The organism is Bacteroides sp. AR29 (assembly GCF_900217715.1).
GTDB classification, from domain to species: Bacteria; Bacteroidota; Bacteroidia; order Bacteroidales; family Bacteroidaceae; genus Bacteroides; species Bacteroides uniformis.
The window spans coordinates 250,937-300,103 of sequence record NZ_OBMS01000004.1 but is presented as its reverse complement, the minus strand read 5'-3'; the positions used below and the strand labels follow the sequence as shown (position 1 = coordinate 300,103).

Below are 49,167 nucleotides of genomic sequence, written 5' to 3'. Positions count from 1 at the left end.
CGACCCTCAAAAAAGGGCTTCGATATTGTCATTGGCAATCCACCGTACGGAGCGAAATACGACAACCAAACAAAGAGGTATTATAAGAATACCTATGTGACGGCAAATAGCATCCGAGGATTACAGAAGGGATCTCTTGATACATATACACTATTCATAGAATTGGGATACAATCTGCTTAGGAAGAATGGGAGTTTTGCCTATATCGTTCCAATATCCTTGACATCAAGTGATTCCCTAACAGGCGTACACCGTCTTTTGATGGGAAACTGTGATACCATATACATATCATCGTATGCAGTACGTCCTAAGCCTGTTTTTGAGAACGCTGTAGTAAACACTTCGATACTTCTTTTTAAGAAGACTGAAACGCCATGTCAGTATCTTTTCTCAACCAAGATGCACAGAAGAGGGAATGAGTTTGAATTACAAAGGCTCATTGATAATTTGCAATTTGTTGATGTGAAAGGGCAAACACTTTATGGTCGTATTCCAAAGATAGGTTCTGAAATAGAGAAAACCATCTTAAACAAACTCTTCAACTATACAAAGTTAGGATCTCTTATCAAGACTTCAGGGAGTCCAATCATATATAGGTTTGCAGGAGGGCGATATTTCAAAGTCGTAACAAATTATAGTACCGGTTCATCAGCAGAGAGAACTATCTATTTCGCTAATTCCAAAATCGCAGATGCTGTTGGCTGCATACTCAGTAGCAGTTTGTCATTTTGGTTCTATCAGATCTTTTCTGATAATTTAAATTGGAAGACATACGAGATAGAGAATTTCACAGTTCCACAGCTCTCAGCTGAGGATATTGACTATCTTGACAAGTTGTATTCTCGTTATCTTTCTGACATAGAGGCAAAAGCTAATATCAGAATAACTTCTGGAGAGTCCACCTATAATGTTGATTCATTCAAGGAATACAAAATTGTACGCTCCAAAGCCATCATTGATGAGATAGATGACTACATCTGTCCGCTATACGGATTGACGCAGGAGGAAACCGATTTTATCAAAAATTACGAATTAGAATTTAGGTTGGCTGGAGAATGAATGATAATTGGAGGATAATCCCTCCAATTATCATAATCTTTCCTTTCAGAATTAATGCTTATTCAGCATTTCGATATTGATAGTCATAATTGATTAAAAATTTTATTTCAATCTCAGATAAACCATATTTTTCTCCAATAAATTTATCAATTGCATCAATATGCATTTTAGATTGTCTTGCAAAAAAACATTTCAGTCCCGTTTTAGTTGTCTGGCTCTTTGAATATAAATCATTAAGATAAGTATCATATAAAGTATTTATTTTATCAAGTTCTTCATCTGAAAATGATTCGAATGGGATAGGAAACATTTCTAATTCGGATGATCGTAGGTTATGCCAATCTGAGTGTATCAGCCAAAACCAATAGAAAAGGTTACTTGACAAGGCTGCTCCTACAAGACTTTGATATTTTTCTCTGACTTTCAATTCCCCTTCTGCAGAAGAATGAGTAGGAATCTTAGTTATTATTTTATAGTACCTACCACCTGCCTTCCGGTAATAAATAGGTAAACCTTCTCGTTTATACACATCTTTTATTGTTGTGACACAACGCTCTAATTTGCATAATATTCCTAATTCTATTTCATTGCCTATCTTTGGAATTCTCCCATTGCGAATATGATGAAGGGCATTTACAAACTTTAGGTCATCTAAGAGTAACCACAGAGATTCATCAGAATAGCGTTTGTTGATATGCGTAGTCATAATTCTTGTGGCCTTGTTGCTGGATTTTTTAAAACTAATAATGGATACTTGTTGTTCTGCACTTTCAAATATACGGCGTGGTCTGTCTCCATATGAACTGACATAGATTTCGTCACAGTGATTTATTAGTAGTCTATGAAGTCCTGACATTGCATCGGAAGCAGTAACACTTAGTGGAACAATAAAGATTGCATTTCCTTTAGTGTGTAATATTTGGTAACCTAAATCAATGAAAAGCGAAAAAGTATCTAAAGATCCTTTTTGTATATTAGGTATAGTTTGAGCAGATGTAAATATATGTTTGAAGCATGCTTTGTCTATAGATGAAATTTTAGCACCGTACGGTGGATTGCCAATGACAATATCGAAGCCCTCTTTTGAGGGTCGTGAGAAAACATCATGGAACCAGGTATGCCAGAGGAAGAACTGACTGTTTGCAGACAAGTCCATATCTTCAAAATCAATATGAATACCTTGCTCAACGAGTTCCTGCTTTACAATATCTGCAATGTCCTTTCTCAGCTGCATTTTCTTGTCATGTTCAGGGCAAGCGTAATATTCAGTAAGTTTGTCGCGTAGATTTTTGCGATAAACATCTAACATGCTATCAAAGAAAGTTAGACTTTCACCAGCTCCTATTTTCTTTTCTGTCATCGTTGAAAGGTCAACACCCTTATATTGCTCCAGAAGGGAATTCCCCTGCATAATCTTGAAATCAAGGTTAGGCAGAGCCTCTGGTGACTTTTCGTCAACAATCAGTGAGAGCCAGAAACGAAGTCGGGCTATATCCACTGCTCCACGTTCAATGTCAACACCATAAATGTTGTTTTGGATAATGTGACGTTTAATGTTAGCTGCATTCTCTACAATGTTTGGCTCAATAGCAGAACGGCAGAAGAACAGTTCGCGCAGCAATCCCATTGGAAAAGCACCAGAGCCAATTGCAGGGTCGCATATCTTCACATCGTACAGTTTCTGATCAATGTATTCCTTTAATTCGCCCAGCTGGGATGCATCGTGAGTTGTCACAAACTGACGTATACACTCCTTGTCTTCTTCCCTCATGTCTGTTTGCAGATATGCTATCAAGCTTTCTCGGCACATGTACTGCACAATCTCTTTCGGCGTATAGAATGCACCCTTATCCTTGTTGTCCTCCAGCAGGTTTTCAAAGATGCGTCCAAGCATTTCTGGGTCAACGCCCACTTCTGCATCGTTTGGGTCATTTTCATCGATGGTAAAGTTGTACTGCGAGAGCATTGTCAGCAGGCCATTAAAATAGCTGGCAGGAAAATGACTGGGCTTCTTGTCAAGAATGTCACGTTCAAACAGACCGCCGTTCAAATATGGAATACGACAGTTGCGGAAGCCTTCTACTTTTGTGTCGTAAAGGTCGCCCTGATCTGAACGGTTACGGTCTAAACCTTCTGTAAACAAGTCTTCTAATATGTCATCAAGAAAGTTTTCCTTTTGACGTTCATTTGCATTCTTGAAAATATTCAGCATGAAATCACGATCGCCTTCGCCCCATTCCTTGCTTGCAGGAACGCCAAGCCAGCCTTTCTTTTGGAGGAAGTGCAGGAACACAATGCGTCCAAGAAGTTTCTTCACATAGTCACGAATGGGTTTTTCCTCACGGTCACGAATTTTGTCAGCAGCCATACCCGTATGGTCAAAGCCTGTATCAATGAAGTGTTGACGCATTCCGTTTGTAGGGTCAACCATGTAATTGACAAAAGCTTCGTATTGAGCCTTGTACTTCCCAAAGAACTCTTTAGAAAGAGCTTCAACGTTGAATGCATTTTCGATGTCTTTAATTTCAAGAGAATTCCTTTTGTCGTATAGAGCTATGAAGTTGTCAGTTGCCGTGCGGCATGACTGACCAGGCCCCAGCAGGAACGTATAGCGTTTGCTGTCGGTGGATTCTTCTTTGTTGCCACTCTTTCGGCAATAGGTGAAACGCCAATCCCAACGAGTATCATCCTCGTAATGGAACAGCATGAAGGCACAAGAGAATTGATCCATGACAGCACGGATGAGCCGCTGGATGTTCACACGGTTATGCTCCATCATAACCCGGTCGCTGACTGTCACATCGAAAATCTGTAAAGGTTCAACGCCAACATACATCATTCCAACTTGCTTGATGCTGCGTATTCCCGTCGCTTCTGCCAGTTGTCTTCGTTCGGGCTGACTCTCCAAAAGCTCTGTTTCAAAACCATCCTCAAAGTCATCTTCACCGAAAATGGGAAAAATAACATTGTTGAGGAACGAACTCCAGCCTTGATATCGGCTGCTTAAATATTCTTTTAATGACTCCTTATTCATGGGGGTATTTGTTTACTTGATGGTTCCTAATACAATAGATGCTTCGCCTTGTTTACTTTCCACATGGGCTACGAGTTTGCCGATTTCTCGCTCCAGAATCTCGTCTATATCTTGTTGCTCTATGGCAAAGAGACGTAACCCCCGCTCTTCTAATTCTTGACCAATAGCCAATACTTTTTTGATAATATCAAAACTTCCTCGGTCAATAAACTTACGAGCATTTTTCAGCAAAATCTTGGATTGTAGTGATAAACTAGGTGTGTTGTTAATTTTCACCAACATTTCTTTTGCAGCCGTAGCCTTGTCACCAGCCCTTGACTTGTTGATGCGGACAAAGTATTGGTTATAAGTCTTTATGGCTTCTGCCGAAAGCTGTCGCCAGTTATCTGGTAATGGAACACGTTTGGCATTTTCTTTCACACGCATATCTTCAAGCAGTTCAAGCAAAGAAATTATTTTGGCGTTATACAGACCCTCGGCTTCTGTACGTATTCTAATTGCAAGCCTTGCAGAGTGTGGTGCTTTTACTATGAAATATGCCGTTCCACTTGCAGCCTGTGCTATCTGCCAGTCTTTATCAGCTTGTTCTATTTGCAGATAACGTTCAGGGTGAGTATCCTTGTATTGTTTCAGTTCATATACATACTTCTGCAAAGGTGATTCTTCACCGTCAACAGCTTTGGCAATATCGTAATGTACCACACTTTCCTCTTCCGAGAAAATCTTACTGTCTTCACCAAACAGGACATGGAAGGATTGTAACTTGGTATGTGCCTTGCGAACCAACTGAATCTGCGCATCGCCTTCTGCACTTGGCATGAAGTTATAGACATAGACAAAAGGCTCTTTACTGCCGATACGGTTTACACGACCTATGCGCTGCATCAGGCGAGTGGAGTTCCAAGGAGTATCATAGTTCAGAATAACATTGGCACGGTGGAGGTTCACACCTTCAGCCAAGACCTCTGTTGTAATGATAACATTGTAGTCATCCTTCCAGACACCTTCGTAATTGGCATCGAAATTTTCCTCAATCGTATGTTCCATCTCATCACGATTGGCAGCAGTAATGACAAGTGCCTTATAGCCCTTTGCCTTTACCGCTCTCGCAAGCGATTGTACCGTGTTTATAGCTTCCGAGAAGATAACCAATTTTCCAGAGGTATTCTTTTGTGGATTAAACAATTCTGGCTTGATGTTCTCTTTGAAAGCATCAAATTTCGGGTCTTGTGGGTTTTTCGCCCATCGATCATAGAGATTAGAAATGAGTCGGAAGTCTTCTTTCAGTTGGATATAGTATTCCTCCTTGAAGTCTTTGCGGTTATATTCTGCATTCTGTCCCTTCTCGTTACGCCCTTGTTCCGTCAATTTTGTTATCTTGGCTCTGATGTCTTCTACACAATCATTAAACGAAACACGTTTACCACGTTTCAATGTTTTGGCTTCATAGTCAAGTTCTTTGTTCACGTCAATTTGCGGACAAACGAAAATTGTGTCGTTCTCCCACATCTTAATCATGTTCTCTGTGTAACGTCGCAGGTTCAACAGGGATTGGGTGAAAGCAGTGAACGAACTTTCAAGACGCTTCACAAGAAGAATCTGCATGATGGTTGCAAGCTGCTTGGCAACGTCGTTGACACCACGATTGCCTCGACCTGTATGTTTTCTTTCGTTGGCAGGGTCAGTAAAATATTCAATGGCACGATAGCGGAAATATTTTAGCCACTCGTCAGTCTGCAACTTTTCTGCCTCCGTTGGAGCAATGATTGTCATAGTATCAGAGAACAGTTGAGCCAACTCGTCATCCATGATGTATTCAAGATTGTTAGGTCCAACAATTTTTGGAAATATCAAGCCTTGTGATTCCATATCATCCTTGTAATATTTCTCAACGTCAGTCCTTGTTCGGCGTTCTAGAATATCACTTAACACGCAATCACGCAGTCTCTTTGACACGGCATCCAAGCGTTGGCGGCGCTCATCTGCTGGTATGTCGTTGCTTCTATCTATCAGCAATTCATATTCTCGGTTGACATCTGCAAAGAACCTTTCGATATTACCACTTTCAGCCTTCTTCAATGTACTGTCATTGTGGTTTCTCTCAAAAAGGTAAATCTGATTCTTCAAGTCGTTTGGTCGGTTGTTCTGCGGTGTGGCAGAAAGAAGACCCACGTATGGATATACCCCTGTATTAGAACAAATCTTCTGTATCAGTTCATCAAGAGACTGGTACATCAATGTGGCACTGTTGCGGAACTTATGGCTTTCGTCAATGACAATAAAGCCATAATTCTTTTCTTGGAGTGTTCCACCAAAATCGCCAGAATCGCGGCTGTCGTCATCGTCATCTTCGCAGCTCTCATCTTCGGCAACATTTCCGATGCGTCCAGTTGTAATGAAGTCAATGTATGGCGCAATCTTCTCGTCAGAATTTTTGTCGAACATGGCTATAGTCTTCTTCCAACCCGATTGAATGGCAGGAGGAGTAATGACCAATACTTTACGTTCTCGTCCATCGTCTTCTGGTACGGACAAGAAACGCTTGATGATGAGCGTACCAATAATCGTCTTGCCAAGTCCCACCACATCTGCCAACATAAAGCCACCATGTTCGTGCATAATGCCGATACACCTCTTAACAGCTTCTATTTGATATTCCAGTTTGTGGATGTTCGCTGGCAGATAAGTTTCTATCTGTTGTCCGAGTGATTTGTCTACAATGTCACCAAACTTAATTTGTAGCAATTTGATATATAGTTCGTATGGAGTGAATGATTGTTGTTCACTTTTGCGTTCTTTTTCCACGTCATCTGTTATAGGTGCAGATTTAAGGATTTGTTCTAAGAATTGTTTGTTCCAAGGTTCAGATATTTCCCATTTTTCATTAAACCATATCAAATGAGATTTATTACCAGGTATTTCATCAAGCGATAACACTTGATTTGGAGCTGTTTCAATATAGTTTAATTCAGCGTTACCTTGTAATCCTTTTTGTGTAAAATTTGTACTACCCACGATACCAATACCAATGCCGTTTGACTTTCCGTCAAAGATGTAACACTTAGAATGTAAAAATTGAGTTTCGTCATTTTCATTTTTTCGAAATACACGAATCTGAATCTTTGAATCATTGTTTTCCGTACAATAATCAAGAAGCAGACGTATAGCATCTTTATATTCCTCAGTAACATTAAGTTCGTGGATATCAGTTTTTATGAAGTCCAGCGGATAATTTGCATCTTTATATTTAGGTGACTTTAATTGATTTACGTATATATAAGGGTCTTTTCCTATAAGTAAACGAAGCGTTGTTCCTTCTTTTTCAATGAAAGACCTCAAATTTTCTTGTAGTATAGCTAAACCGGGAATATCCCAATAGCCTGTGGCAATACTAACTGTTTTAATACCATCAATGGCTAAGCATTTTCTCAATGTTGTTGTCATTGAAAGTGCTTCTATGGAATTATCTATAAGTGTATTATTCATTTTAATTCTATTCTATGGTTTGAAAATATGCGCTAATTACATTCTTTCTCTCTCCTCTCTTTTACTTTTTCCAATCCCGGCATCTTTTTAGCCAATGCACTTTCTCCTGCTGGAAAATAGAGAGGAAAAACTTTATATAAGAAACCCACAACTTCACTACGACTTTTATCCATATTGTAAAAAGCAGAGCAGACAAAGTACATTAGTTCTTGCTGACTACATGTTTCTTTAGGTTGTATGCTTATTGAGGGAGCAACTATCAAGTCATGTTCAGCAAATGATAGAGCACTGGCAAGAATAGCTTCCTGTTCTTCTTCGGTAAACATCTTTATTTTCCCAGCTAACCATTCAAGCTCTCTTTGCCGGAGTGCTTGTTGTTTTTCGTTTTGATGCTCCAATAGGATTGCTACATTTTCTTGTTGCTTTTCTGTCAAGGCGTTTTCTAATGCTTGGTTCTTTCGTTTAAGAACGTTGAATTTTAGCAAAGCAGCAATGTACATACAGAAATATCCTACTGCAATATCGAATATTAGGACAAGCAGATAATTGTTACTTGAGTTTTGTATGCCACCAGCCATATATTCACTAATAGGGATAACAGCTAATAGCATGATAATGGCTATTGCATAAAGCACTCGGTATCGCGTTTTATGGTTTACCTGTGGCAAAGAGGCAAACAAAAAGGCGATAATCAAAACGGCTATGATTGCAAAGAGTGGTATGAAAGAGGTCTCCATAGGTTTGTTGTTCTGTTTATGGTTTAACAATAATGCGCCAATAACCAGCCTTGTCTGAACCTTCGTGAACCAAAATTCCCATACCCCTAAGGCTCTTGATATTTTTCTCTATAGCGCGTTTAGTTACACCAATCTTGTTGGCCATATTATCAGCTGTGATTGAAGGATCTGAAATAACGAGGTCGATTATCTTTTGTGCAGTTTTACTGACTTTCTTCTGTGTTTCCGATGTATCTCCGAACTTATCCGCATTTACACCGAACTTTTCGACCGAACTTTCTTCATTTACACCGAACTCTTTTGTGTTTACACCGAACTTTTCGACCGAACTTTCTTCGTTTACAGGGTACTTTTCGAGGGTACTATTTACCCTGTTGGCTACTTCCTCTACAGGTATTCTTCCGCTTTCGTTCCAGTTCAAATTATAGAACGTGGTGTAGAAAGAGGTCGCTTCCGTTTGATATTGCGGTTCTTTGCCTTGCAAGAAATTAGGTAATTTCTCTGTAAGCTCTCGCATTTTGCGTAAACCGGAACCACGTTTCTCCATATAATCCAACTGTGTGAACACATCTGCAATGACAGGATTACGACGCATGGACGGCACTTTGTATATGTCACGGTCTTGAATTTGTGTACCGTCAAGCATAGCACCAGGTGATACCAGTTCTACGCGGTCATCATAAATGTCGATATGTACTTCACCGCCCATTATAGTATAATCTCTATGGATAAGGTGGTTTACCAGTCCTTCAAAGATGGCACGGTCGGAATAGTCGGGGAGGTTAAGGCGATAGTTTGGCATCTTCACCCAGCCGCTCATGGTATAGTTTTTGATGAAATCCATACCATATTTTAAGAGCAGCACAAGGTTAGCCCGATGTTCTACGGAACTGATGGCATCATCCTTATAGAGTCCAGTCCAACGGGTGCAGAAAATACGCGATTGAAATACCGTGCAATTATCCACAAACAGCAATCCTGCATTGGTCAGTTTGCCGTCAGGAGTTACTAGTCCGAATGATTCCAGATACTTGTCGTTCCATTCTTGATGGGTTTGCTCACGGAAAGTATTGGCAAGGATGATGAAAGAATGTTTGCCGGCATCCACTTGGGTAGGAAGAGAATCCCATGTCATGTGCGTGCCTTTTAATACCAACGAAAGTAATTGTTGGGAGTTGCATTCTACACTTTCATTGCCAACTCGTACATATGCGGTACGTGTCCCATCCTGATAATAGTAATAAGGTGTAAGCGTTCCTGCCTTTACTTTCACTTCAAGCAGGGTATGCCCTTCGTGTTCTATCGGAATAAGCTGAACTTCCGGCACAGGGTCAAGTCGTGCCTTCATCATTTCACTGATAAAATCAGCATCGGATTGTGGATTCTCCAAACCTACAATCACTCCATCATCGTTCACTCCATAGAACAGACTGCCACCTTCTGTATTGGCAAAAGCCGACACGGATTTGAGCCATGACTTCACTTTCTTACGTTCCAACATTTCCTTGAAATCGTAAGCTGAGCATTCCGCTATCAATGTATTGTTTTGAATTTGCATCGTTTCCTTATAATTGTTAGGGTATAGTTCCCCAATATCATGTACAAAGGTAAGGATAAAAGTGGAGATTCTGTTAAATTCGTGCCATACTTTTGATTATTATGCGTTTATATCACGATATTTATTGGAAAATTTTATATTTTTGCAGTCAAGAGCTGTGGTTGCTTATGGATGCTTATTTTCGGATTTGCGATATAATTGCAACACGTGTACGCAAGTTGCTCATACAGAGATACTGTTGATTTTGAGGAAGTGAAGTAAGTTGCAATAGGTGATTTTATAGAAAAAAGAGGCGTGTAATCCATTAAGTTGCACGCCTCTTGTGTTTTTGAATTTCAAGTCAGTCTTATATACTTATTTTTCAGTTTGAGGATTAATGACAATGCGCCAATAGCCACCAAAGTTCGCACCTTCACGAGATAAGATACCCATAGACCGCAATTTTGCAATTTGTTTTTCTACGGCACGAGAACTTATACCAATCTTGTAAGCCATAGTTTCGGCTGACATAGAAGAATCGGAAATGACGAAATCGATAATCTTCTGTGCTGTCTTTCCTATGTTTTTAGGGGCATCTGTGCTCTCTCCGAACCTTATCTCCGAACTTTTGTCGTTTACACCGAACATTTTCGCATTTACACCGAACTTTTCGACCGAACTTTCTTCGTTTGCAGGATACTTTTTGAGGGGACTGTTTACCCTTTCGGCCACTTCTTCTACGGGTATTCTTTCGTTCTTTCCCCAATTCAGATTATAGAAATGTAGTGAAGAAAGAAGATGCTTCCGTATTGGCAAAAGCCGACACGGATTTAAGCCATGACTTCACTTTCTTACGTCCCAACATTTCCTTGAAATCATAAGCTGAACATTCCGTTATCAATGTATTGTTGCGTATCTGCATCGTTTTCTTTTTGTTGTTCGGGTATAACTCTCTAATATAGTTTACAAAGGTAAGGATAAAACCGAGGAATTGGTTAACCCCCTCGTTCCCTTTTGATCTTCATGCATTTACATTACGTAGTTTATAACAGTTATTTTATCTTTTCTTTATAACACTATTCACTACCCGTATAGAGGAAATCAGTTTATTGGTGGAAGTAAATACGTCCACATTCCACACATGGGATGAACGCCCTTTATGAACGATGGTTGCCACTGCCCTTACGGTATCTCCTTCGTGTGCAGAAGAAATATGATTTCCGCTGACTTGCATTCCCACGACAATCTCATCAGATTCGCAGATAATCATGGAGCCGAGCCCGGCAACGGTTTCTGCCAAGGCAAGGGTGGCACCGCCATGCAGAATGCCGAAGGGTTGGCGGGTACGGTAGTCGACCGGCATGGTTGCTTCTACGCGCTCATCCGAAGCGTATGTGTATTGAATGCCCAAGTTTCCCATCAATGCGTGTCGTGCCCGTTCGTTCAGTAAATCAAGAGGCACCTCTGCTGCACGCACTTCTGCCAATATTAGTTTTTCTACGGCCAGGGCCACTCCATCTTCTTCATTCGATGTGGTCACATAGTCTGCACAGACCTTTACAGAATCTTGTGAATGTCCCATAGCTACCCCCATGCCGGCCAATTGGAGCATGGTCACATCGTATACGCCATCTCCAACGGCAATGACTTCTTCCCGTGTTACTCCTAAATGCTCTAATAGGGCGCCTAACGTATTCGCTTTATTGACTCCGCAGGGCACCACCTCTAAAAAGTAAGGCTCGGAACGGAAAGCGTCCAGAGTACCTGCCAGGCGTTTTTCCCAATGTTGTTCCAGCCCTATCAGAGCTTTTTCCTTGTCACTCACCAGCATGCACTTGCAAGGCGCGAAGTCTATGGCAGTAGAGAATTCATCTTCCCTGATTATCTTCAAATTGTTTAGCAGGGCTTCATTCTTTATATATTCATTGTCCGGACTATCCGTAATGAGGGTATCATCGTGGTAGGTGAAGATGGCAAAGCCGTTCTTGCGGGCTTTCTTTTCCAGATAAGGCAGCATTTCCGGATTGATGCGTCGTTCAAACAATATTTCTCCGTTCTGTGCTTTTATTATCTGGCAACCGTTATAGGAGAGAACAAACCCTCCATAATTGCCGAGTTCGAGGGTTTTGGCTAGTGGCATCAGTCCATAAGTCGGCCTACCGGATGCCAAAACTATGCGCACTCCCATTTGCTGGACCTTTAACAGAGCAGCTAATGTCCTTTTACTAATTTCTCTTTCATCATTGAGTAGCGTTCCATCTACATCAAGAACCAATAACTTATATTTCATGGCAACTCGATTTTGGGGTTATTATGTTACAAAGTTAAAAAAATGACTGTTAAAACGGTAATATTCGTTTTATTGTTTACTGAAACTTCTTTTATTTATCCTATCTTTGTCCACGTTTTGTTCCGCGTTCTCTATCCGGAGAAGCGGATGAAAAGGGAATCGGGTGAAAGTCCCGAACAGTCCCGCTGCTGTGAGTTCCATGCTCGGTGTATCATACTTGTGCCACTGTTCTTCGGAAAGAACGGGAAGGCGATGTACCGGGAACGAGTCAGAAGACCTGCAAAACAAAGTCGAAAAATTGTCCATTCGAGGAAAGTGGGCAGTGCGCAAATGGTTTAAGATAATCTTCATTTATTCTATGTCAGGAAGGACTAAGGTATTACTGGTCTGTGCTGTTTCATTGGGTGCAAGTATACTCCGGCTCTCTGCCCAGGAGGTGGGGGGAGATACGATTACGGGGAAAGTGCATCAGATAGAGAAAGTGACAGTGACAGCACGCAGGTCGCCCAATAAAGTGACTTCTGCCGTACCCATACAGACAATGTCACGGCAGGATATCAGCCAGCTGGGAATACAGAATATGGCAGATGCTGTACGCCGTTTTGCCGGAGCCAATGTAAAGGACTATGGAGGCATTGGAGGACTGAAAACGGTTTCCATACGCAATATGGGAGCAGCCCATACAGCTGTCAGTTATGACGGGGTGGCGGTGAGCAATTGTCAGGCAGGGCAGATAGATATCGGGCGTTTTTCGCTGGACAATGTTTCCATGCTTTCGCTCGCCATCGGGCAGTCGGAGGACTTGTTACAGTCCGCCCGCTTGTATGCGTCGGCCGGTGTGCTGGGCATAGAGACGGAAAAACCTCATTTTGATGACGGGCGCAATGCCGCTTTTCAGGCACGGGTGCGCGGAGGGTCGTTCGGCATGGTCAGCCCCTCGCTGCGCTGGTGGCAGAAACTGGGCTGCCGTACACGCGTGGCGGTAGATGCCGGTTATATGAGGGCAGACGGTAATTACCCTTTCACGCTGGTCAATGGGAAATACGTGACGGAAGAGAAACGTAACAACTCCGGCATCTATTCCTGGCAGGGCGAAGCTACCTTTTATCATACTTTCAAGGATGACAGCGAACTGGATGTGAAGGGTTACTACTTCTATTCTCGCCGGGGACTTCCAGGGGCGGTTACGCTCTATAATCCCCTTTCCGATGAAACGCTTTGGGATGAGAATACTTTTGTGCAGGCACGTTATAGGAAGCATTTTTCGCCCCGGTGGAGTTTGCAGGCACAGGCAAAGTATAATCATGGCTGGAACAAATATAAGGATGAGGGTAAGGAATATACCGACGGATATTATCGGGAAAATCACCGGCAAGACGAATATTATATTTCCGCGACCGTTCTCTACCGTCCTTTGGAAGCTTTGACCCTTTCGTTGGCGCAGGACGGGGTGATAAACAAGTTGCGCAACAGTTTGCCGGAATGTCCTTTCCCTACAAGATATACTTCCATCAGTGCCTTCAATGCACGCTACCGGCAAGGATGGCTCACGGCCACGGCCTCGCTGGTGCATACCGCCACTTCGGAGCATGCCGAGAAAGGTACGGTCCCCGATGACTTCCATCGCTTTGCCCCCTCTTTATCAGTCAGTATGCAGCCTTGGCAGGACGAGTCGCTGTATTTCCGGTTGATGTATAAGAGTACGTTCCGTCTGCCCACTTTCAACGACCTCTATTACTACCGGCTGGGCAACCGTAATCTGCGACCCGAGAAGGCAGACGAATATAATGTCGGTATCACATGGAGCAAATCCGGATTGTCTGTGTTCGACTATATCTCCGTTACGCTCGACGGTTACTATAATGATGTGACGGATAAGATTGTGGCTTTTCCCACCACCTATGCGTGGAAGATGGCGAACTACGGCAAGGTGCATGCCGCAGGTGTGGATGCTACTTTGGCGGCAACCGTTCCATTGACGGAGAAAATAAGACTGATTATGTCGGGCGGATATACATGGCAAAAGGCCATTGACCTGACCGATTCCGACGCGAAGAACTATAAGGACCAATTGCCTTATACTCCTCTTCATAGCGGAAACGCGTCTGCCATTGTAGAAACGCCGTGGGTGAATGTGGGCTACTCGGCGGTAGGAGTGGGAAAGCGTTACTATTTGTCGCAGAACATTCCGGAGAATGAGATTGAAGGCTATCTGGAGCATACGATGAGCCTCTCTCATGAGTTTGCTTTGGGCGGTTGCCGGCTTCTGTTGCAGGCCGAGATTATAAATCTGACAGATGAACAGTATGACGTGATAAAATATTATCCTATGCCGGGTCGTTCGTGGCGGTTGACGGGTACTTTCAAGTTTTGAATAATCTATTTATGAACAACAAAAACTAATTATAAACAATAACAACTGTGATTATGAAAGTAAGAAGTTTATTATTCGGTATGCTCTGCATGCTTGCTTTGGGTGCCTCTTTGGCATCTTGTAGTGACGACGATGACGATTCTCTGGATGACGGCGGGTCGAAGGTGACACTGCCGCAGACGCGTGTTTATATTCTGAATGAGGGTGGTTGGGGAGCTAATAACGCAAGACTTGCCTTTTATGCACCCAATAAGGATGCGGATTTCATCAGTGATATTTACCAGACTCAAAACAACGCCAAGTTGGGTGACCTTGGTCAGAGTATGATTGAGTATGAAGATGAAATATATATAGCTGTAAGTGGTTCCAATTATCTGACTAAGCTGAATGCTGCGGGTGTGGAGTTGAAACGTGTTTCGTTTGTAGACGACAACGACCTCAGTGCAGGCATTCGTTATATCGATGCTGAGGATGGATATATCTATGCTTCCTTCTACGGAGGAGCTGTAGCTAAAATCAATGCGAAAACGTTGGAGGTAGTGGATAAATTGACCGGACTTGGCGACAATCTGGAAGGTGTGGCAATCTGCGAGGATATGCTTTATGTGGCGAATAGCTGTACTGCTGATTGGAGCACTTATCACAATGACGTAAAGGTGATAGATTTGCGTACTTTCAAGTTGAAAGAGACGTTGACGGTAGGTTTGAACCCCAATGCTTTGGTTGAAGAGGATGATAAGGTTTTTTTGATTTCATGGGGTAATTATGTTGATATTGGCTATTCATTACAGATGATAGACCCTGCTGCCAACAATAAGGTGACGGAATTAGGCAGTGCCACCCGTATGTGTGCTACTGATGATATTCTCTATTTGACTTATTCAAATTACACCAATCCTACCGCTTCTTTTTTTACTTATAATATAAAGACTGGAAAGATGGATGAAGCTTCTTTCTTGAAGGATATACCGGAAAAGTTGAAAACTTCTACGATTTATATGTTGGAAGTAAATGATAATAACGGTGATTTCTATATTGGTACTTCTGAATATACCACGAACGGCACCATTTATCGTTTCAAGAAAGACGGTACCTTTATAGAGCAGTTCGATGCAGGAGGTATGAATCCTAATTCTGCTATCTTCTTCAATTAATATCAATGAAAAGAAATAGTTTACTTATCTGTCTGTTCGCAGTCCTGTTTCTTTCCTCCTGTGGGGGAAGGAGCAAGACTGCCTCTGCTTTGGCCAACGGTGACACCATTCCCTTACGTTATGCAGAGAATCTTACCTTAATGTCCTATCCCGGCTATACCCTTGCCACCTTGCGCAATCCTTGGGATACGTTGCACACGCTACATACCTATATACTGGTCCCGAAAGACCGCGAACTCCCGGCACATCTTCCGGCAGGTACTGTGGTACGTACCCCACTCTCCAAATCAGTCATCTACTCTTCCGTCCACTGCGGACTGATGGATAATCTGGGTGTGTTTGGTAGCATCGGCGGTGTCTGTGACTTGAAGTACATCAAACTACCCGCCGTGCACGAAGCCTGCCGCCGGGGTGCCATCGCCGATTGTGGCGACGGTATGAATCCCGATATGGAGCGCATCATCGACCTGCATCCCGATGCCATCCTTCTGTCTCCGTTCGAGAACAGTGGCGGTTATGGCCGTATCGAGAAACTGGATATTCCCATCATCGAATGTGCCGACTACATGGAAACCTCCGCTTTGGGACGTGCCGAGTGGATGCGTTTCTACGGACTGCTCTTCGGGGTTGCGCCACAAGCCGACAACCTTTTTGCTGAAGTGGACAGTTGTTACCAACGCCTCAAGATGCGTGCGCAACTTTCATCCACCTCGTTCTCCGTTGTCAGTGAGTTGAAAAGCGGCTCGGCATGGTACGTGCCGGGAGGGCGTAGCACCATAGGAAGGCTTTTTCAGGATGTTTGCGGGCGTTACGCTTTTGCCGACGATACCCACAGCGGCTCTGTTCCTCTGGCTTTCGAGACCGTTTTCGACAAGGCGGGCGATGCCGACGTCTGGCTGGTGAAGTACAACCGTGACCGCGACATGAGCTATGCTGATTTGGAGGCGGATTATATCGGCTACACCGGTTTCAAGGCTTTCAAGACCCGGAATGTCTATGGTTGTAATACGGCGAAAGTTCCTTTCTACGAGGAGACTCCGTTCCGTCCCGATTATTTGTTATCCGACCTGATACAGATTCTGCATCCCGAAATAGGAGATTTGGGAGGCTTGCGCTATTTTTGCAGACTGAAGGAGTGATGAACACAGAGATACGGAACTTTTGTGAAAGTAATAGAAAACTCTGTGCCTCCGTGTCTCTGTGTGCTAAATAATGTAACTATGAGTAAAGGCTGGAAATATGGTATCGGGTTGGGAGTAGTAATCTTATTGCTTTTTGCGGGCAATCTGCTGGTAGGGTCGGTTTCGATTCCGCCTGCCGATGTTTTCCGTATCCTGCTCGGTGGAGAGGGGGAGAAGGCAAGCTGGAGCTTCATCCTTTGGGAATCCCGTTTGCCCCAAGCGCTGACGGCGCTGCTTTGCGGTGGCGCATTGGCTGTCTGCGGACTGATGTTGCAGACGGCTTTCAAGAATCCGCTGGCAGGACCATCCATTCTGGGCATCAACGCCGGGGCAAGTCTGGGAGTGGCCTTCGTCATGCTGCTGTTTGGCGGTAGCATCACGGCAGGGGCGTTCAGTCTGTCCGGCTTCTTCTCCGTGCTGCTTGGCGCATTTATCGGAGCCATGCTGATTATGGTACTTATCCTTTTCTTTTCCACGCTGATAAAGAGCAATATCATGCTGCTGATAACGGGTATCATGATAGGCTACATCGCTTCTTCGGCCATTGCCCTGCTGAACTTCTTTGCTACGGCAGAGGGGGTGCAGTCCTATATGATATGGGGGCTGGGCAACTTCGGTGGAGTTTCCCTACAGCAGATGCCGGCCTTTGCGCTGGTCACCATTGTGGGACTGTTCGGCTCATTATTGTTGATAAAGCCCCTGAACGCCTTGTTGCTGGGAGAGCGCTATGCCGAAAATCTAGGTGTCAATATCCGCCGTGTGCGCAACTGGCTTTTGATTATCACCGGGCTCTTGACGGCTGTCACCACCGCTTTCTGTGGTCCGGTCGCCTTTATTGGCCTGGCCGTGCCGCATGTGGCCCGCATGATATTGGGGACAACCAATCACAATTCCCTATTGCCGGTCACCATCCTGAGTGGCGGTGCAGTGGCACTGCTTTGCAATCTGATTTGCGTCTTGCCCGGCGAAGCGGGTATTATTCCCTTGAATGCCGTCACGCCCATTATCGGTGCGCCGGTCATCATCTACGTTATTCTGAGCCAGCGGAAGCCCCAACAATTCAACTAAGCTATTGCCGACAGCTTGACAAGTTTTTGCCTTACTATTGGCAAGACTTTGCCACCGCGTTGGCAAACTTTTGCCATAGGCATGGCAAAGTTTTGCCAAACCTATGGCAATGTCTTGGCAAAATTTCTCTCTGATTATCAACGTGCTACTTTTTTTGTATTTTTCTCTCCATTCTATAGGGTTTTATCTTCCTCACCGCTCTTATTAATAGAAACCCCTTAAAAACATGCCTTATGAAAAACTTTGTAGGATTTACACTTGGGTGTTTGTTTGCATTCTTATCTTCGGGTATCACCCCGTTGATGGCGCAGGACGCGGCAGTGAACGAGCTCGTCATCACCGGTACGGTCAAGAACAAGGACAGCAGGAAGAAACTCGAAAACGTGAACGTCTCTGTTGTCGGCAACAATATCGGAACGGTGACCAATGCCGACGGCACATTCTCCTTGAAAGTAGCGGAAGCGGAAGCTTTCCGTGGACTGGAAGTCTCCCATATCGGCTATCTCACTACACACCTCTCTCTGGAAGAACTTGAAAAAACGGGCGAGCTGACCATCTGGATGATACCGGCCCCCAATCTTTTGAGCGAGATTGTGGTCTATGGCAATAATCCCCGCGTCATAGTGGAAGAGGCCATCAAGAAAATTCCAGTAAATTATTCTGGCAATGACAACATGCTGACCGCCTTCTATCGGGAAACCGTGCAGAAGCGCCGCCGCTATATCAGCGTGTCCGAGGCAGTGATGGATGTCTATAAGACGGATTATAACTCCCGCGATGTAGACCGCGACAAGGTGCAGCTGCTGAAAGGCCGCCGCCTGCTGAGCCAAAAGCAGAGTGACACGCTGGCTGTGAAAGTGGTGGGAGGTCCCAATTTGTCCCTTTATCTGGACATTGTGAAGAATGGCGATGCGCTGTTGAGCACGGACAATCTGGACTATTATGAATTCCGTATGGAGGACCCCGTCAATTTGGATAACCGCATGCAGTATGTGGTCAGCTTCCGTCCGCGGGTCAGCCTGATGTATGCCTTGTTCATCGGGAAACTGTATATAGACTACGAACGGCTTTCCTTTACACGTGCCGAGTTTGGCCTGGACATGGCAAATCGGGTGAAGGCAGTGGAGGCCATTCTGCATAAGAAGCCCGTCGGCTTACGGTTCCGCCCGCAGGAAGTCACCTATCTGGTGACCTACAAGCAGCAGGGGGCCAAGACTTACCTGAACTATATACGGAATGTCATCCGCTTTAAATGCGACTGGAAAAAAAGGCTGTTCTCCTCCAGCTACACCGCTTTCTCTGAAATGGTGGTGACCGACAGGACGGAAAGCCCTCTCTCCGGCATCTCCAACAAGAACACCTTCAAACGGAAGCAGGTATTCTACGACCTGGTGGATGAGTACTGGAACGAAGACTTCTGGAGGAACTACAATATCATAGAACCTACGGAATCCCTGGAGAATGCAGTCTGCAAATTGCGGAAGCAATCCAATTGATTATCTGATAGTTTTCTTTATCTTTGTAGAAGATAAGCTGTACCTCAACATAGTATGCTGAATGAACTGATGATACTGGCCAGAATAAAGGAGGGCGATATAAAGGCGTTCGAAGGAATCTTCCGCCGGTATTATTCCCCCCTTTGCTGGTATGCTGCGGGCATCACGGGTGATACGGCGTCCGCCGAGGAAATTGTGGAGGAGCTGTTCTACGTGCTGTGGAAGAATCGGGAGCGGTTACAAGTATTCCAGTCCGTGAAAAGCTATCTCTACCGTTCTGTGAGGAATGAAGCCGTGCAGTTTTGTGAGCATCAGGAGGTCAAGGAGCGCTATCGGGCATCTGTCCGTACGGAGTCCGGGCCGGGCTATTCGTCCGACCCCCACGCGCATTTGGAGTACGAGGAACTCCAGACCCTCATCCGGCATACGCTCGACAAGCAGCCCCGGCGCCGGCAGCAGATTTTCAGGATGCACCGCATGGAGGGGAAGAAATATGCAGAGATTGCCTTGTCGCTTTCGTTGTCCGTCAAGACGGTGGAAGCGGAAATGACCAAGGTACTCCGAACCTTACGAAATGAAATTGATAATTATATCCGGACACAATGATGGAAGTAGATAAAAAGAAGACAAGGACCGACGAGGCATGGGTACGGCTTTATGCCCGCTTCGAAACGGACTGCCTGCTGCCGGCAGATGCGGAACACGCTTCGGCAACGCACCGCAGGCTTTACCTCAAGTGGGGGAGCGTTTCGGCAGCCGTGATTGCCGGAATCGTATGTTTTGCCGCATGGTGGGCCGTACCGGAACAAGGTGGGGACAGTCGTAGCTTGCTGACGGAGGAGAACCGGGAGAAGCCCACACTGGTCAAGACCCTTGAAGACGGTTCGGTGGTATATCTGGCGCAGGAAAGCACGCTGAAGTATCCTGAACATTTTGCGGAAGACAAGCGGGAAGTGAACCTGCAGGGCGAAGCCTTCTTTGATGTGGCAAAGAAACCCGAGCAGGCTTTTACGATTGAGACGGCGAGAGTGCGTGTGGAGGTACTGGGCACGGCTTTCAATGTCAGGAGCAATGAAGGGGTCCCCTTCAGCTTGTCCGTGAAGCGCGGGAAGGTGAAGGTGCTGCTGAAACAAGAGGAACAGACGGTCTTTGTAGAGGCGGGAGAAACGGTTATCTTGCAGGGGGGCAGTCTGCTCGTCAGCGAGACGGAGAATCCGGAGCTTTTTGACCGCTACACCAGCAACATCCGTTTCAAGGACGAGTGCCTGGAGGATGTGCTGCGTGCCATCAATAAGGAGTCTGCCGGCTGGCAGATAGAAGCCGCGTCGCCAACCCTGGGCAAACGGCGGCTGACGGTCGAATTTTCGAATAACTCCCCGGAGTCTGTGGCCGAGCTGATATGCTGGACGTTCGACTTGAAGTGTACACGTCAGGGCAATAGACTGATATTGTCGGAACAATGAATTCAATGAAATGCTTCATTCTCCATTTGCCACTCTTCATTTTCTTCCTGGCAGGCAGTGCAAGAGCGGACGGAGGCGATGTGCTGGACCGCATCGTCCGGCTGCCTGGAATGAAGGGAACGGTTTATGCGCTGTTGGGGAAAGTCTCGGAGCAGTCCGGCTATCTGTTTATCTATGATAGTAAGGTCATCCATAACGACTCAGTGGTGAGGGTCAGGAAGCAGGAGTGTTCCGTGAGGCAGGCCATTCATAGGATAACCGGCAGCCGGAACCTCGAATTGAAGGTATTAGGCAACCATATATTGATAACACGGGCGGCAGAAAGGAAGAGTATGGAAGAAACGGTACCCCTGCCGCCCCGACCGGCATATTCCACCATTGCCGGAATCCTGCTGGACAAGGAGACGGGAGAGCCCGTCGTCAGTGCGTCGGTCATCGCACAAGGAACCTCACTGGGTAACATTACCAACCAGAACGGTGAATTCCGGCTCAACCTGCCCGACTCGTTGAGGCGCTGCATGCTCTCCTTCTCCCATTTGGGTTATGTGGGGCAAACGGTGGAAGCCTCTGCTTTGGAAGGACGCAGCAATGTCCTGAGCCTTGAGCCGAAAGTCATTTCCTTGCAAGAAGTGCTTATCCGCTTGGTGGAGCCTAAAAAGCTGCTTCGCGAGATGATAGAGCACCGGGATAGGAACTGCTCCACTTCTCCGGTCTATCTGACCACCTTCTACCGGGAAGGTGTACAACTGAAGAACAAGTTCCAGAGCCTGACGGAGGCCGTTTTCAAGGTCTACAAATCACCGACGATGGAACCCGGACAGAAAGACCAGGTGAAACTGCTCAAGATGAGCAAGATAGATAACCGGGAGCAGACGGACAGTGTGCTTGCCAAAATCAGCTCCGGGGTGGAGGCGTGTCTGCAGTTGGACATCATGAAGAATCTTCCCGACTTCCTCTTGCTGGAATCCGGCGAGGAACTTTATACCTATACTTCGGGCGACATCGTATCGGTGGACGACCGTACTGCCAACGTCGTCTATTTTGAGCAGAAACGTGGGGTAAAGGAGCCTTTGTTCTGCGGAGAACTCTATATAGACTCGGAGAACAGCGCCTTGCTGCGTGCCCGCTTCGAGATTCATCCCCGGTATGTGAAGGCCGCCACACGGCTTTTCGTGATACGCCAGGCTCCGAAAATCAGGCTGACAACGGAGAAACTTGTCTATACCGTCTCATACAAACCCTGGAACGGTACCTATTATGTCCACCACATCCGTGGTGACCTTTACTTCAAGATGAAGAGAAAACGCATGCTCTTCAGTAATCCCACTCTGTATATCTGGTTCGAGATGGTGACCTGCCGGATTGACGGGGAAAACGTGACGCGCTTCCCGCGTGTGGAACGGCTGCCGGTGCATACCGTCTTCTCTGAAACCGACTTCAAGTATGATGCCGATTTCTGGAGCGACTTCAATGTGATTCCGCTGGAAGAGGAGCTTGGAAAGATTATCGAGAAGGTGTCCCTGAAGATAGAGCAGACGGAAGCTCCGTAAACATGGCCCTCAATCGTTTGCGGTGGTTAGATTGTATATTCTACACTGAAATTATCTCTATTTTGTTTTTTTATTGTAATTTTGCCCCTGGTATTAGTTTAAATTTAAAGATTGTAACTATGAGATTACCTGAGGACCCGGTGATGCTGTACAGCTTCATCAACATGAAACTGCGTGATTTCTATCCTTCGCTGGACGCGCTCTGCGAGGATATGAACGTAGAGAAAGAGGACATTGTACGAAAATTGAAGCTCGTGGGATTTGAGTATAATCCTGCAAAGAACAGATTTTGGTAAATAATGTTTCTGTATAAAACAACTCCCGTTGCTTGTTGTTGTAAAGCGCAAGTTAACGGGAGTTGTTTTGTTATGGAACTATGGGATAAGGCAGAACGTCTTTGGACGAGGGTCAAGAACTGGAAAACAGTACGCGGCTGGCACATCTGGAAGTTGAAGCTGGTGGATGCCCGGTTGTATTTCGTCAGCATGTTCGTCGGTTTGCTGACGGGACTGGTCGCTGTACCCTATCACTATCTTCTCTATTATCTGTTCCACCTCCGCAGTGGTTTCTTCGCTTCGCATCCGGCCTGGTACTGGCACATTCCACTCTTTCTGTTTTCTTGGGGCATTCTCGTCTTCGTCATGTGGCTCGTGAGGAAAATGCCGCTTATCGGCGGGGGAGGTATTCCGCAGACACGCGGCGTGATTAACGGGCGCATCACTTACCGGCATCCTTTCATCGAGATGGTATCCAAGTTTGTAGGGGGCATTCTGTCCTTCTCGGCGGGGTTGTCTTTGGGGCGCGAAGGGCCTTCCGTGCAGATAGGCTCTTATGTGGGTAGCCTGGTATCCCGCTGGACCCATATCCTGAAAGGCGAACAGAAACAGTTGCTGGCAGCCGGGGCGGGAGCGGGGCTCGCTGCGGCTTTTGCAGCGCCACTGGCTTCCTCGCTCATTGTAATAGAATCCATTGAACGCTTCGATGCCCCTAAGACGGCCATCACTACCTTGCTGGCGGGTGTTGTGGCAGGAGCCGTGGCAAGCATGGTCTTTCCTGTGAATCCTTACCATCTGATAGAAGTAACGGAACCGGTTTTCGCCTTCTTTGTCCAGATGAAGTATTTCTTGATATTGGCGGTGATTGTCTCCGTATGCGGGAAGTTCTACTCCTCCACCATGAATGCTTTCAGGCATGTGTATGCCAAAGTCAATTCTCCGGCGTATGTCAAGATGTTCTATCTGGTGCTGGTGGCCTACATCATTTCGCTGATGCAGGTCAATCTGACTGGAGGCGGGGAGCAGTTTCTGCTGGCCCAGGCACAGAACGGCAGTACGCAGATTATGTGGGTGACGGCTGTCATGTTGCTGCATTTCGTCTTTTCCGTTTTCTCTGTCTCTTCCGGATTGCCGGGCGGCAGTTTCATTCCGACGCTGGTTACGGGAGGGTTGTTGGGACAGATTGTCGGTCTGGTAGGAGTGAGGTACGGTGTCATCGGGCAAGAGAATGTCAGTTATATCATGCTTGTTTCCATGTCGGCTTTTCTGGTGGCCGTGGTCCGTACACCGCTCACGGCCATTGTGCTGATTACGGAGATTACAGGGCATTTTGAGGTCTTTTACCCTTCGGTGGTGGTAGGCGGGCTGACCTACTATTTTACGGAACTTCTGCAAATGAAGCCTTCCAACGTCTCCCTCTATGAAGATATGATTCATGCTCCCGATTTTAAAGAAGAGAAACGCTATACGCTTTCAGTGGAGATTATGACGGATTCTTATCTGGACGGGAAACTGGTGGATGAACTGTCCCTGCCGGAACGTTGCGCCATCATCAATGTGCATCGGGATGGAAAAAACTTGGTCCCCACGGGAACTCGTTTGATTCCGGGGGACCAGGTACAGATTGAGATGGACTCGCAGGACATAGAGAAACTCTATGAACCGCTTGTCAGTATGGCGAATATCTATTAAGCCAGATTGCCTATCTCGTCCAGATTCTTCTGGATGTCGGCATCCGTCAGCTCGTAATTCACTAAATCGCCGGACAAATACTTGTCGTAGGATGCCATGTCGATAAGTCCGTGACCGGAAAGGTTGAACAGAATCACCTTCTCTTCACCCGTTTCCTTGCATTTGTTTGCTTCGCGGATGGTGGCGGCAATGGCATGGCAGGACTCGGGGGCGGGGATGATGCCCTCTGCTTGCGCAAACAGACAACCGGCGTCGAATGATTCGAGCTGCTTGATGTCCACCGCTTCCATATAACCGTCTTTCAGCAGTTGTGATACGATGACACCTGCACCGTGATAGCGTAGGCCGCCGGCATGGATATTGGCAGGGGCAAAGTTGTGTCCCAGTGTAAACATGGGCAGCAACGGAGTGTATCCGGCCTCGTCTCCGAAGTCGTATTGGAATTTGCCGCGTGTCAGCTTCGGACATGAAGCAGGTTCGGCGGCGACAAAGCGTGTTTTCTTTCCTTCGAGGATGTTGTGGCGCATGAAGGGGAAGGCGATACCGCCAAAGTTGGAACCTCCTCCGAAGCAGGCGATGACGGTGTCGGGATATTCACCCGCCATTTCCATCTGCTTTTCGGCTTCCAGTCCGATGACGGTCTGGTGCAGGGCCACGTGGCTCAATACGGAGCCGAGGGTATATTTGCAGTTGGGAGTGGTCTGTGCCAGCTCTATGGCTTCGGAAATGGCTGTTCCCAGCGAGCCCTGATAGTTGGGATGGGCGGTCAGTATATCTTTTCCGGCGCGGGTAGACATGGAGGGAGACGGGGTAACCTGCGCACCGAATGTCTGCATGATGCTGCGGCGGTAGGGCTTTTGCTCGTAACTGATTTTTACCTGATAGACAGCGGCTTCCAGTCCGAAGAGGCGGGCGGCATATGCCAGGGAAGCTCCCCATTGTCCGGCACCGGTTTCGGTGGTCACGTTAGTCACTCCCTCCTGCTTGCAATAGTATGCCTGTGGGATGGCGGAGTTCAGCTTGTGCGAGCCCATCGGGCTGACGCTCTCGTTCTTGAAGTAGATATGTGCCGGTGTGCCGAGCGCTTTCTCCAATCCATAAGCGCGCACCAGCGGAGTGCTGCGGTAGTATTTGTACATTTCGCGGACCTCTTCGGGGATTTCAATCCACGTGTCAGTCTGATTCAGTTCCTGGCGGCAGAGTTCCTCGGCAAAGATAGGATACAAGTCTTCTGCTTTCAGCGGTTGCTTGGTGCCGGGGTGAAGCGGTGGCATGGGCTTGTTCACCATATCGGCTTGTATGTTATACCAGTACTGTGGGATTTCCTCTTCCGGGAGAATGAATCTTTTCTTTTTGTTGCTCATAGTGGTTAAAATTATTAATAATTCAATGCCCAAATGTAGCTATTATTTTTGAACCAATTTCTTTTTCCTTTTGTTTTTTGTATATCAAGGTATATTTGTCTAAGTTTGCCGCGTTTCATTAATCGATGCATTTATGAAGATTTATCATAAATTCCTTTTGTATCAAAATAAATGGATTCACCCTTACGTACGGATGACAGTGGGAGTAATGACTTCCATCACTTATTTGGCCTCCATCCTGCTGATTGTCGGCGTGGTCTATGAGCATGGCTTTACGATTTCAGAGGTCGAGGCGCATCAGCTCCAACGCTTGTACCATGGGGTGTGGATTGTTTTTCTGGTAGATGTCACCCTTCGCATTTTGCTGGAATACAAGGATACCCGGCGCACCTTCAGTAAGCTCACCTGGATACTGACCATTCTGCTCTATCTGACCCTTATCCCGGTCATTTTCCATCGTCCGGAGGAGGAGGGCGCCATCTTGCAGTTCTGGGAATTTCTGCATGGCAAGGCCTATCATCTTGTCCTGCTGCTGGTGTTTTCCTTTTTCAGCCTTTCCAACGGGCTGGTACGGTTGTTGGGGCGGCGTACGAACCCTTCGCTTATTCTGGCTGCAAGTTTCCTGATAATCATAATGATAGGCACGGGGCTGTTGATGTTGCCGCGCTGCACGACGAACGGCATATCGTGGGTCGACTCGCTGTTCATATCCACCAGTGCGGTGTGCGTCACGGGGCTGACGTCTGTCGATGTGGCGTCCACTTTTACCCCGACCGGTTTTGTGGTAATCATTCTGCTGATTCAGATAGGCGGTCTGGGAGTGATGACACTGACGAGCTTCTTTGCCATGTTCTTCATGGGTAATACCTCGTTGTACAATCAGTTGGTGGTGCGCGACATGGTGAGTTCCAATTCCTTGAATTCCTTGCTCTCCACCCTGGTCTATATTCTGGCCTTTACGCTGGTGATTGAAGGAATAGGGATGCTTGCTATCTGGGGAGACATCCACGGGACGATGGGGATGGACCTTCAAGAAGAGCTGGCCTTTTCCGCTTTTCATGCCATTTCCGCTTTCTGCAATGCGGGATTCTCCACGTTGCCCGGAAATCTGGGTAATCCGTTGGTGATGACGGGGCACAATCCGTTCTTCATCTATATATCTCTGCTGATTATTTTGGGGGGTATCGGTTTCCCCATACTGGTGAATTTCAAGGATATTATTCTTTACCATCTGCGTCGTCTGTGGCACTTTCTGCGTACGTGGCATTGGGACGGCAAGCGTTTTTACCATCTGTACAACCTGAATACAAAGATTGTACTGATAGTCACCTTCCTGCTGCTGGTACTGGGCACGGTGGGCATTGCTGTCTTTGAGTGGAATGCCTCCTTCGCCGGCATGTCGGTGGCAGACAAGTGGACGCAGGCGTTTTTCAATGCCACGTGTCCCCGTACGGCAGGCTTTACCAGTGTGGACTTGGCAGGCTTGGGGGTACAGACATTGCTTATATATCTGTTTCTGATGTGGGTGGGAGGCGGTTCACAGTCTACGGCAGGCGGTATCAAGGTAAATGCCTTTGCGGTAGTGGTGCTGAATCTGGTGGCTGTGTTGCGCGGCACGGAACGGGTAGAGGTGTTTGGCCGTGAGCTGTCACACGATTCTATCCGTCGTTCCAATGCCACGGTGGTGATGTCGTTCGGCGTCTTGTTGCTGTTTATTTTCATCATCAGCATTCTGGAGCCGGGTACGTCGCTTTTGGCCATTACCTTCGAGTGTGTGTCGGCATTGAGCACGGTGGGGTCCAGTTTGAACCTTACCCCGCGGTTGGGAGACGACAGCAAGCTACTGGTGGCACTGCTGATGTTTGTGGGGCGTGTGGGACTGATTACGCTGATGCTTGGCATCATCAAGCAGAAGAAGCATACGAAGTATCAGTATCCGAGTGGTCAGATTATAATCAATTAAATAAGATGAAGTATATTATTATCGGTTTAGGGAATTATGGTCACGTGCTGGCAGAAGAGCTTTCTGCACTGGGGCACGAAGTGATAGGTGCGGACGTGAGCGTCGGCCGGGTGGATAGTCTGAAGGAAAAGATTGCCACAGCCTTTGTCATCGACGCTACGGACGAGCAGGCCTTGTCCGTGTTGCCGCTGAACAGTGTGGATGTGGTGATTGTTGCCATCGGCGAGAATTTCGGTGCATCCATCCGTGTAGTGGCTTTGCTGAAGCAGAAGAAGGTGCAGCATATCTATGCCCGCGCCATTGACGCTGTCCACCGTTCCGTGCTCGAGGCCTTTGAGCTGGAACGCATTCTTACTCCCGAGGAGGATGCCGCACGCGGACTGGTACAGTTGCTGGAATTCGGTGCCGATATGGAGACCTTCCGCGTGGCACCGGATTATTATGTAGTCAAGTTCACCGTTCCGGACAAGTTCATTGGCTATTATGCCAATGAATTGAATCTCGATAAGGAGTTTGGCCTGAAGATGCTCGCCTTGAAACGTGCCGAGACTTTGAAGAATTGCCTGGGCGTCTCGTATGTGGAACACAATGTACTGAACGAACTGCCGGAAAATGACCAGATACAAGCCGGCGACCAGTTAGTGTGCTACGGACGGTATAAGGATTTCCAGAAGTTCTGGAAAGCACTATGATAATTGGTAGTTGGAAATGTGTCAAAAGTGGTATTCACCCCCCATTTTCAACTAATCAAAGTCTTTCTCCCGACACCGATAATGGAAATAATCAGTCAGGAAGTGTGCATTCTTGCGTATGAACTCTTGCCCGTATTCTTTTCTTTGCAAACTGTTCAGATAAGCATCCGGAAGCATGCCTTCGTCTTGCAGGATGCAACTCAATTGGTAGGGGATAATGTCTGGGTTGACGATGAACATAATGGCGTTTTTCTCTGCTTCCTCCTTATTATAATTGGGGTTGTCCGGAGATTTGATGCATTCGCACAGCTTGAATTGGATATGTAGGCCGGTGTGCGGGTTGGCCATCAGCATGGCTCCGTTTTCCGTATTTATGCGTGGTATGTCCAGGCCTTCTTTCAAATTGTAGTCCATCTTGTTCAGCAGAAAATCAGAAATCTCCTCTTGCGATTGGCAGAATACAAAAGATTTCCCGCCGGATGCTTTTATGAAATCATGGAATGCAGCCTTTTCATTCGTCTTTTCTTTCTGTTTCGTCAAGTCGTCCACATATTCCGCCATTTTCTGGTTGTACTTGTTCTCGAGAAGCATGCCGCACTGCCACCATGCGTTGCCAAAATAAATCAGTTCGCAGATAAGGGTGCTTTTCCCTACCTCTCGGCTACGGATGGCCGAAAGGTTCAAGGACTTCTTGGTTATCTTGAATTCGCCTTCGTCCTCACTGCACAAATCTTTGACGTACAGATACCTGTCATCTTCTTTCTCCAGCAGATAGCAACTGTTTTTCCGTACCTTCACCTTGCCCCAAAGCTGATGTTCGGGATGGGCTTTTCCGATGAGAGCCAGCCATTCCGGTGAGGTCAGCGACAGCAGGTTGCGGCGGCCTTTGAACGTCAGTGAGGTGCGTGTGGCATATATGAGGGTCTCTGCCATTTCGGGAGTAATCTTTTCATCATCCAGCAACCGTTCAGCTTCGTCCCGGCATTGGGCGACATTTTCGATGTTGAAGTAGCATTGGTAGTGAAACCAATCCAGTATCTCCCGGTAGTGGAAGAAGTCTTCTTCTCCCATGGCAGAGTGGTATAGAAATTCCTGCATCCTTTCATTTTCGGGAGCGGTTTCGTATTCCTCTGCAAGCAGTCCGTATATCTCTTGTGCAGTCTGCTCTATTCCGGGATTCTCGGGGTTGATGGCGCTTATTCCCCGGCACAGATATTGTATATGGTGCCAAAGCAGAAAGCGTATGTCCTCCAGATTGATTTCATCCGGAAAATAATCGCCTTTGATGGGGTAGAAGGGCAGATAGGCTCCGTATCGCTTCCGGCACTCGGCAGTGAATGCCTGCCAGATGCCGGTCTGGGAGATGACGTCCTCAAACCATGCGGCGAGGCAGAGGCTTGTATAGCGTATGTTTTCCTCTTCTTCGAAGGCGTCGGCTATCGTTGAAGAGTAAAGTCTTTTGTGGATTTCGTTTGCAATGCCGACGTAGTACTGGTCAACGCTGTTTGTCTGCTTGTACGGATGCAGTTCCAACCATTTTTTTGGATATATTTTCTTCATGACTCTAAAGTGAGTTTGGTGTGTATTTTTTATATGTTTCATTTCCAGCGTAAAGATATGTTTTTTATGGGAATTTTCTTGTTTTTCCTCCTTTCGATTAGTATATTTGTATGCTACTATTAAATCGTTCCATCGTGTGGAAAAAATCGTTCCACCATGGTGGAACGATTTTTCTTCCGTGGTGGAATGATATTTTCTCCATGGTGGAATGATTAAAGAATAGCATTTCTTCTCCTTAATGCCGTGGAAGAAGAAATGACGGAATTGCAGGACCATTTAAAAACAGAATATATATGAGTGCGTATTACGACCTTTTCGAGAAACCCGACGTCCGCCAGACCGGCGAGCAACAATCCCTTTATGCCCGCTTTGTCCCCAAGGGCACCATCGACCGCAAGGAATTTATCGAGCGTGTACATCTTTTCACCGGCCTCAGCCGCAGCCTGCTGGAAGGAGCGATGGCAGGCTTTATGGACGAGTTGCGCGACTGCCTTGCCAATGGCTGGACGGTGGAGCTGGGCGAACTGGGTTACTTCACCCCCTCTTTGAGTTGTACCCGCCAGGCGACGGACAAGAAAGAGCTTCGTGCTGCCTCCATCGCTTTGCGCGGGTTGAATTTCCGTCTGGGCAGGGAGTTCTATAAGGATTTGAAAGGTAAGATGCAGTTGGAGCGTTGTCCGCAATCGGCATCGGCGCCTGCTTCGTCTGCCGATGAGGCGTTGGGCGTGGAGCAGCGCTGGCAGTTGCTGGATGAGTATTTGCAGCAGTATCCTTGCATCAACCGCGCCCAGTATGCACGGCTGGCAGGACGCAGTTATAAGCAGGCGGTTGTCGATTTGAATAGGTTTATAGAAGAAGGGGTGCTGATGAGGCATGGGATGGGGCCGAGTGTGGTGTATGCCAGAAAGAGGTAAAATTCAAGATGTGTATTTGCATCTGAATCGAAATGCAAAGGACATATCCCGTGAGCTCAATATGGATAAAGGACTGTTATTCCGCATATTGAAAAAGCTGGAGGCAAATCATTCTCGACACCCCCAAGAATACGGACAGAGCACATCTGTTTTATGAGAAAGCCGGATTCAAGAAAATAGAGAAAGAAGAACTCCCCATCGAATACGATTATCCGTATGATGACAGTGACTTCTTCTGCCTGACCTTGAACGGATACCAATAAATTTACGGTTATTAGAAATTTAATCGGATAAATTAAGATTTATGGAGATACATAAAGTCCATTCTGTTTTTTTCAGTGCTACATTTACTACCAAAGCCATCGTGCAGGGTATCGTCAAGCAGCTGCACGCCGATAATATCCAACATGACATTACGAGTAATGTTTTAATCCCCCGGTTTGAGATTGGGACGCGATGAATTGTTGGTCGTAGGCGTGCCGTCCTATTCAGGAAGAGTGCCCGACACGTGCCATTACGTCGGAGAACCCCATAAAGACAGATGAAGGTCAATGTATTTCATGTGGAAGGTGCATTGTCCTATGTCCTGTCGGCTCACGAAACTACCACTATCCATTTTTGGGAAAAAAGAGTTTGGAGTTTGCAAGCGCAAATTCAGAGAGAAAAGAACTTGAACTTTTTTACGCTGTCAATTAAAGATGCCGTAAAGGATAAAAACAATGTATGATTAAGGAATAAAATTTCTTAGTCATTGTCTATCAGTTCCTTTCTTTTTCTCCAATATCCTTTTTTATCCTACGAAAACCTCCTTAAACCTCCGTTAAAGCACCACCCCGTTTTCTGCCCGTTGTATCTTTGCATCGTGGTCACAAAGAAACTGGTTTTGCAGACTGACGAGCGAACAAGACCGACTTTTATTAATCAACTTAAAATTAAAAAACTATGGCTTTGAATTATGAAGTAAAAAAGAGAGTATTCGGTTTTGACGAGACAAAAACGGAAAAGTACGTGGCGCAGATGAAAACTTTGGGTGTGGTAGGTTTTAAGGATTTATGCGACGAGGTTTCCAAGATAGGCATGGCGCCTCGCGGTGTGGTGAAGCTGGTGCTGGACGGATTGATCGACACCTTGAATATGGATATCAACAAGGGATTTTCGGTACAGCTGGGTGAGTTCGGCTGTTTCCGTCCCGGCATCAACGCCAAGAGCCAGGACAAGCTGGAAGATGTGAAGGCAAGCACGATTTATCGCCGCAAGATTATCTTCACTCCGGGCTTCTACTTTAAGGATATGCTGACCCGTGCCAGTGTAGAGAAGATGGATTGGTCGGGCAACGGCACCGTTTCTGGTGGGGGTAGCTCCAAACCAAATCCGGATGGCGGCGGTTCCGATGGCGACCAGGGAGAAAATCCGTTAGGATAAACATTCTGTAAATAAGGAGAATATGAACTTTCTCAGAAAAAGGTTCATATTCTCCTTGAAATACTTGACTTCGCCTTTTGAATATCGTATCTTTACATCAATCATTTAAAAATCAGACAAACTGCTATGGAAACAGAAAATGGCTTTCGTATCACGACTTATAAAAAGAAAGATTTGGCATGCCTCTATTGCCCCAATGCTACTGCACGTTGCGCCATCCGCACCCTGACGCGGTGGATAAAACGGAATCACGAACTGTATGAAGCCTTGGCGCATACCGGGTACAATGTAAGGACACGGACATTCATGCCGAAGCAGGTGAGCCTTATCGTACAGTATCTGGACGAACCTTAATATTCTTTTCAACCTCATTTATTATGTTAAAGCGGGAAGTTGCGGTTAAACTTCCCGCTTTTGTTTTTGTCATAGATACGTTGCAACACAATAGGTATAACTAACATAAGGTATTAATTAAAAAAAGAGAAAAATGATGAAAAGAATAGTTCTGATATGGATGGCCGCCTTCCTAATGGGTGGCATGGCAATGGCACAACATGCCCGCCACAGTGATAAAATGCCCGAACCGAAAGTCCGTGCCGAGCGCATGACGGAACGGATGGTGAAAGAGTACTCCTTGAACGATACGCAGAAACAACAACTGCTGGAGGCAAATCTGGCATTGGTTGAGAAAATGGGAGATATGCCGATGCATCGTGCCAAAGCACACAAGCATCATAAGAGAGATGGTAAGCGCCATCAATTGACGGATGAGCAACGCGCGCAGAAAAAAGCGGAGATGGAAAAGAAGCGTGAAGAGATGAAGACTGCCCGTATTGCTTATGATTCACAACTCCGGAAGATTATGACGGAAGAACAATATGCTGCATACAGCAAGAAAGTGCAGGATAGAAAAGCAAAAATGGAATCTAAAAGAAAATAAATTTTCTATTGCATTCAATTTGTACTATTTTTGTCCGGTCAACTACTAAAAAACAGAACGATGAAGAATATAGTCTATATTTTAGTGTGTGCATCGGTCATTTTCTTCACTGCTTGTTCGTCGCAAGACAAGAATAAGAAAGACGGTACGCAGGTATTGATGCAGGATAGTACAGAAATTGCCGGCCCACAGCGCATGCAGGTGTCTGATGTAAAAACATCCTTTACGTATAAGGGAAAAGAGTATCAGTCTTCTGTAGTGCGCCGGCCGGATGAATCTCTGCCGATAGTGAAAAACGAGCAGGGGGAGAAATTTGTGGATAACCGTATCACCTTGCGCATCACGTGCGGCGGGAAGCAGGTGGTGGATAAAGTGTTCACCAAAGATAATTTTGCTTCGTTGGTGGATGCTAAGTTCATGAAGTACTCTATTCTTGAGGGGCTGGTCTATGACAAGACCACTCCGCAAGGAATCATATACGCGGCCAGCGTCTGCTATCCGCAATCCGACCTTTATGTTCCCATCAGACTGACCATTACGGCTGACGGGAAAATCTCCATGGCAAAAGAAGAACTGATGGAGGACTATCAGACAGACAGCATTGATTAGTGGATAGTTTTCCAGATTGTTTCCAGTTTTATAGACCATCTTTGCCGGTATGAAAATCCTGATTGTAGAAGATGAGCAAGATTTGCGGGAAACCATCCGCACTTCGCTCTTGAAAGAAAAGTTTGTTGTAGAGACCGCTGCCGACTATTTTTCGGCATTGGATAAAATCAATGACTACGATTACGACTGCATTCTGCTGGATATCATGTTGCCTGGCGGGAGCGGTCTGGACTTGCTGCGTGAGCTGAAACGGCTGCACCGCAGTGACAGTGTGCTTATTATCTCGGCCAAAGACTCGCTGGACGACAAGGTGGACGGGCTGGAATTGGGAGCCGACGATTACCTTACAAAGCCTTTCCATCTGGCAGAACTCAATGCACGTGTCAAGTCATTGATACGTCGGCGGCAGGCGAAGGGAGATGTGACCGTCACCCTTGGAAATCTTTTGCTCTATCCCGACAAACGGCAGGTAGAGATAAACGGAAAACCCTTGCAGCTGAACCGCAAGGAGTTCGACCTGCTCTATTATTTTGTAGTCAACCCCGGCCGGGTCATCAATAAAATGAGCCTTGCCGAGTCGGTGTGGGGAGACAATATAGACCAGGCGGATTCGTTGGATTTTATCTACTCGCAAGTGAAGAATCTGCGTAAGAAATTGAAACAAGCTGAGGCTACCATAGAATTAAAGGCTGTCTATGGATTCGGCTACAAACTCTCCGAACTATGAAGCTGCTGAGCTACACCTACCGCAAACTTGCATTGCTGCTGTTTCTGTTGATGGCGGTGTGGGGTGTGCTGTTCTATTACGCAATCATTGACGAGGTGGTGGATGAGACGGACGATACGTTGGAGAATTACGGTGAGATATTGATGGAGAGTGCGCTTCACGACCCCTCGATACTCGAAACGGAAGGCTCGTTGATGTCTTTCTATAAGTTCACCCCTATATCCGAAGAGGAAGGGCGGCATTACAGACAAGTGTTCTATGATGCTACGGTTTATATCGAACTGGAGGATGAAGACGAACCGGTACGTGTCATGTGTACCGCTTTCCGTATGCCCGACGGGCAATATTATGAGTTGAAACTGATGATTTCCATTTTGGAGCGGGATGACATGGTGGAGGCTATGCTTTGGTATCTGGGAGCGCTGTTCCTGTTGTTTCTCATCTGTACTTCCATCGGCATCCAGTTGGTGCTGAAGGGAGTGTTCCGTCCGTTACATAGGTTGCTTGACTGGCTGCACTGCATTCAGCCCGGCAAGGAGGTGCCTCCATTGGACAACCCGACGAAGATACGGGAGTTCCGCCAGCTGAGCGATGCTGCATTGGATATGGGCAACCGCAGCTACAAGGCATACGAGGAGCAGAAGCAGTTCATCGAGAATGCCTCGCATGAGTTGCAGACACCGCTTGCCATCGTGAGGGGAAAAGTGGAACTGCTGGCTGAGAGTGAAGGGATGACGGAACAGCAAATGGAGCAGCTGGACGAGATATATGCCACGCTGGGGCGTGCCGTAAAACTGAACAAGTCCCTGCTGTTGCTTTCCCGTATAGAGAACGGGCAGTATACCGAGATGGAGGATGTCTCGGTGGATGAGATATTGGATGAACTCTTGCCCGACCTGATGGATATCTATGAACATAAGCAGGTGAGACTGATACGAAAACGGGAGGAGCAGCCTTTTATTATCCGTTGCAACCATTCGCTGGCGCAAATACTGGTTTCCAATCTGGTGAAGAATTCGTTGCTGCACAATAGGGAAGGGGGAGAGTTGCAGGTACTTACCACTCCAACTTCGCTGGTCATAAAGAATACGGGTGATGTTCCTTTGGATGGAGAGAAGTTGTTCCGGCGTTTCTATCATGGCATGGATGGCAAGAAAGACTCCACCGGACTGGGGCTTGCCATAGCGCGTTCCATTGCGTTGTCGTCTTCATTGAAGCTCACGTATGAATGGCAGGACGGTATGCATACCTTCCGTCTGGTTAAAGAAAGTGAAATTTACCGTTAACTGCGATTGTTCCCAAATCTTTCCTAATTCTCTACCGTTATTTGCAGTGTGAATGATATGAAATTTATTAGTAACATTAAAAAATAACGATTATGAAGAAAGTATTGTCTATTCTTGTGTTGGCTCTTGTAGCTGTTCAGTTTGCCTTTGCCGGTGATGTTATCACTCAGGATGCCAAGCAGCTTCCGCTGACGGCACGCAATTTTATCAACCAGTATTTCTCGAAACCGCACATTTCACACATCAAGATTGAAAGTGAAATATTGCAGACTAAAAAATATGAAGTGCTGTTGACAGACCGTACGGAAATAGACTTCGACAAGAAAGGAAATTGGTTGGAAGTGGATTGCAAGAAGTCCGCTGTTCCCGAAGCATTGATTCCGGTTCCCGTAAAGGAGTATGTGAAGGCTAACTTCCCGAGAGAGATTATTACTAAAATCGAGCGCGGACGTACCGGCGTGGAAATTGAACTGGGTAATGATTACTCTTTGAAGTTCAACAAAAAGGGAAAGTTCGTCAGCATGGACGACTGATTCTCCGGTAGCTATTAACTTAAACCTTATAGAGAAATGATGAGAATGAAGATTCAAATGTTGGCGATGATGTTCATCGCCGCCTTTGCACTTGGTGCATGCAGTGATGATGACGACAAGGATGATGTCAAAGTGCCCGAAGCAATGCCACAAGCATTGAAGTCCAAATACCCTTCCGCAATCCATGTGGAATGGGAACAGAAAGGGGGCTATTTTGTTGCAGATTGTAAAGTGGATGGGCAGGAAAAGGATGTATGGTTCAATAATCAGGCGGAATGGCAACTGACGGAAACCGAATTGCTTTGGAATAATCTTCCGGGAACAGTACAGACCTCTTTCAGCGCCAGTGAGTATGCCGGTTGGAAGATAGAGGAGATTGTTCTTTTGGAGTATCCGGTAGTGCCTATGCAGTTTGTCATTGAAGTTGAAAAGGGAAATGCAGAGTATCAATTGTTCTATTCGGAAGAAGGCGGCCTGCTACAGACAAAAGATGTGAGCGGTAATAGGGATGATACGCATTGGCCGGTAAAACTTGATTAGAGAAGAGTTAAGGATAAGGGATTAAGGACATTAGTGTTGTGCAATCATATTGAAAACTTAATCCCTTAATCCTTAATCCCTTATCCTTAACTACATCGGCTTATAATCCTTCGCCAGTCCTCCTTCGCTGGTTTCTTTGTAGAGGGAGGGCAGGTCGTTTCCGGTTTCTTTCATGACTTCCACCACTTTGTCGAATGACACGCGGTGCATGCCGTCGGTGAAGGAGGAGTAAAGGTTGGCATCCAAGGCGCGTGCGGCGGCGTAGGCATTACGTTCGATGCACGGGATTTGTACCAGTCCGCAAACTGGGTCGCAGGTCATACCCAAATGATGCTCCAATCCCATTTCGGCGGCATATTCTATTTGTGCCGGACTGCCTCCAAACAATTGGTTGGCTGCGGCTGATGCCATGGAACATGCTACACCTACCTCTGCCTGGCATCCGGCTTCCGCTCCCGAAATGGAAGCGTTGGTCTTCACGATGTTTCCTATCAGTCCAGCTGTGGCAAGGGCACGAAGTATGCGTGTGTCGCTGAACTCCCGGCTTTTTTGCAGATGATAGAGCACTGCCGGTACAATGCCACACGAACCGCAGGTAGGTGCAGTGACAATGACCCCACCTGACGCATTTTCTTCACTTACTGCCAAGGCATAGGCAAATACCAGTCCGCGCGACTGGAGGGAAGCCTTGTAGCCACTGGCACGTATATAATAGGTAGAAGCCTTTCGGCGCAGATTCAGAGGGCCGGGCAAGACTCCTTCACTATCCAATCCCCGTTTTACGGCAGCCTGCATGGTTTTCCATACCTCCTGCAGGTAATCCCAAATGTCGCTTTCCTCGCATTCCTTGACGTACTCCCAGTAACTTTTTCCGGTACGTTCACACCATTGTAGTATTTCGGTCATACTGTTCATTTCGTATACATCCGGGGTGTTTACGGATGATGCTCCGTCATTCTCTTCTGCCAGGGCACCGCCGCCGACACTGAATACAGTCCATTGGTCGGTCTCCTTGCCTTCGCTGTCCAAAGAGACGAATTTCATACCGTTGGGATGGAAGGGCAGGAATATTTTGGGCTCCCAGATTATTTCTACCGGTGCTGCGGGTTGCAGTGTCTCGGTGATGGCAACATTGGTCATGTGCCCCTTGCCGGTAGCGGCGAGGCTTCCGTATAGGGTTACTTGGAAGGCGGCTGCTTCGGGATGCCTTTCCAGGAATATCTGAGCTGCCTTGCGCGGCCCCATAGTGTGGCTACTGGATGGACCGGTACCGATACGGTAGAGTTCTTTGATTGATTTCATATATTTCAGATTTATGATTTCAGATTTATGATTTAATTATCAACTGTCAATTATCCATTAACTCAAGTCTACTACGGTAATGCCTGCTCCGCCGAACTGTATATGTTCGTCGGCAAAGTGGCGCACTCCGGGAACGGTTTCCAGATATTGGCGGATAAGCGTGCGCAGGATACCCGTTCCTGTTCCGTGAAGGATACGCACACGCGACATGCCGACGAGGATAGCATCATCAATGAAATAGGTGACGGCTTGCAGCGCTTCGTCGCCACGCATGCCACGGACATCAATGTCTTGCTTGAAATGTAGTTTCTTCTCATACATGCTGTCTTGGGTCTGGACGCTGATGAAAGTGCTTTTGGCGGACACGTCAGCTTGTTTGGGCTGCGCGTTGGTGCGTTCCAGCCTGTCCAGCTTGACGGTAGTCTTGATGCTGCCGAACGCGATAATCGCATTCTTGCCGTTCACTTCCATTACCTCGCCCACAGAGGTCTGTCCCTTTATTCTGACGTTGCAGCCGGGGACGATTGCCGCGAGGCGTTCCGCTTCTTTCCGCGCCTGCTGTTCTGCCAAAGCCTGGGCAGACGGTCCGTTCTCTTTTCCATCGCCTGCTTTCTTTTCCTTTTTCCGGTTCTGCTTTTCTTTCAGCTTTTCCATCTTGCGGGCAATTTTTTCTTCCAGTTCCTTGTTGGCAAGCGCTTCCATTGATTCGCGGAAGTCCGTCAACTCCTGGCGGGCCTGGCGTGTCTTTTCTTTTTCTGCCTGGGCTTCTTTGATGGAGCGTATGGTGTTCTCGATGCGTGCATTGGCTTCCTGCATCAGTTGATCCACCTCTTCTTTCGCTTTGCGCAGAATATCCTTCCGGGATTTCTGCAAATCTTCGATTTCGGTCTGATAACGCTCGATGGTCTCTTCCATGTGCTTTTCACGCTGGCGTATTGTCTGGCGTTTGCCTTCCCAATAGCGTTTGTCGCGCACAATGTCCTGCAGGTACTTATCGGCGTTGATGTATTCGCTGCCCACAATTTCCGAGGCATCGGCGATGACATCTTCCGGCAGACCTATCTTGCGGGCAATCTCCACAGCGAACGAACTGCCCGGATTGCCTATCTGTAGTTGGAACAGTGCCTGCATCAGATGGCGGTCGTAGAGCATGGCGCCATTCACTACACCTTCGTGGTCTTCGGCAAAATGCTTCAGGTTCTGGTAGTGTGTGGTGATGACACCGAACGTCTGTTTCTGGTTGAAACGCTTCAATACGGCTTCGGCAATGGCACCTCCTATCTGGGGTTCTGTTCCGCCCCCGAATTCATCAATCAGGATGAGGCTCCGTTCGTTGCAGCTTTTCATCATGATTTTCATGTTCGTAAGGTGGGAGGAGTAGGTGCTCAAATCATCTTCAATGGACTGCTCGTCACCGATGTCGATGAATATACTGCTGAATATTCCGGCATGACTGCGTTCGTGCATCGGGATGAGTAGTCCGGATTGCAGCATGTATTGTAATAAGCCTACTGTCTTTAAGCAGACGGACTTGCCGCCTGCGTTCGGACCGGAGATGATGAGGATACGTTGCTTCTCATTCAGTTCGATGTCAAGCGGTACGACTTTTTTGCCATGTTTGGCGAGAGAAAGTTGCAAGAGTGGGTGTACCGCCATTGTCCAGTCCAGCAGTTGCTTGTTTTCGAGAGCCGGTTTCAGTCCGGATATTTGCTCGGCAAACAATGCTTTGGCACGTATGAAGTCTATTTCGGCAAGGAACTCGTATGATAGCAGTACGTCGGGGATGGAGGGACGCAACTGGTTGGAGAAGCCCGTCAGGATGCGGATAATTTCTCTGCGTTCGTCACCTTCAAGTTCTCGTATGCGATTGTTGGCTTCCACTACTTCGGCAGGCTCGATGAATACGGTTTTACCACTGGCCGACTCGTCGTGTACAATACCGCGTATTTTCCGTTTCAGTGCCGGTGCAACGGGAATGACCAGACGGCCGTCACGCATGGTGGGTGTTACGTCTTTGTCCACAACGCCCTCGGACTGGGCATTTCGTAGAATACTGTTCAGTGAGCGGGAGATGCTTCCCATGGTACTTGCCAGTTCCCGACGGATGCGTGCCAGTTCTGCGGAGGCGTTGTCCTTGATTTTTCCGTAAGGAGAGAGGATGCCGTTTATTTTCGCTATGAGCTGCGGGAAGACGGTGATGTCTCTCGCCAGCTTTTTCAGGCAAGGGTAGGGGGAAGCGCTTTCTTCCTCATCATCGTCGCTTTTCTGTAGGAAGCGTACTATATCGCGTATGGTTTCCAGCGAACGGCGCAGGTCGAAAAGTTCTGGCTCGTCCAGATACATGCCTTCCACGCGTATGCGTTTCAGTGACGGACGTACATCAAAAAAGTATTGTGCCGGGAAGTTGTCTTCTTCTTGGAGTATGCGTACAAATTCGGTGACTTGGTCCAGACGCTCCTCCACCTCTCCAAAGTGGTCGGAGAATGCCATGTCCATCACCCGTTCTTCACCAAGTGTACTGAGGCATTTTTCTTTCAGCAATCGGCGTATTTGGTCGAAACCTATTTTCTGTTCAAAGTTCTGCGGATATATCATGGTGCAAAAGTACTATTAATTCATGAAAAAAGAGAAAGGAAGTTTGCAGAATTAAAAATGATTTGTACCTTTGCATCGCTTTAAGAAAAAAGCACTTCCCGAAAAGGAAGTTTTTAGGAGAGGTGGCAGAGTGGTCGATTGCGGCGGTCTTGAAAACCGTTGTACTGCGAGGTACCGGGGGTTCGAATCCCTCCCTCTCCGCTGAACACTAAAGACAAATGGTGGAAAAGCTAAGACAAGTCCCGTAAAATCAAGGTTTTACGGGACTTTTTTCGTTTTGTCGACAGACAAGAAAAGGACAAGAAAATGCCCCGTTTGGACAAAGTAGTGTTACTAAATCGTTACTGAAAATTGAGCGAAATAAAATAGTAACGATTTTAATGCTAAGTTGCTGATTTGTCGCTCGTTGTCTCTTAGATGTCCGTTCATAAACTAATTGTTAATCGTTCCTTTGCAATGGGAAGTTATAACCCCATTGTTACGGACATAAAAAACAAAGTATATGAGCAAAAGTACATTTAAGATTCTCTTCTACATTAGAAAGAATCAAGTAAACAAGGATGGAACAGTCTGTATTATGGTCAGACTGACGGTAAGTGGTGATGTCACACAATTCAGTTCAAAATTGAATGTGGATCCAAAGGCATGGGACGTGAGACTGGGAAAAGTGGCTGGCAATTCTGTAAAAGCACGTCAATTAAATGATTTGTTGGAAGATATACGTACCTCTCTAAAAAATCACTATCGTGATATTGAAGTACATGAGTCGTTTGTTACAGCGGAGAAAGTGAGAAATGCGTTCTTGGGTTTTACTGCCAAGCAACGGACTCTTTTGGAACTATTTAAGAAGCATAATGAGGATGCACAAAAGCTGGTAGGTATCAGTAAAACGCCTGCAATTATGGCGAAGTATGACCGATGCTATAGAAGGATAGAAGAATTTATGAAAGCAAAGTATAATATCACGGATATTGCTTTGAAGGAAATCAATCATATGTTCATTACAGATTTTGAAACGTATCTGCGTACCGTCAGTTTATGTAATGAGAATACAACCGCGAAATTTATGCAGACTTTCCGAATGATTGTTATTATGGCAAAGAATAACGGCTGGATTTATACTGATCCGTTCATGAATTATAAGATTCGATTGAAACGGGTGGATAGAGGCTATCTGACCGAACAGGAGATACAGAAAATATTGAAGAAAAAGTTCCCAACGAAACGTTTGGAACAGGTGCGGGATGTATTTATTTTTTCTTGTTTTACTGGGCTCAGTTACATTGATATAAAGACGCTGAAAGCAAGTGAAATCTGTACCTCGTTTGATGGTAAGCTATGGATTATGAGGCATCGCCAAAAAACAGATACCCCGGTGAATGTTCCACTTCTGAAAATTCCATTGGCTATACTGAAGAAGTATGATGGACAATTACCTAAAGGTGAATTATTGCCCGTATTAAGCAATCAAAAGTTAAATTCTTATCTGAAAGAGATTGCTGATTTGTGCGGAATTAATAAAAATATTACTTTTCACCTCGCAAGACATACATTTTCAACGACTGTCACGCTTGCTAAAGGTGTTCCCATTGAAACAGTCAGCAAAATGTTAGGACATACGAATATAGAAACGACACAGATTTATGCCCGCATCACGAATGATAAGATACGTAATGATATGCAGCAATTATCTGGAAAATTAGATGAATTCGAATCAATAGCGTTAAACTCATAATGATAATAGAATATAGAGTATGGACGAAGGAAAAGTAATTATAGAAGCAAAGGATTCCGGCGGTGTTCGTATTGCTCTCAGACCTGCGGAGGATGGGAGCATCTGGATGAATATACGGGAGATCGCCGATATATTCAATGTTGGCGGAGCATCTGTTGAACGACAAATCAAAAAGATTTTTGCTGAAGGTGAATTACATGAGTATGCGGTGAGAAAAGATATGCCGATAGAATATGCTCCCGGTAAGCATGGATGGTTGGATTATTATAATCTTAATATGATTATTATGCTTGCTTTCCGTATGAAGAGTGCGTTTTGCGCCATGTTCAGGGAATGGATTACGGAACAACTTGTACGAAGGGTCAGTGAACAACAAATCCCTATTGTACTGCAAATAAGTAAAAAGCAAAGTGTAAACTAATAGACTTTCATAAAATTGAACGGCTTTTCCTGCTTTTATAGGTGGGAGAAAGCCGTTTCTTTGTTTATAATCGGTGCGTTTACTCCTTTGTGGTAAAAGAAGCTAAAAGAATAATGAATGATGTTTCCCTTCGGATGTCAAGATGGTATATTTGCATAAAATATTGAAATAGAATATAGTGCTTATGGTTGAAGACTTTAATATGCTTTTTGAATATGATTCTGGCTATGTAGTAGATGGGTATAAAGTTCCAATGGGCTATGAGTTGGGAAGTTGTGAGGAATTTTTCTATCTGCACCGACAACCACAGGGTGAATTTGTAATTGTACTGAAAGAAGGAGGTCTTTTCTATTTCTTATCTGATAGCTTTAGCGACTTTACGGGACTTTGTAAGGATTATGACTGGTATGTCATTTCGCATCAGTCGTTCAATACACAACTTGAAATAGGCATTGGGCTGATGAATACCGGAGGGGCGGTTGGTTGGATCGGGCGGGCGGAATCTTCGGAAAGATTGAGTATGTATAAGGATATATTGGTTTTCTCTTATGATTGTGGAGTGGAAACAGAGTTTTATCCTTATGATACAGCTTTCACCGGAAGTTGTGAGATTGACGGGAGTACTTGCCACTATGTGCATGATTATTATCCTACACGTATCCAAAAAATAGATGTACATCAAAAGCGTATCAGTAATTTGATTTTCCGATTCAAAGAGGGAGGACATTGCGGGATGCTGGTGGCTAAGATTGTATCTCTCTGCATGAAGAATATTTCTTATTATAATTCTCCTGAAAAGACGATACTAATTCCTATTCCTGCTTCTACAAGGGAACGGCAACGGAAAAGATTTCCTGTTCTCTGCTATCATTTATCGAAGTGGTTGAATGTGCGTGATGGCTTCCAGACCATCTGGATTGAAGAGGAACGGGAGCAGATGAAAGGTACTTCGCATAAGGATGTGGTGTCTAATCTGAGTATCAAAAGGAGAGATATAAATGGGATGCACGTAATATTATTCGATGATATATTAACCACCGGACAGAGTTTTAAACAGTTGAAGCGAAGAATGATAGACTTGGGCGCTAAGTCTGTGACCGGGATATTTCTTGGAAAAACAGTTTGGCTAAATGATTGAGAATCTGTTTTGGCTTTTATGTTTTCCGATGCAGAGAAATGAGTTTTAAATAATGTAGTTGCTGAATATAGATGAAATATTATTTGTAATTTTTAGTTATGGAAGTAAAGAGTGATATTATGAAAATAAAGGAAGAACCGTTGGTAGATAAGGAATATCTACTTGAAAAATTCCCGGGAAAGGGTGGGTGGACTTACGCTCTGATCCCTAAAATTTTACAGGATAAACACTCACATTTTGGTTGGGTAATCGTAAACGGCAGTATTGACGGTTATGAAATCAAGAAGTTCCATTTAATGCCGTCGGGTAACGGGCAACTGCTTCTTTCCGTGAAAGCGGAAATACGGAAAAAGATAAAGAAACAAGCGGGAGATTATGTTCATGTCATTTTATATCCGGACAATGAACCACTGGAAATTCCTGAGGAACTGCTTTTATGCCTACAAGAAGATCAGGATGCACAACAATTCTTTCATTCATTGAACGAAAACGAACAACACAATTATGTCAAGTGGATTTATTCCGCCAAGACAGATGAAACAAGGGTAGAAAGAATAGCTAAAACTCTTGTCAGACTATCTAAGCATCAAAAAAACAAAAACAATCAATAAGACATTTTTTCTTTCACTAACCAATGGGGCGTTTGGAGTTAATCAGTATGCCTGTATTTTAGTAAATTCATAAGAAATGGCAGTTGGAAAATACGAAATGTTTATCTGTAAAAACTATTCTTTTGAGTTGTTTGTCTTTCGTGATTTCTTACGTTCATATTTTAGATGATTCATTTCTTTTTGCGTATATCTGATGTATTTACATTCGTCAATTTTATATCTTTCAAAAACTTTCTTCAAGTGAAGTTTCTCATCTACGATAGAGAATCTACCACCTCTAACCTTCTCTGCTCCGTACTCGTTGAAGTATTTCTCAACAATAGGGTCAAGTTCCTCAATAATCTCCAAATGATCTTTAGGACAAATTACGGGAATAATTTCCAATAGCTTAACAGGAGTGTGGAGTTTGCACCATTCGCAATATTTACCTTTCTCATATTTCTGCATAAGTGCTGTCAAATTACTACTGTAGCTTACATGGTAATAACCATCCTCTAATGCCAGCACATAAACAACCATAATGCGCTCGTTATCATTAAGTGGCAAATCATAATCTATCTCAGGATTATTTTTCTCATAATCTTCTAAGAGTTTGCTGTAATTACTAAAGTTAGTGACATTCACACCTTTCCCTTTTTTCTGTAAGAATGATTGTATAGCTCCTAAATGCTGTTCCGGCTCCAATAAATTAAAACTCCCTCCACGGACATTCTCATACCCGTATTCAGCACCGCATTGAAGCACCCACTCATTAACCATATTCATATCAGGAATACCATTTTCAAATACTGCTTCCTGATATTTCAATAACCGTATGGGTTTATTGATGTAAGTCCAATTTGAAGCAGTACCTTTTTCCTGTCTTTTAAGGGCGGATTTCAAGGAACGGGAGTAGCCGACATAATATTTGTTATTTTCCAATTCAAGAAGATATATGTAATACTCTCTTTTACTAAATGAAATATCCTTAATATCTATATCTAAAAAATATCCGCAATGTTGTAGGTACTTTATGGTTTCGATTTCACCCACATTACACCAATAGCCACCTCTGACCATTTGCCAGCCTTTGGCTTTCATCATTTTTATAGTTTGGTGGTTTTCCCAACGGTCCTCTTCTTCGAGAGAAGAAACGAGAAAAGATTCTTTTTCAATTACACTAACAGGGGGGTGTAATTTAGTCCATACAGCTCCTTTATCGCTAAAGTGTTCATTAAATCTTCTGTCAGGATCAATGGTCTTTCCTACATAATAATAACCATCTTTCAGTGCTAACGTATAGATATATATCTGATAAGTCATTGCTTTTCAATGCGTTTATTGGTTTTATGTACATTGCCTCTCTCGTGAACGGGGGTGTATATTTGCACATCCAGCGCAAATATAAGCAAAGAATTAATGTGACCTAATGATTTGGCATTACAGATTTTTATTATAACTCTGATATAGCTTAAATTCCAGAGAAATCTTACATAGGTAGTTACCTACCTGTGGATTCTCCCTCTTTTATCTTTTCAATTTTGCGCCATAATCAAAAAGCGTAAAAGAATGGAAATAATTACTCTGGATCATCAGGTATATCAAGATTTGGTGACTCGAATTAATCGGATTTCCGATTATGTATTCAAAAAAGCAGCAGTGCCTACAGCAGAGCCTGAAATATGGCTGACAAGTGAGGAACTGGCTGAACTTCTTAAAATTAGTACGAGAACTCTTCAGCGTATGAGGAAAGAACGAACCATCCCTTATTGTATGATACGGAGTAAATGCCTGTATCGTTTTTCCGATGTGGAAAAATGTATTGCACAACGTATTGTCAGCTGTAATCCGCAGACGCTGGATGAGTTTAGAGAAAGTTATAGAACTACTCACGAATCTACTTCCCGATGAATACTCCACTAGATACAACCACTTTTGAAAATTGGATGCGCCAAATTATGGAACGCTTCGACCGGAACGAACAGCTTATCGCCTCCCTTACGAGCAAGGAACTCAGGGAGGTGAAATACCTCGACGGGGAACAGCTGCTCGACAATCAGGACTTATGCGAGTTGCTCAACACGAGCAAACGCTCCATCCAGCGTTACCGCAGTTCGGGGACACTGAAATACCAGATGCTTTGGCACAAGGTGTATTACAAGGAATCGGACGTGCAGGAGTTCCTGAAAACCCATTTCAAAGAGTTTGAAGGGAAAAACATGGCGAAAAGGGAAAAGGCATGACGCCACAAACTTCCAGACGGAAGCCACAAGCTGCCACACGGTTCTTCCCCCATTGCGGGACGGTTGATAGCCGCTACTTTCGTGGGCGAAACAATTTCATTTTTAATTTAAAGCAATAAAGTATGGAACAAAAAAAGAATCAAAAGGACGTGCTGATTGTCCGGGACGAGAAGACGGGCGAAATCAGCGTCGTCGCCGGGCTTAAAAAGGACGGCACGCCGAAAACGACTGCCGCTTCGGGAGCCAACCAGAAGGATTTTCTGTTGTTCGACAAGAACAGCAACCCGCTGGACAGCTTTCTGGACAACTTTTTCCGGCAATGCAAGGAGCCGAAACGCTTCGGCTTCTACCGGGTGGCGGCGGAGAACATCGAGCATGTGATAGACGTCCTCAAAGACCTGCTTAAAAATCCCGAAAAGAACCGTGACCTGCTGGAACCGCACCACGTGGATACGTCCAAGTACGAACAGCAGGCGCAAACTGTACCCGAAGAAGTCAAACCTACTTCCGATGCGCCCAATGATCTCAACCCTTTTTGGCAATCAGTTGAAGAGCATTGGTTTCCTGAAGAAAAAGAGTCCGAAAAACCGAATGTAGCTAACACTTGAAAAGGGACCCGGAACAACATTTAAAACGTGCCCCACCCATGGGTATGTTTAACCGAACAAAATTGGTATATTCATAAAAACCAATGGCGTTCATAATATGTACCACATGGAAGAAAGAGATTCCATAATTCTCGCCTATAGGCGTGACGGATTGAGCATCCGTGAGATCGCCCGTCGTAACGGCATGAGCCGCAAGACTGTACGCAAGTATCTCCGGGCTTTCGAACAAGCGGTCGGTGACAACCCCGATGCGGAAGCAATGGACACGTACCTGCAGCAGCCGGTGCGCTATGACAGCAGCAAACGTGTCCGCAGAGTGATGAACCAGCAGGTGATGGAGGCGATAGACGGCTTCATGGCCCGCAACCGGTCTAATGCCGCGGCCGGATTGCGCAAGCAGCAGATGCGCAAGATTGACATGTGGCGCCGGTTGCGCGATCAAGGCATAGAGATTGCCTATTCGACGGTATGCCAGTATGTCCGTGCATTGGAAGTGGCGGTGTCCGCTCCAGCCAAGTCCCCGGCGGCGTTCATCCGCCAGGAGTATGAACCGGGGTTCCGGTGCGAGTTTGACTGGGGCGTGCTGACACTTTGGATTGCCGGTGTCAAGACGAAGCTGCACATGGCCGTGTTCACGATGAACCATAGCAACCTGCGGCGGGCATACCTGTTCTCCCGCGAGGACACGTTGGCCCTGATGGAAGCACACCGCAACTGCTTCCGTGCTTTGGGGGGCACGCCGCAAGTAATGGCCTACGATAACATGCGGGTGGCCGTCAAGAAGTTCCTTGGACAGGAGCGCGAACATACCGATGCCCTGCGCCGCATGGAACTCCACTATTGTTTCACCCCTCATTTCTGTAATCCGCGTTCGGGATGGGAGAAAGGTAAGGTGGAGCGTTCGGTGGAACATATCCGCCGGCGGGCTTTCGCCTATGATGTCCGTTTCGGTTCGCTGGAGCAGGCGCAGTGTCATCTTGACAAGGTCTGTGACAGGCTCAACGGGGAGGCTTCCAACATGTCTGCGCAAGAGAAGAAGGAGCGCGTACAGGCCGATATTGCGGCTTTGCGGCCGCTTGACCACGGTGACATGGGCTGCTTTGAGCAGCGGCATGCCCGTGTCGGGAAGTATTCCACCATTACCGTCGATGGTGTGCATTACTCTGTGCCTGACCGGCTTGTCGGTCGGGAGGTACCCATAAAGATGTATTCCGAGCGTATTGTCGTGCTTGACGGTCGCGACAAGGTAGCCACGCATGTACGCTCCCGGCGTCTCGGTGACTGGTGTATCGACCTGATGCACTATCTGGGCACGTTCCTTCGCAAGCCTGCGGCGTTGGGACGAACCACGGCCATGCGACAGGTACACCCGGACGTGGCGGCACTGTTTCGCAAACATTTTACGGATTCTCCCAGATCGTTTGTCGAACTGCTCGTGTTTACCCGTGACAACCAGCGCACTTATGCCGACATACTGGCTGCGGCAGACCGTCTGTCCTCCCGGGGACTCAAACGCCTGTCTTCCGAACAATTGAGCGCCGAGATGCTGGCCAGTGACGGCAATGGAACCGCAAACGTCCGTCAAGACG

39 protein-coding genes, 1 tRNA gene, 2 pseudogenes and 1 riboswitch are annotated in these 49,167 nt (G+C 45.9%); of the genes and pseudogenes, 31 read left to right on the top strand and 11 right to left on the bottom strand.

Annotated features, from left to right (window positions below; translation table 11 throughout):
* Positions 1-1,059 (top strand): Eco57I restriction-modification methylase domain-containing protein (locus CSD97_RS04165; RefSeq protein ID WP_179948666.1); only part of this gene is annotated, 1,059 nt, incomplete at its 5' end.
* Between the two features lie 58 nt (positions 1,060-1,117).
* Here CSD97_RS04165 and CSD97_RS04160 read toward each other — a convergent pair.
* The 6 genes and pseudogenes from CSD97_RS04160 to CSD97_RS04135 all read right to left on the bottom strand — a co-directional run bounded on the left by CSD97_RS04160 (position 1,118) and on the right by CSD97_RS04135 (position 12,143).
* Positions 1,118-4,093, bottom strand: a complete 2,976-nt coding sequence (locus tag CSD97_RS04160) for a DNA methyltransferase (protein WP_011109348.1) — start codon at positions 4,091-4,093, stop codon at positions 1,118-1,120.
* A gap of 12 nt (positions 4,094-4,105) precedes the next feature.
* Entirely contained in the window at positions 4,106-7,579 is a 3,474-nt protein-coding gene (locus CSD97_RS04155; RefSeq protein WP_004312793.1) for a helicase-related protein, read from the bottom strand.
* A gap of 32 nt (positions 7,580-7,611) precedes the next feature.
* On the bottom strand, positions 7,612-8,316 hold the full coding sequence (locus tag CSD97_RS04150) for a hypothetical protein (RefSeq protein WP_005818837.1): 705 nt from the start codon (positions 8,314-8,316) through the stop codon (positions 7,612-7,614).
* Between the two features lie 16 nt (positions 8,317-8,332).
* Positions 8,333-9,874: an RNA-binding domain-containing protein gene (locus CSD97_RS04145; protein WP_005818839.1), complete on the bottom strand. Its 1,542-nt coding sequence runs from the start codon at positions 9,872-9,874 to the stop codon at positions 8,333-8,335.
* 354 nt (positions 9,875-10,228) lie between these two features.
* Positions 10,229-10,661: pseudogene (locus CSD97_RS04140) on the bottom strand (HTH domain-containing protein); the annotation flags it as partial.
* Positions 10,662-10,910: 249 nt separating this feature from the next.
* Positions 10,911-12,143, bottom strand: coding sequence for a Cof-type HAD-IIB family hydrolase (locus tag CSD97_RS04135; RefSeq protein WP_098031993.1), 1,233 nt, complete (start codon positions 12,141-12,143; stop codon positions 10,911-10,913).
* Positions 12,144-12,243: 100 nt separating this feature from the next.
* A riboswitch (cobalamin riboswitch) is annotated at positions 12,244-12,443 on the top strand.
* 58 nt (positions 12,444-12,501) lie between these two features.
* Here CSD97_RS04135 and CSD97_RS04130 point away from each other — a divergent pair.
* From CSD97_RS04130 to CSD97_RS04085, 10 genes are all read left to right on the top strand, one after another.
* A complete protein-coding gene (locus CSD97_RS04130; RefSeq protein WP_098032000.1) occupies positions 12,502-14,517 on the top strand; it encodes a TonB-dependent receptor in 2,016 nt (671 codons plus the stop codon).
* A gap of 53 nt (positions 14,518-14,570) precedes the next feature.
* Positions 14,571-15,671 (top strand): DUF5074 domain-containing protein, encoded by a 1,101-nt coding sequence (locus CSD97_RS04125; RefSeq protein WP_005831744.1) that lies wholly within the window; start codon positions 14,571-14,573, stop codon positions 15,669-15,671.
* A gap of 5 nt (positions 15,672-15,676) precedes the next feature.
* Positions 15,677-16,810, top strand: a complete 1,134-nt coding sequence (locus tag CSD97_RS04120) for an ABC transporter substrate-binding protein (RefSeq protein WP_098031992.1) — start codon at positions 15,677-15,679, stop codon at positions 16,808-16,810.
* 81 nt (positions 16,811-16,891) lie between these two features.
* Complete coding sequence (locus CSD97_RS04115) at positions 16,892-17,920, top strand: iron ABC transporter permease (protein ID WP_005832671.1); 1,029 nt, start codon at positions 16,892-16,894, stop codon at positions 17,918-17,920.
* A 233-nt stretch (positions 17,921-18,153) separates the two neighbouring features.
* Positions 18,154-19,416: a carboxypeptidase-like regulatory domain-containing protein gene (locus CSD97_RS04110; RefSeq protein WP_005832669.1), complete on the top strand. Its 1,263-nt coding sequence runs from the start codon at positions 18,154-18,156 to the stop codon at positions 19,414-19,416.
* A 54-nt stretch (positions 19,417-19,470) separates the two neighbouring features.
* A complete protein-coding gene (locus tag CSD97_RS04105) occupies positions 19,471-20,022 on the top strand; it encodes an RNA polymerase sigma-70 factor (protein WP_005832667.1) in 552 nt (183 codons plus the stop codon).
* A complete protein-coding gene (locus CSD97_RS04100) occupies positions 20,019-20,879 on the top strand; it encodes a FecR domain-containing protein (RefSeq protein WP_005831732.1) in 861 nt (286 codons plus the stop codon). Before CSD97_RS04105 ends, CSD97_RS04100 begins: the two co-directional genes overlap by 4 nt.
* Positions 20,876-22,429 carry a carboxypeptidase-like regulatory domain-containing protein gene (locus CSD97_RS04095; RefSeq protein WP_098031991.1) on the top strand — a complete coding sequence of 518 codons (1,554 nt, stop codon included), beginning with the start codon at positions 20,876-20,878 and terminating at the stop codon, positions 22,427-22,429. Before CSD97_RS04100 ends, CSD97_RS04095 begins: the two co-directional genes overlap by 4 nt.
* Positions 22,430-22,548: 119 nt before the next feature.
* Positions 22,549-22,725, top strand: a complete 177-nt coding sequence (locus CSD97_RS04090; protein ID WP_005832662.1) for a DUF4250 domain-containing protein — start codon at positions 22,549-22,551, stop codon at positions 22,723-22,725.
* Positions 22,726-22,797: 72 nt separating this feature from the next.
* A complete protein-coding gene (locus CSD97_RS04085; RefSeq protein WP_098031990.1) occupies positions 22,798-24,396 on the top strand; it encodes a ClC family H(+)/Cl(-) exchange transporter in 1,599 nt (532 codons plus the stop codon).
* On the opposite strand, the gene CSD97_RS04080 is transcribed toward CSD97_RS04085, so the two are convergent.
* Positions 24,393-25,760: a TrpB-like pyridoxal phosphate-dependent enzyme gene (locus tag CSD97_RS04080; protein WP_005831725.1), complete on the bottom strand. Its 1,368-nt coding sequence runs from the start codon at positions 25,758-25,760 to the stop codon at positions 24,393-24,395. The two genes, CSD97_RS04085 and CSD97_RS04080, sit on opposite strands and share 4 nt — an antisense overlap.
* A gap of 133 nt (positions 25,761-25,893) precedes the next feature.
* Between CSD97_RS04080 and CSD97_RS04075 the strand changes: the two genes are divergently transcribed.
* Both CSD97_RS04075 and CSD97_RS04070 read left to right on the top strand, forming a co-directional pair.
* On the top strand, positions 25,894-27,723 hold the full coding sequence (locus CSD97_RS04075; protein ID WP_098031989.1) for a potassium transporter TrkG: 1,830 nt from the start codon (positions 25,894-25,896) through the stop codon (positions 27,721-27,723).
* A 5-nt stretch (positions 27,724-27,728) separates the two neighbouring features.
* Positions 27,729-28,415 carry a TrkA family potassium uptake protein gene (locus tag CSD97_RS04070; protein ID WP_005831720.1) on the top strand — a complete coding sequence of 229 codons (687 nt, stop codon included), beginning with the start codon at positions 27,729-27,731 and terminating at the stop codon, positions 28,413-28,415.
* Between the two features lie 51 nt (positions 28,416-28,466).
* Here CSD97_RS04070 and CSD97_RS04065 read toward each other — a convergent pair whose 3' ends face one another.
* On the bottom strand, positions 28,467-29,975 hold the full coding sequence (locus tag CSD97_RS04065) for a DUF3843 family protein (protein ID WP_227238919.1): 1,509 nt from the start codon (positions 29,973-29,975) through the stop codon (positions 28,467-28,469).
* Positions 29,976-30,268: 293 nt separating this feature from the next.
* Between CSD97_RS04065 and CSD97_RS04060 the strand changes: the two genes are divergently transcribed.
* The 9 genes from CSD97_RS04060 (at position 30,269) to CSD97_RS04005 (ending at position 36,946) form a co-directional block, all read left to right on the top strand.
* Complete coding sequence (locus CSD97_RS04060) at positions 30,269-30,889, top strand: DsbA family protein (protein WP_098031988.1); 621 nt, start codon at positions 30,269-30,271, stop codon at positions 30,887-30,889.
* Between the two features lie 942 nt (positions 30,890-31,831).
* The gene (locus CSD97_RS04040; protein WP_009038158.1) at positions 31,832-32,311 is read left to right on the top strand and encodes an HU family DNA-binding protein; all 480 of its coding nucleotides are present in this window, start codon (positions 31,832-31,834) and stop codon (positions 32,309-32,311) included.
* A 126-nt stretch (positions 32,312-32,437) separates the two neighbouring features.
* Complete coding sequence (locus CSD97_RS04035; RefSeq protein ID WP_005831704.1) at positions 32,438-32,665, top strand: DUF4248 domain-containing protein; 228 nt, start codon at positions 32,438-32,440, stop codon at positions 32,663-32,665.
* Between the two features lie 136 nt (positions 32,666-32,801).
* A complete protein-coding gene (locus CSD97_RS04030; protein ID WP_005832642.1) occupies positions 32,802-33,251 on the top strand; it encodes a DUF4890 domain-containing protein in 450 nt (149 codons plus the stop codon).
* Positions 33,252-33,311: 60 nt separating this feature from the next.
* Positions 33,312-33,860, top strand: a complete 549-nt coding sequence (locus CSD97_RS04025) for a DUF4738 domain-containing protein (RefSeq protein WP_005831701.1) — start codon at positions 33,312-33,314, stop codon at positions 33,858-33,860.
* A gap of 49 nt (positions 33,861-33,909) precedes the next feature.
* Positions 33,910-34,587, top strand: a complete 678-nt coding sequence (locus tag CSD97_RS04020) for a response regulator transcription factor (protein ID WP_005832639.1) — start codon at positions 33,910-33,912, stop codon at positions 34,585-34,587.
* The gene (locus tag CSD97_RS04015; RefSeq protein ID WP_009038161.1) at positions 34,584-35,873 is read left to right on the top strand and encodes a HAMP domain-containing sensor histidine kinase; all 1,290 of its coding nucleotides are present in this window, start codon (positions 34,584-34,586) and stop codon (positions 35,871-35,873) included. The genes CSD97_RS04020 and CSD97_RS04015 overlap by 4 nt, the downstream gene beginning before the upstream one ends.
* A 92-nt stretch (positions 35,874-35,965) precedes the next feature.
* Positions 35,966-36,406, top strand: a complete 441-nt coding sequence (locus CSD97_RS04010; protein ID WP_005832634.1) for a PepSY-like domain-containing protein — start codon at positions 35,966-35,968, stop codon at positions 36,404-36,406.
* A 36-nt stretch (positions 36,407-36,442) separates the two neighbouring features.
* Positions 36,443-36,946 carry a PepSY-like domain-containing protein gene (locus tag CSD97_RS04005; RefSeq protein WP_016272774.1) on the top strand — a complete coding sequence of 168 codons (504 nt, stop codon included), beginning with the start codon at positions 36,443-36,445 and terminating at the stop codon, positions 36,944-36,946.
* Positions 36,947-37,036: 90 nt separating this feature from the next.
* Here CSD97_RS04005 and CSD97_RS04000 read toward each other — a convergent pair whose 3' ends face one another.
* Both CSD97_RS04000 and CSD97_RS03995 read right to left on the bottom strand, forming a co-directional pair.
* Positions 37,037-38,248 (bottom strand): L-serine ammonia-lyase, encoded by a 1,212-nt coding sequence (locus tag CSD97_RS04000; protein WP_005831694.1) that lies wholly within the window; start codon positions 38,246-38,248, stop codon positions 37,037-37,039.
* A gap of 57 nt (positions 38,249-38,305) precedes the next feature.
* The gene (locus CSD97_RS03995) at positions 38,306-40,843 is read right to left on the bottom strand and encodes a Smr/MutS family protein (protein ID WP_098031987.1); all 2,538 of its coding nucleotides are present in this window, start codon (positions 40,841-40,843) and stop codon (positions 38,306-38,308) included.
* A gap of 116 nt (positions 40,844-40,959) precedes the next feature.
* On the opposite strand from CSD97_RS03995, the gene CSD97_RS03990 reads away from it, so the two are divergent.
* The 5 genes from CSD97_RS03990 (at position 40,960) to CSD97_RS03970 (ending at position 44,748) form a co-directional block, all read left to right on the top strand.
* Positions 40,960-41,044, top strand: a tRNA-Ser gene (locus tag CSD97_RS03990).
* A 301-nt stretch (positions 41,045-41,345) separates the two neighbouring features.
* Complete coding sequence (locus CSD97_RS03985) at positions 41,346-42,578, top strand: site-specific integrase (RefSeq protein ID WP_098031986.1); 1,233 nt, start codon at positions 41,346-41,348, stop codon at positions 42,576-42,578.
* 19 nt (positions 42,579-42,597) lie between these two features.
* Complete coding sequence (locus CSD97_RS03980; protein WP_005832617.1) at positions 42,598-42,999, top strand: hypothetical protein; 402 nt, start codon at positions 42,598-42,600, stop codon at positions 42,997-42,999.
* A gap of 184 nt (positions 43,000-43,183) precedes the next feature.
* The gene (locus CSD97_RS03975; RefSeq protein WP_005832615.1) at positions 43,184-44,137 is read left to right on the top strand and encodes a hypothetical protein; all 954 of its coding nucleotides are present in this window, start codon (positions 43,184-43,186) and stop codon (positions 44,135-44,137) included.
* A gap of 119 nt (positions 44,138-44,256) precedes the next feature.
* Positions 44,257-44,748, top strand: coding sequence for a YdeI/OmpD-associated family protein (locus CSD97_RS03970; RefSeq protein ID WP_022401326.1), 492 nt, complete (start codon positions 44,257-44,259; stop codon positions 44,746-44,748).
* 114 nt (positions 44,749-44,862) lie between these two features.
* Here CSD97_RS03970 and CSD97_RS03965 read toward each other — a convergent pair whose 3' ends face one another.
* Positions 44,863-46,050, bottom strand: a complete 1,188-nt coding sequence (locus tag CSD97_RS03965) for a GIY-YIG nuclease family protein (RefSeq protein ID WP_022401327.1) — start codon at positions 46,048-46,050, stop codon at positions 44,863-44,865.
* Between the two features lie 246 nt (positions 46,051-46,296).
* Between CSD97_RS03965 and CSD97_RS03960 the strand changes: the two genes are divergently transcribed.
* The 4 genes and pseudogenes from CSD97_RS03960 to istA all read left to right on the top strand — a co-directional run.
* The gene (locus tag CSD97_RS03960) at positions 46,297-46,638 is read left to right on the top strand and encodes a helix-turn-helix domain-containing protein (RefSeq protein WP_022401328.1); all 342 of its coding nucleotides are present in this window, start codon (positions 46,297-46,299) and stop codon (positions 46,636-46,638) included.
* The gene (locus CSD97_RS03955) at positions 46,635-46,970 is read left to right on the top strand and encodes a helix-turn-helix domain-containing protein (protein ID WP_022401329.1); all 336 of its coding nucleotides are present in this window, start codon (positions 46,635-46,637) and stop codon (positions 46,968-46,970) included. The genes CSD97_RS03960 and CSD97_RS03955 overlap by 4 nt, the downstream gene beginning before the upstream one ends.
* A 122-nt stretch (positions 46,971-47,092) precedes the next feature.
* A pseudogene (locus tag CSD97_RS19015) lies at positions 47,093-47,449 on the top strand (hypothetical protein); the annotation flags it as partial.
* 235 nt (positions 47,450-47,684) lie between these two features.
* Positions 47,685-49,167: IS21 family transposase (gene istA / locus CSD97_RS03945; RefSeq protein ID WP_098031999.1), on the top strand; the 1,483-nt coding region annotated here is incomplete at its 3' end.

Bases quoted from the DNA above. Each gene is read 5' to 3' on its own strand.
- CSD97_RS04160 (WP_011109348.1), bottom strand. From the start codon at position 4,093: ATGAATAAGGAGTCATTAAAAGAATATTTAAGCAGCCGATATCAAGGC.
- CSD97_RS04155 (WP_004312793.1), bottom strand. From the start codon at position 7,579: ATGAATAATACACTTATAGATAATTCCATAGAAGCACTTTCAATGACA.
- CSD97_RS04150 (WP_005818837.1), bottom strand. From the start codon at position 8,316: ATGGAGACCTCTTTCATACCACTCTTTGCAATCATAGCCGTTTTGATT.
- CSD97_RS04145 (WP_005818839.1), bottom strand. From the start codon at position 9,874: ATGCAAATTCAAAACAATACATTGATAGCGGAATGCTCAGCTTACGAT.
- CSD97_RS04135 (WP_098031993.1), bottom strand. From the start codon at position 12,143: ATGAAATATAAGTTATTGGTTCTTGATGTAGATGGAACGCTACTCAAT.
- CSD97_RS04130 (WP_098032000.1), top strand. From the start codon at position 12,502: ATGTCAGGAAGGACTAAGGTATTACTGGTCTGTGCTGTTTCATTGGGT.
- CSD97_RS04125 (WP_005831744.1), top strand. From the start codon at position 14,571: ATGAAAGTAAGAAGTTTATTATTCGGTATGCTCTGCATGCTTGCTTTG.
- CSD97_RS04120 (WP_098031992.1), top strand. From the start codon at position 15,677: ATGAAAAGAAATAGTTTACTTATCTGTCTGTTCGCAGTCCTGTTTCTT.
- CSD97_RS04115 (WP_005832671.1), top strand. From the start codon at position 16,892: ATGAGTAAAGGCTGGAAATATGGTATCGGGTTGGGAGTAGTAATCTTA.
- CSD97_RS04110 (WP_005832669.1), top strand. From the start codon at position 18,154: ATGAAAAACTTTGTAGGATTTACACTTGGGTGTTTGTTTGCATTCTTA.
- CSD97_RS04105 (WP_005832667.1), top strand. From the start codon at position 19,471: ATGCTGAATGAACTGATGATACTGGCCAGAATAAAGGAGGGCGATATA.
- CSD97_RS04100 (WP_005831732.1), top strand. From the start codon at position 20,019: ATGATGGAAGTAGATAAAAAGAAGACAAGGACCGACGAGGCATGGGTA.
- CSD97_RS04095 (WP_098031991.1), top strand. From the start codon at position 20,876: ATGAATTCAATGAAATGCTTCATTCTCCATTTGCCACTCTTCATTTTC.
- CSD97_RS04090 (WP_005832662.1), top strand. From the start codon at position 22,549: ATGAGATTACCTGAGGACCCGGTGATGCTGTACAGCTTCATCAACATG.
- CSD97_RS04085 (WP_098031990.1), top strand. From the start codon at position 22,798: ATGGAACTATGGGATAAGGCAGAACGTCTTTGGACGAGGGTCAAGAAC.
- CSD97_RS04080 (WP_005831725.1), bottom strand. From the start codon at position 25,760: ATGAGCAACAAAAAGAAAAGATTCATTCTCCCGGAAGAGGAAATCCCA.
- CSD97_RS04075 (WP_098031989.1), top strand. From the start codon at position 25,894: ATGAAGATTTATCATAAATTCCTTTTGTATCAAAATAAATGGATTCAC.
- CSD97_RS04070 (WP_005831720.1), top strand. From the start codon at position 27,729: ATGAAGTATATTATTATCGGTTTAGGGAATTATGGTCACGTGCTGGCA.
- CSD97_RS04065 (WP_227238919.1), bottom strand. From the start codon at position 29,975: ATGAAGAAAATATATCCAAAAAAATGGTTGGAACTGCATCCGTACAAG.
- CSD97_RS04060 (WP_098031988.1), top strand. From the start codon at position 30,269: ATGAGTGCGTATTACGACCTTTTCGAGAAACCCGACGTCCGCCAGACC.
- CSD97_RS04040 (WP_009038158.1), top strand. From the start codon at position 31,832: ATGGCTTTGAATTATGAAGTAAAAAAGAGAGTATTCGGTTTTGACGAG.
- CSD97_RS04035 (WP_005831704.1), top strand. From the start codon at position 32,438: ATGGAAACAGAAAATGGCTTTCGTATCACGACTTATAAAAAGAAAGAT.
- CSD97_RS04030 (WP_005832642.1), top strand. From the start codon at position 32,802: ATGAAAAGAATAGTTCTGATATGGATGGCCGCCTTCCTAATGGGTGGC.
- CSD97_RS04025 (WP_005831701.1), top strand. From the start codon at position 33,312: ATGAAGAATATAGTCTATATTTTAGTGTGTGCATCGGTCATTTTCTTC.
- CSD97_RS04020 (WP_005832639.1), top strand. From the start codon at position 33,910: ATGAAAATCCTGATTGTAGAAGATGAGCAAGATTTGCGGGAAACCATC.
- CSD97_RS04015 (WP_009038161.1), top strand. From the start codon at position 34,584: ATGAAGCTGCTGAGCTACACCTACCGCAAACTTGCATTGCTGCTGTTT.
- CSD97_RS04010 (WP_005832634.1), top strand. From the start codon at position 35,966: ATGAAGAAAGTATTGTCTATTCTTGTGTTGGCTCTTGTAGCTGTTCAG.
- CSD97_RS04005 (WP_016272774.1), top strand. From the start codon at position 36,443: ATGATGAGAATGAAGATTCAAATGTTGGCGATGATGTTCATCGCCGCC.
- CSD97_RS04000 (WP_005831694.1), bottom strand. From the start codon at position 38,248: ATGAAATCAATCAAAGAACTCTACCGTATCGGTACCGGTCCATCCAGT.
- CSD97_RS03995 (WP_098031987.1), bottom strand. From the start codon at position 40,843: ATGATATATCCGCAGAACTTTGAACAGAAAATAGGTTTCGACCAAATA.
- CSD97_RS03985 (WP_098031986.1), top strand. From the start codon at position 41,346: ATGAGCAAAAGTACATTTAAGATTCTCTTCTACATTAGAAAGAATCAA.
- CSD97_RS03980 (WP_005832617.1), top strand. From the start codon at position 42,598: ATGGACGAAGGAAAAGTAATTATAGAAGCAAAGGATTCCGGCGGTGTT.
- CSD97_RS03975 (WP_005832615.1), top strand. From the start codon at position 43,184: ATGGTTGAAGACTTTAATATGCTTTTTGAATATGATTCTGGCTATGTA.
- CSD97_RS03970 (WP_022401326.1), top strand. From the start codon at position 44,257: ATGAAAATAAAGGAAGAACCGTTGGTAGATAAGGAATATCTACTTGAA.
- CSD97_RS03965 (WP_022401327.1), bottom strand. From the start codon at position 46,050: ATGACTTATCAGATATATATCTATACGTTAGCACTGAAAGATGGTTAT.
- CSD97_RS03960 (WP_022401328.1), top strand. From the start codon at position 46,297: ATGGAAATAATTACTCTGGATCATCAGGTATATCAAGATTTGGTGACT.
- CSD97_RS03955 (WP_022401329.1), top strand. From the start codon at position 46,635: ATGAATACTCCACTAGATACAACCACTTTTGAAAATTGGATGCGCCAA.